At 37.5% G+C, this 57,671-nt stretch carries 57 protein-coding genes and 1 tRNA gene (1 of these 58 running past the window's edge); 38 read left to right on the plus strand and 20 right to left on the minus strand.

Annotated features, from left to right (window positions below; all coding sequences use genetic code 11):
• Positions 1 to 653, plus strand: partial view of a carbohydrate ABC transporter permease gene (locus tag EM808_RS08885; RefSeq protein ID WP_412973739.1) — the 3' portion only. It extends 166 nt beyond the left edge of the window; 653 of the gene's 819 nt are visible here — the last part of the coding sequence; its start codon lies off the left edge, out of view; it ends in the stop codon at positions 651 to 653.
• Between the two features lie 24 nt (positions 654 to 677).
• On the plus strand, positions 678 to 3,707 hold the full coding sequence (gene lacZ, locus EM808_RS08890) for a beta-galactosidase, LacZ type (protein WP_127737814.1): 3,030 nt from the start codon (positions 678 to 680) through the stop codon (positions 3,705 to 3,707).
• Between the two features lie 89 nt (positions 3,708 to 3,796).
• Here lacZ and EM808_RS08895 read toward each other — a convergent pair whose 3' ends face one another.
• Complete coding sequence (locus EM808_RS08895) at positions 3,797 to 4,216, minus strand: hypothetical protein (RefSeq protein ID WP_127737815.1); 420 nt, start codon at positions 4,214 to 4,216, stop codon at positions 3,797 to 3,799.
• 181 nt (positions 4,217 to 4,397) lie between these two features.
• On the opposite strand from EM808_RS08895, the gene fumC reads away from it, so the two are divergent.
• The 3 genes from fumC (at position 4,398) to EM808_RS08910 (ending at position 9,032) form a co-directional block, all read left to right on the plus strand.
• Positions 4,398 to 5,783 (plus strand): class II fumarate hydratase, encoded by a 1,386-nt coding sequence (fumC, locus tag EM808_RS08900; protein ID WP_127737935.1) that lies wholly within the window; start codon positions 4,398 to 4,400, stop codon positions 5,781 to 5,783.
• Between the two features lie 175 nt (positions 5,784 to 5,958).
• Entirely contained in the window at positions 5,959 to 8,316 is a 2,358-nt protein-coding gene (locus tag EM808_RS08905; RefSeq protein ID WP_164849605.1) for a sensor domain-containing protein, read from the plus strand.
• Between the two features lie 140 nt (positions 8,317 to 8,456).
• Positions 8,457 to 9,032 (plus strand): nucleotidyltransferase family protein, encoded by a 576-nt coding sequence (locus tag EM808_RS08910; RefSeq protein WP_127737817.1) that lies wholly within the window; start codon positions 8,457 to 8,459, stop codon positions 9,030 to 9,032.
• Positions 9,033 to 9,086: 54 nt separating this feature from the next.
• On the opposite strand, the gene EM808_RS08915 is transcribed toward EM808_RS08910, so the two are convergent.
• The 3 genes from EM808_RS08915 to EM808_RS08925 form a co-directional block, all read right to left on the minus strand.
• On the minus strand, positions 9,087 to 9,542 hold the full coding sequence (locus EM808_RS08915) for a GNAT family N-acetyltransferase (RefSeq protein WP_127737818.1): 456 nt from the start codon (positions 9,540 to 9,542) through the stop codon (positions 9,087 to 9,089).
• A 463-nt stretch (positions 9,543 to 10,005) separates the two neighbouring features.
• Positions 10,006 to 10,974, minus strand: a complete 969-nt coding sequence (locus tag EM808_RS08920) for a bile acid:sodium symporter family protein (RefSeq protein ID WP_127737819.1) — start codon at positions 10,972 to 10,974, stop codon at positions 10,006 to 10,008.
• 264 nt (positions 10,975 to 11,238) lie between these two features.
• Positions 11,239 to 11,598 (minus strand): hypothetical protein, encoded by a 360-nt coding sequence (locus EM808_RS08925; RefSeq protein WP_127737820.1) that lies wholly within the window; start codon positions 11,596 to 11,598, stop codon positions 11,239 to 11,241.
• Between the two features lie 168 nt (positions 11,599 to 11,766).
• Here EM808_RS08925 and EM808_RS08930 point away from each other — a divergent pair, with 168 nt between their 5' ends.
• The 7 genes from EM808_RS08930 to EM808_RS08960 all read left to right on the plus strand — a co-directional run bounded on the left by EM808_RS08930 (position 11,767) and on the right by EM808_RS08960 (position 16,428).
• Complete coding sequence (locus tag EM808_RS08930; protein ID WP_127737936.1) at positions 11,767 to 12,009, plus strand: hypothetical protein; 243 nt, start codon at positions 11,767 to 11,769, stop codon at positions 12,007 to 12,009.
• 120 nt (positions 12,010 to 12,129) lie between these two features.
• Positions 12,130 to 12,435 carry an antibiotic biosynthesis monooxygenase family protein gene (locus tag EM808_RS08935; protein WP_235856579.1) on the plus strand — a complete coding sequence of 102 codons (306 nt, stop codon included), beginning with the start codon at positions 12,130 to 12,132 and terminating at the stop codon, positions 12,433 to 12,435.
• A gap of 129 nt (positions 12,436 to 12,564) precedes the next feature.
• On the plus strand, positions 12,565 to 12,999 hold the full coding sequence (locus tag EM808_RS08940) for an SRPBCC family protein (RefSeq protein WP_127737821.1): 435 nt from the start codon (positions 12,565 to 12,567) through the stop codon (positions 12,997 to 12,999).
• Positions 12,999 to 13,325, plus strand: a complete 327-nt coding sequence (locus tag EM808_RS08945) for an ArsR/SmtB family transcription factor (RefSeq protein ID WP_127737822.1) — start codon at positions 12,999 to 13,001, stop codon at positions 13,323 to 13,325. The genes EM808_RS08940 and EM808_RS08945 overlap by 1 nt, the downstream gene beginning before the upstream one ends.
• A 169-nt stretch (positions 13,326 to 13,494) precedes the next feature.
• A complete protein-coding gene (locus tag EM808_RS08950; protein ID WP_127737823.1) occupies positions 13,495 to 15,180 on the plus strand; it encodes an ATP-binding protein in 1,686 nt (561 codons plus the stop codon).
• A gap of 87 nt (positions 15,181 to 15,267) precedes the next feature.
• Positions 15,268 to 15,858 carry a restriction endonuclease gene (locus EM808_RS08955; protein WP_127737824.1) on the plus strand — a complete coding sequence of 197 codons (591 nt, stop codon included), beginning with the start codon at positions 15,268 to 15,270 and terminating at the stop codon, positions 15,856 to 15,858.
• A gap of 252 nt (positions 15,859 to 16,110) precedes the next feature.
• The gene (locus EM808_RS08960) at positions 16,111 to 16,428 is read left to right on the plus strand and encodes a CHY zinc finger protein (protein WP_127737825.1); all 318 of its coding nucleotides are present in this window, start codon (positions 16,111 to 16,113) and stop codon (positions 16,426 to 16,428) included.
• 6 nt (positions 16,429 to 16,434) lie between these two features.
• Here the strand turns inward: EM808_RS08960 and EM808_RS29485 are convergent, their stop codons facing one another.
• The 3 genes from EM808_RS29485 to EM808_RS08970 all read right to left on the minus strand — a co-directional run bounded on the left by EM808_RS29485 (position 16,435) and on the right by EM808_RS08970 (position 18,239).
• Positions 16,435 to 16,563, minus strand: a complete 129-nt coding sequence (locus EM808_RS29485; RefSeq protein WP_263642175.1) for a hypothetical protein — start codon at positions 16,561 to 16,563, stop codon at positions 16,435 to 16,437.
• Between the two features lie 313 nt (positions 16,564 to 16,876).
• Positions 16,877 to 17,815 (minus strand): acetamidase/formamidase family protein, encoded by a 939-nt coding sequence (locus tag EM808_RS08965; protein WP_127737826.1) that lies wholly within the window; start codon positions 17,813 to 17,815, stop codon positions 16,877 to 16,879.
• A gap of 79 nt (positions 17,816 to 17,894) precedes the next feature.
• Positions 17,895 to 18,239, minus strand: coding sequence for a hypothetical protein (locus EM808_RS08970; RefSeq protein ID WP_127737827.1), 345 nt, complete (start codon positions 18,237 to 18,239; stop codon positions 17,895 to 17,897).
• Positions 18,240 to 18,581: 342 nt separating this feature from the next.
• Here EM808_RS08970 and EM808_RS08975 point away from each other — a divergent pair, with 342 nt between their 5' ends.
• Positions 18,582 to 18,869, plus strand: coding sequence for a hypothetical protein (locus EM808_RS08975; RefSeq protein ID WP_127737828.1), 288 nt, complete (start codon positions 18,582 to 18,584; stop codon positions 18,867 to 18,869).
• Positions 18,870 to 18,914: 45 nt separating this feature from the next.
• On the opposite strand, the gene EM808_RS08980 is transcribed toward EM808_RS08975, so the two are convergent.
• Positions 18,915 to 20,225: a prolyl oligopeptidase family serine peptidase gene (locus EM808_RS08980; RefSeq protein WP_127737829.1), complete on the minus strand. Its 1,311-nt coding sequence runs from the start codon at positions 20,223 to 20,225 to the stop codon at positions 18,915 to 18,917.
• A 202-nt stretch (positions 20,226 to 20,427) separates the two neighbouring features.
• Here EM808_RS08980 and EM808_RS08985 point away from each other — a divergent pair, with 202 nt between their 5' ends.
• The 6 genes from EM808_RS08985 to uxaC all read left to right on the plus strand — a co-directional run bounded on the left by EM808_RS08985 (position 20,428) and on the right by uxaC (position 28,972).
• Positions 20,428 to 21,429 carry a LacI family DNA-binding transcriptional regulator gene (locus EM808_RS08985; RefSeq protein ID WP_127737830.1) on the plus strand — a complete coding sequence of 334 codons (1,002 nt, stop codon included), beginning with the start codon at positions 20,428 to 20,430 and terminating at the stop codon, positions 21,427 to 21,429.
• A gap of 161 nt (positions 21,430 to 21,590) precedes the next feature.
• Entirely contained in the window at positions 21,591 to 23,057 is a 1,467-nt protein-coding gene (locus EM808_RS08990; RefSeq protein ID WP_235856580.1) for a tagaturonate reductase, read from the plus strand.
• Between the two features lie 71 nt (positions 23,058 to 23,128).
• On the plus strand, positions 23,129 to 24,619 hold the full coding sequence (locus EM808_RS08995; RefSeq protein ID WP_127737832.1) for a UxaA family hydrolase: 1,491 nt from the start codon (positions 23,129 to 23,131) through the stop codon (positions 24,617 to 24,619).
• Between the two features lie 174 nt (positions 24,620 to 24,793).
• Positions 24,794 to 26,293, plus strand: coding sequence for an MFS transporter (locus EM808_RS09000; RefSeq protein ID WP_127737833.1), 1,500 nt, complete (start codon positions 24,794 to 24,796; stop codon positions 26,291 to 26,293).
• A 123-nt stretch (positions 26,294 to 26,416) separates the two neighbouring features.
• The gene (locus tag EM808_RS09005; RefSeq protein WP_235856581.1) at positions 26,417 to 27,550 is read left to right on the plus strand and encodes a glycoside hydrolase family 88/105 protein; all 1,134 of its coding nucleotides are present in this window, start codon (positions 26,417 to 26,419) and stop codon (positions 27,548 to 27,550) included.
• Positions 27,551 to 27,559: 9 nt separating this feature from the next.
• The gene (uxaC, locus tag EM808_RS09010) at positions 27,560 to 28,972 is read left to right on the plus strand and encodes a glucuronate isomerase (protein ID WP_127737834.1); all 1,413 of its coding nucleotides are present in this window, start codon (positions 27,560 to 27,562) and stop codon (positions 28,970 to 28,972) included.
• 65 nt (positions 28,973 to 29,037) lie between these two features.
• Here the strand turns inward: uxaC and EM808_RS09015 are convergent, their stop codons facing one another.
• On the minus strand, positions 29,038 to 29,802 hold the full coding sequence (locus EM808_RS09015) for an IclR family transcriptional regulator (protein WP_127737835.1): 765 nt from the start codon (positions 29,800 to 29,802) through the stop codon (positions 29,038 to 29,040).
• Between the two features lie 55 nt (positions 29,803 to 29,857).
• Positions 29,858 to 30,700, minus strand: coding sequence for a sugar phosphate isomerase/epimerase family protein (locus EM808_RS09020; protein ID WP_127737836.1), 843 nt, complete (start codon positions 30,698 to 30,700; stop codon positions 29,858 to 29,860).
• Positions 30,701 to 30,861: 161 nt separating this feature from the next.
• Between EM808_RS09020 and EM808_RS09025 the strand changes: the two genes are divergently transcribed.
• The 6 genes from EM808_RS09025 to EM808_RS09050 all read left to right on the plus strand — a co-directional run bounded on the left by EM808_RS09025 (position 30,862) and on the right by EM808_RS09050 (position 35,424).
• Positions 30,862 to 31,515 carry a bifunctional 4-hydroxy-2-oxoglutarate aldolase/2-dehydro-3-deoxy-phosphogluconate aldolase gene (locus EM808_RS09025; RefSeq protein ID WP_127737837.1) on the plus strand — a complete coding sequence of 218 codons (654 nt, stop codon included), beginning with the start codon at positions 30,862 to 30,864 and terminating at the stop codon, positions 31,513 to 31,515.
• A complete protein-coding gene (locus tag EM808_RS09030; RefSeq protein WP_127737838.1) occupies positions 31,512 to 32,525 on the plus strand; it encodes a sugar kinase in 1,014 nt (337 codons plus the stop codon). Before EM808_RS09025 ends, EM808_RS09030 begins: the two co-directional genes overlap by 4 nt.
• A 32-nt stretch (positions 32,526 to 32,557) precedes the next feature.
• Positions 32,558 to 33,397, plus strand: coding sequence for a 5-dehydro-4-deoxy-D-glucuronate isomerase (kduI, locus tag EM808_RS09035; RefSeq protein WP_127737839.1), 840 nt, complete (start codon positions 32,558 to 32,560; stop codon positions 33,395 to 33,397).
• 36 nt (positions 33,398 to 33,433) lie between these two features.
• Positions 33,434 to 34,216: a 2-dehydro-3-deoxy-D-gluconate 5-dehydrogenase KduD gene (kduD, locus tag EM808_RS09040; protein WP_127737939.1), complete on the plus strand. Its 783-nt coding sequence runs from the start codon at positions 33,434 to 33,436 to the stop codon at positions 34,214 to 34,216.
• A 242-nt stretch (positions 34,217 to 34,458) separates the two neighbouring features.
• Complete coding sequence (locus tag EM808_RS09045) at positions 34,459 to 35,115, plus strand: MtnX-like HAD-IB family phosphatase (RefSeq protein WP_127737840.1); 657 nt, start codon at positions 34,459 to 34,461, stop codon at positions 35,113 to 35,115.
• A 150-nt stretch (positions 35,116 to 35,265) separates the two neighbouring features.
• Positions 35,266 to 35,424, plus strand: a complete 159-nt coding sequence (locus EM808_RS09050) for a hypothetical protein (RefSeq protein ID WP_164849606.1) — start codon at positions 35,266 to 35,268, stop codon at positions 35,422 to 35,424.
• Here EM808_RS09050 and EM808_RS09055 read toward each other — a convergent pair.
• Positions 35,421 to 36,194 carry a serine/threonine protein kinase gene (locus tag EM808_RS09055; protein ID WP_127737842.1) on the minus strand — a complete coding sequence of 258 codons (774 nt, stop codon included), beginning with the start codon at positions 36,192 to 36,194 and terminating at the stop codon, positions 35,421 to 35,423. The two genes, EM808_RS09050 and EM808_RS09055, sit on opposite strands and share 4 nt — an antisense overlap.
• Positions 36,195 to 36,304: 110 nt before the next feature.
• Here EM808_RS09055 and EM808_RS09060 point away from each other — a divergent pair, with 110 nt between their 5' ends.
• The 3 genes from EM808_RS09060 to EM808_RS09070 all read left to right on the plus strand — a co-directional run bounded on the left by EM808_RS09060 (position 36,305) and on the right by EM808_RS09070 (position 38,471).
• Positions 36,305 to 36,640 carry a hypothetical protein gene (locus EM808_RS09060; RefSeq protein ID WP_150908895.1) on the plus strand — a complete coding sequence of 112 codons (336 nt, stop codon included), beginning with the start codon at positions 36,305 to 36,307 and terminating at the stop codon, positions 36,638 to 36,640.
• Between the two features lie 270 nt (positions 36,641 to 36,910).
• The gene (locus EM808_RS09065; RefSeq protein ID WP_127737844.1) at positions 36,911 to 38,260 is read left to right on the plus strand and encodes an amino acid permease; all 1,350 of its coding nucleotides are present in this window, start codon (positions 36,911 to 36,913) and stop codon (positions 38,258 to 38,260) included.
• A gap of 139 nt (positions 38,261 to 38,399) precedes the next feature.
• A tRNA-Val gene (locus tag EM808_RS09070) sits at positions 38,400 to 38,471 on the plus strand.
• A gap of 478 nt (positions 38,472 to 38,949) precedes the next feature.
• Here the strand turns inward: EM808_RS09070 and EM808_RS09075 are convergent.
• Entirely contained in the window at positions 38,950 to 39,789 is an 840-nt protein-coding gene (locus tag EM808_RS09075) for a Cof-type HAD-IIB family hydrolase (RefSeq protein ID WP_127737845.1), read from the minus strand.
• Positions 39,790 to 39,961: 172 nt separating this feature from the next.
• Here EM808_RS09075 and EM808_RS09080 point away from each other — a divergent pair, with 172 nt between their 5' ends.
• The 4 genes from EM808_RS09080 to EM808_RS09095 all read left to right on the plus strand — a co-directional run bounded on the left by EM808_RS09080 (position 39,962) and on the right by EM808_RS09095 (position 42,886).
• Positions 39,962 to 40,861, plus strand: coding sequence for an AraC family transcriptional regulator (locus tag EM808_RS09080; protein WP_127737846.1), 900 nt, complete (start codon positions 39,962 to 39,964; stop codon positions 40,859 to 40,861).
• A gap of 158 nt (positions 40,862 to 41,019) precedes the next feature.
• Positions 41,020 to 41,664 (plus strand): DapH/DapD/GlmU-related protein, encoded by a 645-nt coding sequence (locus EM808_RS29490; protein ID WP_127737847.1) that lies wholly within the window; start codon positions 41,020 to 41,022, stop codon positions 41,662 to 41,664.
• 56 nt (positions 41,665 to 41,720) lie between these two features.
• A complete protein-coding gene (locus EM808_RS09090; protein ID WP_127737848.1) occupies positions 41,721 to 42,428 on the plus strand; it encodes a GntR family transcriptional regulator in 708 nt (235 codons plus the stop codon).
• Between the two features lie 185 nt (positions 42,429 to 42,613).
• Positions 42,614 to 42,886, plus strand: a complete 273-nt coding sequence (locus tag EM808_RS09095; protein ID WP_164849607.1) for an HPr family phosphocarrier protein — start codon at positions 42,614 to 42,616, stop codon at positions 42,884 to 42,886.
• Positions 42,887 to 43,037: 151 nt separating this feature from the next.
• Here EM808_RS09095 and EM808_RS09100 read toward each other — a convergent pair whose 3' ends face one another.
• The 3 genes from EM808_RS09100 to EM808_RS09110 all read right to left on the minus strand — a co-directional run bounded on the left by EM808_RS09100 (position 43,038) and on the right by EM808_RS09110 (position 46,023).
• Positions 43,038 to 44,222, minus strand: a complete 1,185-nt coding sequence (locus EM808_RS09100; RefSeq protein ID WP_127737850.1) for an MFS transporter — start codon at positions 44,220 to 44,222, stop codon at positions 43,038 to 43,040.
• 470 nt (positions 44,223 to 44,692) lie between these two features.
• The gene (locus EM808_RS09105) at positions 44,693 to 45,058 is read right to left on the minus strand and encodes a winged helix-turn-helix transcriptional regulator (RefSeq protein WP_127737851.1); all 366 of its coding nucleotides are present in this window, start codon (positions 45,056 to 45,058) and stop codon (positions 44,693 to 44,695) included.
• 149 nt (positions 45,059 to 45,207) lie between these two features.
• Positions 45,208 to 46,023 (minus strand): AraC family transcriptional regulator, encoded by an 816-nt coding sequence (locus EM808_RS09110; protein WP_235856582.1) that lies wholly within the window; start codon positions 46,021 to 46,023, stop codon positions 45,208 to 45,210.
• A gap of 259 nt (positions 46,024 to 46,282) precedes the next feature.
• Here EM808_RS09110 and EM808_RS09115 point away from each other — a divergent pair, with 259 nt between their 5' ends.
• The 3 genes from EM808_RS09115 (at position 46,283) to EM808_RS09125 (ending at position 50,241) form a co-directional block, all read left to right on the plus strand.
• Positions 46,283 to 48,241: a primary-amine oxidase gene (locus EM808_RS09115; RefSeq protein ID WP_127737853.1), complete on the plus strand. Its 1,959-nt coding sequence runs from the start codon at positions 46,283 to 46,285 to the stop codon at positions 48,239 to 48,241.
• Between the two features lie 58 nt (positions 48,242 to 48,299).
• Positions 48,300 to 48,869 carry a hypothetical protein gene (locus tag EM808_RS09120; RefSeq protein ID WP_127737854.1) on the plus strand — a complete coding sequence of 190 codons (570 nt, stop codon included), beginning with the start codon at positions 48,300 to 48,302 and terminating at the stop codon, positions 48,867 to 48,869.
• 112 nt (positions 48,870 to 48,981) lie between these two features.
• On the plus strand, positions 48,982 to 50,241 hold the full coding sequence (locus tag EM808_RS09125; protein ID WP_205685843.1) for an ammonium transporter: 1,260 nt from the start codon (positions 48,982 to 48,984) through the stop codon (positions 50,239 to 50,241).
• 170 nt (positions 50,242 to 50,411) lie between these two features.
• On the opposite strand, the gene EM808_RS09130 is transcribed toward EM808_RS09125, so the two are convergent.
• Entirely contained in the window at positions 50,412 to 51,173 is a 762-nt protein-coding gene (locus EM808_RS09130; RefSeq protein ID WP_127737940.1) for a YqcI/YcgG family protein, read from the minus strand.
• A gap of 212 nt (positions 51,174 to 51,385) precedes the next feature.
• Here EM808_RS09130 and EM808_RS09135 point away from each other — a divergent pair, with 212 nt between their 5' ends.
• Positions 51,386 to 52,096 carry a polysaccharide deacetylase family protein gene (locus EM808_RS09135; protein ID WP_225314686.1) on the plus strand — a complete coding sequence of 237 codons (711 nt, stop codon included), beginning with the start codon at positions 51,386 to 51,388 and terminating at the stop codon, positions 52,094 to 52,096.
• 143 nt (positions 52,097 to 52,239) lie between these two features.
• Entirely contained in the window at positions 52,240 to 53,592 is a 1,353-nt protein-coding gene (locus EM808_RS09140) for a diguanylate cyclase domain-containing protein (RefSeq protein ID WP_164849608.1), read from the plus strand.
• Between the two features lie 23 nt (positions 53,593 to 53,615).
• On the opposite strand, the gene EM808_RS29640 is transcribed toward EM808_RS09140, so the two are convergent.
• Positions 53,616 to 53,939 (minus strand): PhzF family phenazine biosynthesis isomerase, encoded by a 324-nt coding sequence (locus EM808_RS29640; RefSeq protein ID WP_328590371.1) that lies wholly within the window; start codon positions 53,937 to 53,939, stop codon positions 53,616 to 53,618.
• Between the two features lie 5 nt (positions 53,940 to 53,944).
• Positions 53,945 to 54,508, minus strand: coding sequence for a PhzF family phenazine biosynthesis protein (locus tag EM808_RS29645; RefSeq protein WP_328590372.1), 564 nt, complete (start codon positions 54,506 to 54,508; stop codon positions 53,945 to 53,947).
• 230 nt (positions 54,509 to 54,738) lie between these two features.
• Here EM808_RS29645 and EM808_RS09150 point away from each other — a divergent pair, with 230 nt between their 5' ends.
• Entirely contained in the window at positions 54,739 to 56,034 is a 1,296-nt protein-coding gene (locus tag EM808_RS09150) for a globin-coupled sensor protein (protein WP_127737857.1), read from the plus strand.
• Between the two features lie 32 nt (positions 56,035 to 56,066).
• Here the strand turns inward: EM808_RS09150 and EM808_RS09155 are convergent, their stop codons facing one another.
• On the minus strand, positions 56,067 to 56,300 hold the full coding sequence (locus tag EM808_RS09155; protein WP_127737858.1) for a DUF378 domain-containing protein: 234 nt from the start codon (positions 56,298 to 56,300) through the stop codon (positions 56,067 to 56,069).
• A 434-nt stretch (positions 56,301 to 56,734) separates the two neighbouring features.
• Positions 56,735 to 57,604 carry an SH3 domain-containing protein gene (locus EM808_RS09160; protein ID WP_127737859.1) on the minus strand — a complete coding sequence of 290 codons (870 nt, stop codon included), beginning with the start codon at positions 57,602 to 57,604 and terminating at the stop codon, positions 56,735 to 56,737.
• Positions 57,605 to 57,671: the final 67 nt, after the last annotated feature.

Raw genomic sequence — 57,671 nt, forward strand, 5'->3', positions numbered from 1 at the left:
AAACGGTTGAAATTGTTCCTGCTTTAATTAATTCTGGCAAAATATCAATCATTACAACAGTGCTTTCCCTGCTCATTGCATCGCTGGCAGGCTATGGATTTGAAGTTTATCGAAGCAAAATGAAGGACATGGTCTTTAATATTCTTTTATTGTCGATGATGATTCCGTTTGCAGCATTGATGGTTCCATTATTCAGAATGTTTGGCATGATTTCACAAACTGCACCATATATAGGAATTGACACAGCGGCGGCTGTTATATTGCCAACAGTAACAACAGCCTTTTTGATTTTTTTCTTCCGTCAAAGCACAAAGATGTTTCCAAAGGATATTTTGGAGGCTGGCCGAATTGATGGTTTGACTGAATTGGGTTGTTTTTTCCGGATTTATGTACCAACGATGAAAACAACCTATGCCGCTGCAGCAATAATAACCTTCATGGCAAGCTGGAACAGCTATTTATGGCCATTGGTCGTGCTACAGTCACCTGAAAACCAGACAGTTCCCTTATTAATTTCTGTACTTGGATCGAGTTACTCTCCAGATTTCGGTGTTATCATGACAGCAATTGTCATTGCAACATTACCAGCAGCATTTATTTTCTTCATTATGCAAAAGCATTTTGTTGCGGGCATGATGGGATCAGTGAAGTAGTAAGCAATGGAAGGAGTTTAAAAAATGACAAAAATTATTCCGACAACAAATTGGCTCGAGGATGTTAGCGTGTTCGCTGTTAATCGTCTTACAGCACATTCAGACCACTTATATTATGAAACAAAAGAAGAGGCAATAGCTCAAGCTCCGATGAAGCTCCGCAGCTCTTTAAACGGAGACTGGAAGTTTCATTATGCAGTAAATCCTAGTTTAAGGCCAAGCGAATTTTATAAACAAGATTTTGATTGTTCAGGCTGGGATTATATATCTGTGCCTGGCCATATTCAGCTGCAAGGATATGGGAAGCCCCAATATGTGAATACGATGTATCCTTGGGACGGCCATCATGATATCCGTCCGCCGGAAATTCCGACAGACCATAATCCGGTTGGAAGCTATGTTAAATACTTTACAGTCCCTGAAAACTTAAAAGCTTCACCACTTTATATTTCCTTTCAAGGGGTAGAATCTGCGTTTTTTGTATGGCTGAATGGCTCATTTATCGGCTATAGTGAAGACTCCTTCACACCTGCTGAATTCGAGTTAACCCCGTATTTAACAGATGGAGAAAATAAGCTTGCAGTAGAGGTGTATCAGCGCAGCACAGGAAGCTGGCTGGAGGATCAGGATTTCTGGAGATTTTCAGGGGTTTTCCGCGATGTCTACCTTTATTCTGTACCAGCCATCCATGTTGCAGATATTCACGTCCGTCCTGAATTGAACGGCACGTATACATTAGGTAGTTTAACAGCAGATGTGAAGCTTGAAGGAAAAGCTGTGTCAAAAGTCGTTGCAGAGCTAACGGACAAGAACGGAAAAACAATAGCTTCAGCAGCTGGAACCGAGCAAAATAGCAGTTGGACAATTCAAATGGAAGTGGAAAATCCAGAGCTGTGGAGCGCTGAAAATCCTCATTTATACACTTTATATGTTAGTGTTTATGATGAATCTGGCAAGCTTGTAGAGGTTGTTCCACAAAGACTTGGCTTTAGACATTTTGAGCTGAAAGATAAAGTGATGCGATTGAATGGGGAACGAATTGTATTTAAAGGAGTTAATCGCCATGAGTTTAATCCAAGGCACGGAAGAGCGATAACAAAGGAAGATATGCTTTGGGACATCAAAACATTAAAAGAGCATAATATAAATGCAGTCCGCACATCCCATTATCCAAACCAAAGCTTATGGTATGAATTATGTGATGAATATGGTGTTTATGTTATTGATGAGATGAATTTAGAAACACATGGTTCATGGCAAAAGATGGGAGCTATTGAACCGTCCTGGAATATTCCCGGCAATAAGCCAGAGTGGGAAGATATTGTGATGGACAGGGCGATTTCCATGGTAGAACGTGATAAAAATCATCCATCCATTCTTATATGGTCCTGTGGTAATGAATCATATGCTGGTGAAGTTATTTTACATGTTGCCAATTATTTCAGAAGCAAAGATTCAAGCAGGCTTGTCCACTATGAGGGAGTTTTTCATAATCGTCAATATGATGCTACAAGTGATATGGAAAGCCGTATGTATGCAAAGCCTGAGCATATTGAAAAATACTTGACGGAAAATCCAGAGAAGCCCTATATCAGCTGTGAATATATGCATGCAATGGGAAATTCACTTGGTGGTATGTACAAATACACGGAATTAGAGCAAAAATATCCAATGTACCAAGGCGGGTTTATTTGGGATTATATTGATCAATCTCTCTATAAAAAGGACCGGTTTGGCAAGGAATATTTGGCATATGGCGGGGATTTTGATGACAGGCCAACAGATTACGGTTTTTGCACAAATGGAATTGTTTATGCAAATCGTAAATTATCACCAAAAATGCAGGAAGTGAAATTTCTGTACCAGGATTTCAAACTTGTTCCAGATCAGAACGGGGTTTTAATAAAAAATGAAAGCCTGTTTACGAATACGGAAAACTATCACTTATTATATAAGCTGTTTTTGAATGGTAATGAAATAAGTACAAAAAAATTGTCTGCTTCCGTTCAGCCACAAAGCGCTAGTTATGTCGCAGTATCGTTTCCTGCCAATCTTACAGAAGCGCCAGGTGAATACTGTATTCAGGCATCATTCGTTTTGCAGGAGAAAACACTGTGGGCTGATGCAGGTTATGAAATTGCATTTGGGCAATATATTTTTGAAATAGGGGAAAAACAACTACCACAACCAATAGGAGAAATAAAAACAGTCCATGGTGATGTTAATATTGGTGTACATGGCAAGGACTTTACAGTTATGTTTTCCAAGCAGTCAGGTAGTCTAGTATCCTTGTCCTATGCAGGTAAAGAAATGATTTCCATGCCTCCTGCTCCATTATTTTGGAGGGCGACAACAGATAATGACAGAGGGTATTCACAAAGCTATCATTCTGGATTATGGTATGCTGCAAGCCTTGCAAGGCAATGCACGGACATTCAGGTGGAGGAAAGCAGCAGTCAAACTAGTGTTGCCTTCACATATGCTTTTTCTGTCCATGAAGACATAGAAGTGAAGGTGGTTTATACGGTTTTGGCAAATGGAAGTATTCATGTGAAGTCAGTGTATAAAGGTGCTGACAAATTGCCACAGCTGCCGATATTTGCCTTGTCCTTCAAGCTGCCAGCCGAATACAGCCAGACCCATTGGTATGCTTTTGGACCCGAAGAGAATTATTCCGACAGAGCAATGGGTGCCAAACTAAGCCGTTTCGACCAAAAGGTTTCTGATAACTTATCAGGCTATGTAATGCCACAGGAATCTGGGAACCGCACAGGAGTCAGGTATGTATCTGTAACAAACGAGCAAGGCCATGGCATCAATATCTCGTACGTAAACAAACCGCTAGAATGTAATTTTTCTCCATACACTGCATTTGAGCTTGAAAATGCTCAGCATGTGTATGAGCTTCCAAACATTCATTATACTGTGGCAACAATCGCAGGCAGGCAGATGGGCGTCGGTGGTGACGATAGTTGGGGAGCACCCGTTCATAAAGAACATTTGCTTAATGCAAGTGAAGACATAGAATTTGAGTTTGTCATAGAAAGAAGATAGTCAAAAGCCTTATTGTCCTTCACTATGATGGGTGATAAGGCTTTTTAAATGGCAAAAGGGTGTCAATAGAATCAATAGTAAGAAGATTATCATTGATCCCGAAAAACATACATCCCGATAAACATCGGCACAATCATCAGCACCCCGATAGTCAGTGTAGGGTATGGGATTTTTGGGGCAAGTAATGCAGCTATTTCTCCCAAAAAGCCTGCAATAACAAAAGGGATAGCGGTTTTAGTCTTGTCTGCCCCCTCACGTGCATAAAACCACGAATCCCATACTGCATACACATAAAAGCCAGGATAAAAAAGCATTACTTCAAAATTGGTTGCTTCTATTGCTTGTTGGTGAAAGCCATTAATATCAAGAGCTATCGCTTGATTGATTCTACCAAGCATATTATCAAAATGTTCTAAGATTACAAAGATTAAACCCTTCACTAATTCTCGATTGTAAATTTGACCAAAGCCAGGCATGATGATGGAAAATAGGGCTGGGATTATTCTCATGCAATTACCTCTTTTAATTATATCTTTTCTTAGAATAAGTATTTCCTTTCGTCACTAATTGGATACAAATTTTGTAAAAAATATAAACAGCCTCTTTAAGAGATAAAATATGAAAATTCAGTCAGTACCGTTTATAATAGTAGGTAGACAGACAATTTTTTTAAGAGAGGATGGAATGTCAATGGAATACCGTTTGGAGAAGGATACGATAGGAGAAATTAAAGTCCCAGCTACTAGTTATTGGGGTGCACAAACACAGCGAAGCAAAGAAAATTTCCCTATTGGTGAAGAAAAGATGCCAGTTGAAATCATTCATGCTTTTGCTATTTTGAAAAAAAGCGCGGCAATTGTTAATAATGAACTCGGGCTTTTATCAACAGAAAAAACGGAAGCGCTTTGCTTTGGTGCTGATCAAATACTCAATGGCAGTCTAAATGAGCATTTTCCTCTTGTTGTTTGGCAAACAGGCAGTGGCACACAGTCAAATATGAACGTAAATGAAGTAATTGCATTTGCAGGGAATAAATGGCTTGCTGAAAAGGGAACAGAAACCCGCCTGCATCCGAATGATGATGTGAACAAATCGCAAAGCTCCAATGATACATATCCAACAGCTCTACATATTGCAGCAGTTGTACAGCTAGAAGATGTTGTACTACCTGCTATTACTAAGCTTAAGCAAACCTTCGCGGAAAAGGTGGAGGCATTTTCTGACATTGTCAAAATCGGCCGTACCCATTTACAGGATGCGACACCGCTAACATTAGGGCAGGAAATCAGCGGCTGGCACCGTATGCTTGAAAAGTCAGAAAGCATGATTACAGCAAGTTTACCTTTCTTACGAGAGCTCGCAATTGGAGGTACAGCAGTTGGAACCGGGTTAAATGCTCATCCGGAATTTTCAGAGCGTGTTTGTCAGAAATTAACAGAATTTACAAATAAACAATTTTCTTCTGCTGAAAACAAATTTCATGCATTAACTAGTCATGATGAAATAACGTTTGCACATGGGGCGTTGAAGGGATTAGCAGCAGATATGATGAAGATTGCCAATGATGTCCGCTGGCTTGCAAGTGGACCAAGATGCGGCATCGGTGAAATCAATATTCCTGAAAATGAGCCAGGAAGCTCTATCATGCCTGGAAAGGTAAACCCAACGCAAAGTGAGGCAGTAACAATGGTGGCAGTGCAAGTGATGGGGAATGATGCAGCAATTGGGTTTGCTGCAAGTCAGGGGAATTTCGAACTGAATGTATTTAAGCCAGTAATCGCTTATAACTTCCTGCAATCAGCCCGCCTGCTTGCTGACAGCATCCTATCCTTTAATGACCGCTGTGCAATTGGAATCGAGCCTAATTTAGAAAAGATTGATAAAAATTTAAATGAGTCCTTAATGCTTGTTACGGCCTTAAATCCACATATAGGCTATGAAAATGCAGCAAAAATAGCCAAAAAAGCATTTGCTGATAACTCAACCTTAAAACAGGCAGCATTAGCGTTAGATCTGTTAACAGAAGAAGAATTCGACAGCTACATCCAACCGAAAGAAATGACCTATCCTAAATAAAATGTGTAAGCTGAGCCTATTTGCCAATAGGTTCAGTTTTTTTTAGGTAAACTACGATTAAATTTGTTAACTTCATGTTAAAATAGTAGTATAGTCTTATGAATAAAGTCTCATTTGGTTTATTATAGACTTGTTTTCTAAACAAGCAAGCTTTACTACTCAGGGGGTCATGTTATTGCTTTTTCAACACATCATCGATCACTTTCATACACAATATATGATCTTAATTCCGATAATGTCTGTTATAAGCTGTGCAATAGGGCTGTGGATTAGCAAGAAGCTAAGGATGGATGTAAACAACAAAAACTCCATCCTTATCGGCGGTTCTCTGTTGCTAGGCTTTTCTTTTTGGATTACATTTATTCTTATTTCTTATCTGGTCCCACTGCCGTATTCGTCAAAGGATTATCCATTATACTTTCTCATCATTTTTTTGTTTTGCTTTATCGGGTCTTTAGTCATTCTCTCCCTCTCACAATCGAGAGCAGTGAAGGAAACCCATTATTTATGGGGGAGTCTATTTTTGGCAGTATGTTTAATAGCATCAGATACATTTGGTTTTGCATTGCTATTCAGTCAGCATATTAAATTTAATCTCATTCTTTATGTGACAACCTTCTTGCTGACACTAGGTTCGTCCTTTTCTGTATTTAGATTTTTAATTCAAATAACAAGTGATGATATATTTCAAGGAGCTTCGAAAAAATGGGAGTATATTGGTGTTATTCTTGCAGGAATCTCGCTAGCGAATATTCCCTATATTGTTTTAATATCGATTTTGAAATTTAATTTAGGATACATGTATAGTGACTATGAAATTTTCATTCCTTTTATACTAACAATCGGAGCCAATTTCCTCTTAATGCTGCTACCATATTTTTTAGGTGACACGATTTTGAGTAAAAAGGCAAATTTTTATACAGCATTATTTGAGCATAATCCTGTGGCAGTTATTGGTATTGATTTGCACGGAGCAATTAATAGTGTTAATTACGAAGGCACTAAACTCCTTGAATTGGAGGAGAATGAATTGCTTGGCAAGGATGCTTTTGAGCTCTTTTCTAATATTGACAGAAAGAAAATGGATGCTTATTTAGCTGGTTATAATAAAAAAATGGTTCATAAGTTCGAAACAGAAATTACAATGAAAAATAATAGCAAAAAGGATGTTTATATTACTGCTGTTCGAATTATTACCAATGATAAATTTATCGGCGTTTTTGCATTAGTGGAGGATATTACAGAAAAGAAAAAGTCAGAAGAGCAAATTAAACATCTTGCCTTTCATGATGATCTTACCCAGCTTTCTAATAGACGAGTTGCCAAAATGACGATGAATGAATATATCAAAAACAATATCCCATTTACACTAATGCTGCTCGATTTTGACCGTTTCAAAAGCATTAATGACACACTTGGCCATTCCTTTGGTGACAGTTTGCTGCAGAAAATCGCGCGAAGATTAGACAGTTTAGTGCTCGATAATGGAAAGGTAGCAAGGTTTGGCGGAGACGAATTTCTTATAATCATTCCAGATGATTTGGAAAATACGGCCTTGTATAAGTCAATCGCTCAATCTATTAACCAAGTATTCAGGCAACCCATTCTTATTGATGGGTATGAGATAATTTTGACAGCAAGTGTAGGTATCAGCAGATTTCCAGAGCACACAACAAATGTTGACGATCTCGTGAAATATGCAGATATTGCCATGTATCAGATGAAGGAAGCTGGTGCAAATGGGTACAAGGAATTTAATAGCGAAATGTCTCTACATGCAAATCATAAAGTCGGTTTGGAAAGTGATTTGCGTAAAGCGATGGAATACCAAGAACTGTTTGTTCACTATCAGCCAAAATACCAAATCGAAAGCGGGGATATTATAGGTGCAGAAGCATTAATTAGGTGGAAGCATAATAAAAAAGGCTTTATTCCTCCTAATGAATTTATCCCGTTGGCTGAAGAAAGCGGTCTGATTGTTAAGCTTGAAAAATATGTGTTTACAGAAGTATGCAAGCACATACATAGGTGGAATAAAGCTGGCAAAAACATTGGACGAATTTCTATTAATATATCGATTGTAACCTTACTAAGAGAGGATTTTATAACGTTTATTGCTGAACATTTACAGAAATTTAAGATTGATGGAAGCGTCATTGAACTTGAAATTACTGAGCGAATCGTCATGAAAAATGAACTTGTAGTGAATCAAACATTAAAGAAAATAAGTGAATTGGGCATAAGCATCAGCATGGATGATTTTGGTACTGGCTATAGTTCCCTTTCTTATCTTCATAAGCTTCAAGTCGACTGTATTAAAATTGACAAATCCTTTATCGATCAAATTGAAGGTAATATAGAGGTTGTGTCAGCCATCATTTCCATGGCAAAAAATTTAAAGCTAGAAATAATCGCAGAAGGTGTTGAAACAGAAGCACAGGTGAAAAAGCTGATTCAGCTTGGCTGTGATCAGGCACAAGGATATTATTTTTCCAAGCCCATTTCCATGGCTAAATTTGAAGCAATACTTTAACTATACACCCCGCTTATTAGACTTTGCTCTAACTTAGTGGAGGTGTTTTTTTATACTATAGGAAGTTAAAAATTTACAAATTATAGGATTGGTTGATACGATTAAGAAGGAATAATCGGTAAAACAAGGAGATGTTTTTTATGGATAAAACAGAACAGGAAATCATGAAATGGATAAAAGAAGATGAATGGATGATGAACATCCTGCAAATTGTCCAAAAGCTTGATTTGCCTGACTGGTGGATAAGTGCGGGCTTTGTCCGTTCGAAAATTTGGGATAAGGTTCATCAATTTTCAGATAGGACACCACTACCAGACATTGATGTTATCTACTATGATGCGAATAATATCGAGGAAGAAGAAGAAAAGCAACTGGAGCAAAGGCTAAAGCAGCATACCCATTTACCTTGGTCTGTCAAAAATCAAGCTAGAATGCATACGCTTAGCGGCTTTTCGCCTTATACATCTGCCATGGACGGAATTACCCATTTCCCTGAAACAGCAACGGCATTAGGAGTGAAGCTCGATGGAAACGGCAGCCTCGTTTTAGCAGCACCATGGGGATTGACAGATGCTGTTTCTCTTAAGGTTAGGCCAACTCACTATTATGAAAAAACAAATAAAAGAATCATCTATGAGAATAGAGTCATAAATAAAGCTTGGCAAAAACATTGGACAAGGCTAGAGATAGTAGGAATAGAGGAGAAGCTACTCTAACAAAAAATCGGCTAGAGCCTCTATTTAATTACAATTTTCTAGCCGATTCTATTATTATAATGTTTTGGTCATAAACATACTGTTTTCGTCCAGTATGTAATCTGCAAAGGGATCACAATAAGAGAAACCTAGTGCTTCATATAATTTTCTTGCTGGCAAAAAGGCCTCCATTGACCCAGTTTCTAAACTTAAGCGTGTATAGCCTCTTGTTTTAGCGACTTCGAGAATATGCAGCATAATCTGTTGTGCAACCCCTTTTCGCAAGTGTGCAGACGCTGTTTTCACAGACTTCACTTCAGCATGATTTTTATCCAATTCCTTTAATGCCCCACAGCCTAAAAGCTCATCATTTTCCCATGCGCTCCAAAACGTTATTTCAGGCTTGCGAAGTCCCTCTAAGTCAAGGGCATGAATACTCTCAGGCGGAGAGTGAAGTGTCATACTATGGAGATGGTCCTCAAGCAATGCAGCAATTTCAGGACCGCGTAAGTCGTCAATCTTGATTATCATTAATTATACTTCCCTTCTGATAACAATGTGAGTGTGTTTTTCCTATGCATATAATATATCATATGGAAATCGAAATAAAAGATTAATTTAGAATATTCATATATTATCAGTGGATATAAATGGGCAGTGTAACATTCTAGTTGACGCTTCTATTTTAGTAAGCGCTCATATACAAACGAGTTTTTGACTTTGGCATTTTTTTATCGAGTAGTTCGGTTTTTTATTTGGAGTTTTCGGTCTTAATGCAATATTTAAAAATCTTAGTGGAATGGAGCGGAGGGCACTCGACTACTAAGGGAAATAGAGGACGCTTTAGACCCCGCAAGCGAAGACGAGGAGGCTCATATTCCTCCCCGCGGAAAGCGAGTGACTGTAGTGAAATGAAACGAACTAGTACTTACATCTATTTATATTCTTAATTTAAAGATCATATATGAGTATTGTCCTAACCCCCATCATCCAATTAAACATGCAGCTTATTATTAACAGACGTATCTGTTTTTGTTTTATCCTTCATGCGGCTGAAAATATTGGCAAGAACAGAACCTGATAAATTATGCCAAACACTAAAAATAGCACTAGGAACGGCCGCAAGTGGGGAGAAGTGTGCTGTGGCAATGGCGACGCCTAATCCTGAATTTTGCATGCCGACCTCCATGGCAACAGCCTTTTGCTTTGCAAGATCCATGCCACATAGTCGTGCAAAGAAAAACCCGATTAAAAAGCCAAGAACATTATGAAGAATGACAACTCCAAAGATTAATAGACCAGTTTCTGCAAGTCTGTCTGCACTTCCAGCCACAACTGCAGCAACAATTAAAACGATTGCAATAACGGAAACTAGAGGCATTGCCTTTGCACCAGCTTTCGCTTGTTTTCCAAAGAAGCGTTTCACAACAAATCCAAGCACAAGCGGAATAATAACAACTTGTACAATCGAAAGGAATAAAGACCCTACACTGATTTGAATCCATTTGCTAGCAAACAAAAGGATGAGAAGCGGTGTTACAATTGGTGCCAAAATAGTAGAAACAGACGCTATGGCAACGGCTAATGCGACATTTCCTCTCGCAAGGAAAACCATCACATTAGATGCTGTACCACTTGGACAGCAGCCAACCAAAATGACCCCAACAGCAATCTCACTTGGCAGGTTTAAGCCGACTGCCAACAAAAATGCAAGAAGTGGCATAATTACAAAGTGACCAATAACCCCTAATGCAACATCCTTAGGACGTGTAAATACTTCTTTAAAATCAGATAATTCAAGGGTAAGGCCCATACCGAACATAACTATTCCTAATAGTGGCACGATATAATTGCCAATCCAAACAAAATGCTCTGGCAAAATATACGCAACTGCCGCAAAGACCAAAACCCATAATGTAAATGTTTTTCCTGCAATGCTGCTTATTTTCTCGATGAATCCCATAAGACGAAACCTCCAAAGAATGATAATTCAGATTTTTTCAAATAAAAGCACTTTACTATATTAGATGAAATATTTAGAAAAATCAATATGCGGCGGTTCCGATATAATGGGTCTAATTTCTCATTTTTATGGAGGCATTAGAAGGGGATATGATAGGAGGATAAAGCTGGGAAATATGTCTATTTATAAAAACTTGGTTAATAAGCCTTGTTTTTACAGCAAGACTTGTTATAAATAAAGGAAGACACTATTTCCCTATTAATCTTATATTTCGACAATGATAGCATTTGGAAAGCTTGTTCTTTTTGCCATACGATTTAGCTGCATTTTTAATACAGGGCTTCTTGGAATGATGATAATCATACTAACAAAGCCTAATTTTTGATAAAGTCGAAATGAGTTTTCCATATATGGAATCATTTCCTGTGTGAGAACATCCATGTTTTTGCAGTCAATGATTAATTTAAATTGCTTGGCATCAGCAATAGAAAGATTAGCAACTTTGTCCCGGTAATCAGTTACGAATTCTGCAACAGTGGCTAGGTCAAAAGTTCCTTCTATCAGCATATCAATCGTTTTAGAGGAGTGATTCACCTTTATGTCAAAACATCCTTTTTCTTCCATAATGATTAGATCTCCTTATGCTGTAACTATTCAGTTGAATTTTTTGTAATTATAGCACAGTGTTAAAGAAAATAGGATATTAAAAAATTGAAAGCAGTTGGTTTTTGCATAAATAGAGACGGGAATAGTAAATTTAACAGTCTTATTTTAGCGAAAGTAGGTGGGAAGGTGGAAATAAAATCCTACTCTTATCGAAAAAAAGGAAGTATGGAATTTATTTATGATAAATTTGCCCATTCAAGGGTTATTCTATATCCAATTAAAAACTACTACTTTATAAAATTTGTAAAATGGAATTCGAAAGATCCATATGTAACAAGACAAGATTTAGAAGAGATGGAAGAACTGGCGAATGAAGAAATGGGGACACTTGAATTTTATATGCAACGCAAAGGCAGTACTTTGGCATAGGATTAGCATAGTCCTATGCTTTTTTATATAGTGGAGGAGGCTGAAGAAAGAATTTCAAGGAGTTATGGATCAGATTGGCGAAATAAAAAAAGTGGAAACGAATAAAAAGGGGGAATTTTGGTGGAAAGCAAAAAGGAATATTACGCAGTTATTTTCACATCAAAAAGAACTGCCGGTGATAACGGTTATGGAAAAATGGCAGAGAAAATGGAGGAGTTGGCTGAAAAGCAGGCTGGCTTTATTGGAGTGGAAAGTGCACGTGATTCAAACTTAGGCATAACAGTTTCGTATTGGGAATCTCTTGAAGCGATAAAGCAGTGGAAGGAAAATGCTGTACATAGGCATGCACAGGACAAAGGAAAAGCGCAGTGGTATGAAGATTATCATGTCCGTATATGCAAGGTAGAAAGAGAATACAGTATGTAAGAATGGAGAATATTAGACATGGATAAAGTTTAATGGGGAGCTTGACATATAACCAAAAGGTGTTATAAAATTCAAATTATAACCAAAAGGTGTTATATTATCTGAATCAAAAGGAGCTAACAAAAGCATATGACAATCAATCAGAACCAGGGTAAAGTGCAAGACATTATTCAAACTATTACGATTGACGCAAGTGTTGAAAAGGTATGGAACTTTGTTTCCACAGCAGAAGGGATTGCAGCATGGTTTATGCCAAATGATTTTCAGGCAGAGCTTGGCTATGAATTTCATCTTCAATCACCGTTCGGACCATCTCCTTGTAAGGTGACAGAATTGGAACCACCACATAAACTGTCATTTGATTGGGATACAGAGGGTTGGTTTGTTACGTTTTCTTTGAAAGAGCTTGACGGAAAAACGGAATTTACTGTCGTTCATGGTGGCTGGAAAAATGCAGAGGAACTGATCGGCAAGGCAAATGAAAAGTCTGCCATTATCCGTGATAGAATGAATCAAGGCTGGAGCGGTATTGTTCAAAAGCTAAAAAAGGTAGTAGAAGCATAATGACAGCTACGGCTGGAAAATCCGATGTTTTTCAAGCAATTGCTGACCCGACGAGAAGAAAAGTACTAAAGCTGTTATCTGAGAAAGACATGCCGATAACGGAAATCTCAAGCCAGTTCCCAGTCAGCAGAACGGCTATTGTAAAACATTTGCAAGTTCTTACAGATGCAAAACTTGTCTCTGCCAGAAAAACAGGTAGAGAAAAGATATATACTCTAAGTCCAGAGCCTCTCGCTGAGGTACAGGAATGGATTGCCTATTATGAACAGTTTTGGTTTAACAGGCTTTCCGTGCTTAAGCATTTGATGGAAGAAGATAAAAAGTAAAGGCGCAAATTTTGCGTCTTTTTTATATGGATATATTTATTTGGGATAATTGTGCTAGGAAAATTACTAGAAAATAATGTATGATAGAAGAGAAATGGTAGCGGTGACAAAAATATGAAATTCAAGTAAATATGTCTCAGATCACAACGAAAGAAAGTAGGGACTTGGGATGGCAACGATTACTTCTAGACATATTATACAGCCTGAAGCGGCTTTAAGTAAAAACACAATCATCACAAATGGAACGCATATCTCGTATGTATCCACAGAGTTTAGTAAATACATAGAAAACGCCCTTTATTTTATAACAGCAGGTATCGAACTAAATCAAGAAATCCTGTTTATTGATGATAACAAGGTCCTCAAGCTTCTTAATGAGCGCCTTAAGGAGCAGGGGATTACCCAAGCACAGTTGGACAGAATTAACTTTATGGATAATATAGAGTTTTATGAACCGAATACACCACTAGATCCTGACAAAATAATGCACAAATTTGCATATGCATTAACACCTCTCTTAACTACTAGAAACCCAGTCAGGCACTGGGGAAAGGTCGTTTTGCTTAAAGGGCAGAAAAATCTGCTGGAAAGGCTATCCAAATATGAAGCAGCTGCCAACCAATTTATAAAAAAATCAAACAGCTTTGGAATTTGTGCGTTTGATGGCATGCAATTACCAGCATCTGTCCATATGGAAATTATGAAATACAATCATTATATTATGTCAGATAATGAACTGGTCATATCGAGCTTTCAAGATAGTGAAAATCTGCATCCTTCCATCAGAAGGGAAATAAATTACAAGAATGCCCTTTCGACTCTGAAAATAGCTCAATCACATTATGCTAGAATAATAGAAGAAATGCCTGATGCCGTTTTTATTACGTCACGAGGAAATATCGCATACACAAATAAATCTGCATTAAAATTAATGGAGGCAGATTCGGCTCAGCTTCACAATAAGGTGGTGTGGGAGATAATTGACCCTGCCTTTCACGGACAAATTAAAGCAAAGGCAGGAGGAGTTCTGAAAAGAGAGCGTTTTTCGACTTGTGAAATTCAGTTAATTGCTTTGACTGGGAAAAAGGTCGATGTCGAGGTTTTGTCGTTTCCTTTTGTTTTTGAAGACAAAAAAACAATTATTCATATTGCCCGAAACATTAAAGAACGAAAAGAAAATCATGACTTGATGATTCGCAACGAGAAGCTAGAGATTGCCGGCCAGCTTGCAGCAAGCATCGCTCATGAAATAAGAAACCCACTAACTGCTATTAAAGGATTTATGAAGCTAGCAGAACAAGGCTCCTTGCATATTAAAGATGTTTATCCGATTCTTGATGCAGAAATAAATCGAATTGAAACGATTGCGAGTGAGTTATTACTACTCGGAAAGCCTGTCTCAACAGAAATAAAAGTGATGGACTTGTCCAAGCTTTTATATGATATTTGCACATTTATGCAATCACAAGCAAACATGAAAAATGTAATTCTTCATTTCAACATACCCAATAAACCACTATATTGTAAATGTAATGGTGACCAAATCAAGCAAGTATTTATGAATATAATAAAAAATGCGATTGAAGCAGTTCCTTCTAGTGGGCAAATAACAGTTAATGCCAAGGAAATAGAAGGAGATGCTATGTTTGAAATAATCGACAATGGAGTTGGAATCCCAATCGATATTCAAAACAAGCTGGGTGAACCTTTTTATACAACAAAGGAAAAAGGGACAGGTCTAGGCTTAATGGTTTGCTATAACATAATTGAACAGCATAATGGCAATATTTGCTTTCATTCCATAGAAGGAGAAGGAACTACTTTCACCGTAACTATCCCCTTAGTAAAAGAATAATGAGCGTAAGCTAGTATTAAAAGTAAGAGCATGTGTATAATTCTTTATAATTTCTGTCTATCCTTATAGAAAAGGAGGGGACAGCTTTTGCTTTTTTTGGAATTAATAGCAGGTATTCTTGTTGTGCTTGCCTTCATTCATTTTTTCTGGACAAAAAGGCAGGATGAATATAAGGGCAGGTTAATTTTGCAGCATCTACATACAAGTCAGGACATGAAAAAAACCCTTGCACTTGGCTTATATCTCCGCTTTCTTCCCACTGGAAAGCAATTGGAAAACAATGCCCTTTTGTTGAAGGATGACATTACATTAGAAGCCTTTACAGCAAGCTTACTTGAAAAAACAAGGGGAGGAACTGCATGGGTGCTGGCAGATGCAGATCGGTTGGGAATCAATTTGGAGCACCAAACGAAGGAAGGTTTGTTTTTAGGGCAAATCGTAAGAACCGAGCATGAAATTGGTTTTGAACAAATTGCTCTTGTTCATTCAAACATTGTAAAAAAACGTGCAGCCGGCGGATATGTCGTGACAGCTGGCATTTTTTCGGAGGATGCCATTGTTTATGCAAAGGGCCTGAATATAGAGTTAATAGATGGTGTTGGCTTAACCGATTTATGGCTTGCCAGTCTTGGAATAGCAGAAAAGGAAATCCAAAAAATTCTGCCGCAGTTAACGTAAAAAAGTGGAAATTCCTTTTGGAAAAGGAGTTTCTTTTTTTTTATAGTTTCTGCATGCTGCTAATTGTGAAGAAAACGGTATGTGGCTACAGCACCATGCTTGAAAAAAATGCTAACAGTCCGCCGTAAATCAACGATATATGCTGTTTGTATAAAATTCACTCTCTTTATTGATGGTACTGTAACATGCTCCATTGTATAATGGGGAAATGAGCAATCTAGATCAATAGTTTTTAAGGAGAGAGAAACATAAATGGTGAAAGTACTTGGTTTTACAGTAGATGACCAGACAAGGTGTAAGCATTATCATAGTGACATTGATGTTATCGCTATTAAATTTTATTGCTGTAATACATATTATCCTTGCTATAAATGCCATGAAGAGGCTGCAGATCATCCGATTAAAGTATGGCCACCACAGAAATTTGGCGAAAAGGCAATTTTATGTGGGGTGTGTAAGACAGAGCATTCCATTGCTGCCTATAAGGACATGACGTCTTGTGCAAATTGTGGAGCGAAATATAATGACAGATGCTCTTTACATCATCATCTGTATTTTGCAGCAACGTAACAGTAATTAGTTTAGCAGCTTGGCAATAGCTCTAATTAATAAGCGTGTTAGCAGGTAGAGAGGCTCTACTAGTTCAATGGCTAGTTCAGCTAACTCGGAACGGTCCTTTTTTTCCTTTTTCTTTTTCAGTTTCATATTTTTTTGACCTGCCCTTCGTTTAATCATTATGAACGCTTATTTATATAAGTTATACGGAGGGAGATGCCAAAAGTTTCATAATGGGAAAAAATTGGTGGGGACATAAATCTGTAAGCCTTATTCAAACAGAACAAATTAATCATTTTTATTAATAGCTTAGTTTTATAATTAGTTCGTTTCATTCCGCTTCCTCCCTTCATTTCCGGGGAGAGGAAGCGGAGTCTCCTCGGATTTTCCTCTATTTCCCGCAGAAGGAGTGGCTTCCGCTTCATTCCACTTTAGAATTAGTTATGTCCTACACTTTTTGTACCTATCTCAAAGCCCCGTAAGGTAAGACTGCATGCACGCCTTTAACGCCATTAACAACTTGGGTAATTCTTAGGTCAACAACTGTACTTGATAGGGCAGTTGCTTCTGTTCTGCTTATATCATAGTTGTTTTGCATAAAGGTTATCATTTCATTTAAGGCATCCTTTGCGGCTTCGTTCAAGTCCTCGTTAAATCCGAATGTAATCCATCCTGATGGTGTTTTGGCAAGTGGGGCTTGCAATTCCATATCGTCTCGGGCAATTAATGTAATGTCTACAAGATCCATTGGACATTCAATCGCTGTTCCAGAGATCTCTCCATCTCCTTGGAGGGCATGACCGTCACCAATGGAAAATAACGCACCTTCAACAGATATTGGTAAAAACAGACTGCTACCTTTAACCAATTCTTTGCAATCAATATTGCCACCACAATATCGTGGAGGCGGGGTAGGATGAACACCATCTTCCTTTGGAGCTACTCCCATTACTCCCATAAAAGGCTGGAGGGCCACAGAAAAAGTTTTATCACCAATAATAGTGGATCCTGTCATCTGATTGGAATCCAGTTTCCAGTCAAGCTGAATTTTTTCTTCCTCGGCAATTCCAAGCGTAATGTTCTGCCAGTTTGGCAAGCCGCCGCTCCAATTCCTTCCATACCATCCTGGCACAATATCATTTATTTTAATTTCCAGCACCATTCCTGGCTTTGCATCTTTTACAGCAATTGGTCCAATCATGGGATGACCAGCCTTTTGTTCCGATTGATTTGAGGGGAACTTTTCGTATACTTCTGCTTCTGATGAAGAATAACCCCACTCAATATCTAATGTTTTCATTTCAATCGAGTCTCCAGATTCGACGGTTAAAATAGGAGGATAGTTCCTGCTAAACGAGCCATGTAAATTTTCTTGTTTTAATGTTAATATATGCTTCTTCATAAAATCACTCCTTTATTAGTTTGTTTATTTCTATGTACAAATGAAAAAAACCTTTTTCAAATACATGAAAAAGGGAGTATCAGTAATATTTCTTATCATCAGGTGTAAGAATTCTTGTCAAAGAATGTACCTTTGTTGAAATTAACTTAGAGCTTAATCGCTGTTTTAATGTTGGAAATACATGACCAACATAGTCATCTATCGAACGGCAGTAAGCTATTTCAGGGAGATGAATATCAAAGGAACAGGAAACGCGTACATGGATATCACCATCTATATCAAAAGGTTCAGAAACAGAGAGTACCTCGTAGTTATCTGAAAACTTATTTTTTACCCCATTTATTTTTTTCGACACATGCAGCTTATAGTTGGAAGTTTGTGTCGGCTTAAAGTTAAAGTCTGCTATACCAATTGCATTTATCATTTTTTCCTCCAATAAAAATAAACTATGTATGATTATATCATTTTTACGTGAAAAAATAAGAAGATTAAATCATAATAATGAAGGAAAAAGCAGGTATATAATTCAAGTTCCGCCATATAAATAAATGGTATGGCTTAAAAGTGAATTATTATTGTCATTTATTCATCTATTTTCTTTGGCTCTGTGGCACCAGATGATTATTTTCTTAAGAATCTACTCTATTACGTGTGTAATTAAACGAGAGTTTGAATGCTTCGTCCAGAGCTTATTCTTTAGAAGGTTGGCAGTCATTCCTGACATCTTAAGAGGAATGGAAAAATTTTTTTTCATAAAGGAGACTATATGAAAACTAAAGCAAAAATCAAAGGTGTAAAGTATAAGCCAGAGTATACTCATCCACGATATAAAGTGAAATTAGAGACGCCAGCTGGAAAAGAACTGATTATTGAATTTGATTACAGTGATGCAACAGGAAAAAAAGGCTATAAACCACTTGGTGTACAGCATGATGGGGAAGATATGGGCGTGAAATTATCGTGGTATTCCCGGCAAGTAGAAGGGATGACAGTCTCAGAGTTTTTAGGCATATTAGCATTTAAGGTTGATAAAAAATATAAGGTTATTTCGTAGTAACATAGACAAAAGCGGCTGATAGTCAGCCGCTTTTGTTGGTTTTTAATGTAATGTTCTTGAAGCAAGCCATTCCATTATAGTCGTATTTTTTCCATTTATTTTGGAAACAGGATCATTGTTAAATACATAAATCCATGACCAGTGACCATCGTATTGATAAGCACTTCCGTCCGCATTTTTGTATAATCCTGATGTGTCATGAACATCATTATATAATGTTAAGTGAACATCCTTTGCATTTGCAGAAAGGAGACGTTCGTATGTTGGCAATGTGTTTAATTCTGGAAGCAATGTTTTATCATTTTTTGCTGTCACAAACCATGTTGGTGTTTTCGCAAGCTTATTAATATCAGAATCTGAGATATATTTATCATTTAACCCTTCACAAACAGGGAATGCGCCTGCGAAGTAATCAGGATGATCACGTGTCATCAACAACGTCATATAGCCGCCATTAGATGCTCCGCCGATATAAATACGGTTTTTGTCAATATCACGGTTGCTGTTCACGTATTTTTCGATAAGAGACATTAAGGCTTCTGAATATTTAGAGGTTCCATCAGCTCTTCCTGTTAGACCATCCATCCAATAAGTTGGAGCTTGAGGCGCTAATACATACGCCCCATTAAAAATAGATTGGATATCCTCAGAAGCAAAATTCACTGCTTTATTTGCAGCAATTGGAATAGTTGCATCTGTTCCGCCTTCACCACCGCCATGCAGCCAAATAATCAGCGGGTTTTTGTTCTTATCTTTTGCTGGCTCGAAATCAGCATAGGATAATGTAGTTCCTCCAGCTGAATGCTTACCTAAAGAAAATTCGCCGACTAGTCCGTTTTGTGAACCATTGTTCTTCGTAATGATTAAACCACTTAGCTTAGTTGACTTTGAATTAATGTCTTTTACTTGTTTAATGGTATAGTCAAAGTTTACCCAATTATTCAGTCCTGTTACAAAGTCATAATTTAAAGCAGCACTGATAGTTAAAGTCGGACTATTCTCTAGTTCTAATACTACATACTTGCCAGATTTAACAGCCGTGCCATTTTTATCGGCAACATATGCGTTTGTCACCTTATTATAGCCTTCCTCAAGCAATGGGTTAGCAAGCCTGCTGTCAGTTCTTTTCACATATACTTGAAACGTATCCTTATTGACACTGCCTTTTGTAATATTTTTGTCAATATTGACAATCAGCTTTGTAACAACCGTTCCCCAATCCTTAACTTCCGTAACTGTTTGATAAGATGTTTTATTCTTTTGCTGTTTTGCTGCGCTGGCACCTGTGCTGTAAGAGAAAATCAAGACGAAGCCTAAAACAACCAATAATGCTGATCTTATGTACTTATTCATTCTTTAACTCCTCTCTCTTTGTTTTTAAGCGCTTACAAATTAAATGCTAACATGTTATAAAGGTATATATAAGGGAAAAAGTTCCTATTTTAGTTGTTTAATACATTAATATCCTAAAATTAATCAGCAGTATTCAAACCTTGACCACTGTTGAAAAATTCAAGTAAACTAATAGGTAGAATAAGAAAAGTGAGTGATACCAGTGGGTGTAACAATTAAGGATATTGCCAAATTAGCTAATGTTTCCCATACAACTGTTTCAAGGGCTCTTAATGGAAGCCCATTAATTAAGCCAGATACAAAAAAGAAAATACTGGAGCTGGCCGAACAGCTGCATTATGTGCCGAATTATAGTGCCAAGAGCCTTGTCCTGAAAAAGTCTTATACAATCGGCTTGTTTTTTACAAGCATTTCAAACGGGACTTCTTCAACTTTCCTTGCGAATGTAATAAAAGGGGTTAACGGGGAAATAGATGAGAATTATAATTTGTTCGTCAGAGGCATTGACGATTATAAGGATTTTGCTGCCATCAATGGACAAAGGTTTGATGGAATTGTATTGATGAGTCAAAGCGATGAAGATGATGCTTTTATCGAGCATGTGAAGCAGCAAAACATCCCGATAGTCGTTCTCAATCGGGAAATAGATGATCCGTCTATTACAAACATTCTTTCAAATGATGAATCTGGCGCGATGGAGGCAACTAATTATTTAGTAAGTCAGGGTCATGAAAGGATTGCCATTATTGAAGGAAAAGAAAGCTTCAAAACAGCTTTAAAGAGGAAAAATGGCTATATGCAGGCATTAATGCAAAATAGTTTAGCGATAAACAAACGCTATATTGTGAAGGGCAGCTATGATATGGAAAGCGGCTATCATGCAATGGAGCAGCTATTAGCTTTGAACAACCCTCCAAGCGCTGTTTTCTGTTCAAATGACGATATGGCAATTGGCGCAATTAATGCGATTTTCGCGAACGGCTTGCATGTACCTAAAGACATCTCGATTGTTGGTTTTGATAACAGTGCTTTTAGCCAATATGTTATGCCGAAGCTTACCACTGTGCAAAGACCGATTGAACAGATCAGCCAAAAAGGTGCAAAAAAGCTGTTAGAGCTTATAAACGATTCTAATGAAACAGGTGAAAGTGTGTTTGTAAAGACAGAATTAATTATTCGTGATTCGGTTATTCCGCAACCATAAATAAAATGTTAACGTGAGCATAATCGGATGATTATGCTCATATTTTTAAAGGAAAAGGTTGATAGAATGGAAGACGAACGGTATATTAATGGTGTAGACGTTTTGTTTTGTTCACACCAAAATGTTAACGTGTGCATAAAATGATAAGGAGGCGTTTCCCTTTGACTAAAAGCATAAAAAGCATTTGGAATGATAAAAGAAATAATTATCCAGAAAGAATTGTCCAGTTTGGTGAAGGAAACTTTTTGCGAGGCTTTGTCGACTGGCAAGTGGACAGGATGAATAAACGTGCTGGATTCAGAAGCAGTGTGGCGATTGTACAGCCGCGTGCAAACGGAACGGTTAGTAAGCTGAATGATCAAGACGGACTTTATACGTTGTTTCTTCAAGGTTTAAAAAATGGCAGCGCTATCAGTGAGCACACAGTGATTGAGGCGGTATCCAGAGGGATTGATCCATATAAAGAGTATGGAGAATATATAAAGCTCGCAGAAAATCCTGAGCTTCGCTTTATCTTTTCCAACACGACAGAGGCAGGAATTGCTTTTGCCCCTGATGATAAATTGACCGATACCCCGCAAAGCAGTTTTCCAGGCAAGCTGACAGCACTGCTTTATCATCGCTTTCAGTATTTTAATGGCAGCAAGGAGAAGGGAGTTATTATTATTCCATGTGAGCTGATTGACAGAAATGGCGATGAGTTGAAAAAAATCGTCCTTCAATTTGCGTCTTTATGGAATTTAGGAGGCGAATTTACAAACTGGCTGGAAGAATACAATGTTTTTTGTTCGAGCTTAGTGGACAGAATTGTTCCTGGATATCCCAAGGATTCCATTAGCGAAATTACAGAGGAGTTAGGGTACGAGGATCGCCTTGTCGTTGTTGGTGAACAATATCATTTATGGGTAATTGAAGGTCCAGCTTGGCTGAAAGCAGAGCTTCCTGTTGAAGAGGCCGGGCTAAATACATTAATAGTGGATGATATGACACCATTCAGGAGTAGAAAGGTCAGAATCTTGAATGGAGCACATACAGCAATGACGCCAATTTCTTTTTTATGCAAGAAGGAAACGGTCGGTGAAGCAATGTTGGATGGGCAAATTGGCGAATTCGTGCGGGAATTGATATTTAACGAAATTATTCCAACACTTGACCTTCCAAAAGCAGAGCTGACAGCATATGCAGATGAAATTGTGGACCGGTTCTTAAATCCGTATATTACCCATTATGTTATGGATATTTCCTTAAATTCCATTTCAAAATTTAAAACAAGGGATTTGCCGACATTGCTGGAGTTTGTTAACCGAAAAGAACATCTTCCCCAGAAGCTGGTATTTTCCTTAAGTGCGCTTATTTACTTTTATAAAGGTAAACGTGGTGATGAACAAATAATGCTGCGCGATGATGATTCTATTCTTACATTCTTCCATGAGCAATGGAGCACTGTGGATGGGTCTCAGTCTTCTATGCATACTTTTGTACAAAACGTATTGCAGGAGAAAATGTTATGGGAGCAAGATTTAAGCGAATTAGCTGGCTTAGTTGAAACTATTACCAACCATTTAATGATGATGGAGCATACAGGCATGAGAAAGGCACTTCAAGCATGTTTAGAAAATACTCACTAGTAACTATTTGACTTATGTAGAGGTCCGGTATGTTTGTTTCATATATTAAAAGTTTAATGGAGGGATTGACCATGCGTGAATTTATAAAGATTAACCAAAAGGACAATGTGATTGTCGCTTTGAAGAATTTGCAAGCAGGTACGAAGCTCTTAGTTGATGATAAGGAGCTTGAATTGAAGGAGGATATTGCCAGAGGCCATAAAATCTCCACTATACCCATTCTAAAAAACAGCAATATTATTAAATATGGATTTCCAATTGGCCATGCGACAACAGATATACAAGCAGGTGTTTGGGTGCATACCCAAAATACGAAAACAAATCTTTCTGGAATCGAGGAATACAGTTATTTACCTCAAATAAGTTATATCCCTGCTCAAAACGAGAAACGCACATTCAAAGGCTACAAAAGAAAAAATGGCAATGTCGGTATTCGCAATGAATTGTTTATCGTACCAACAGTCGGCTGTGTAAACGGGATAGCTGATTTAATAGTGAAGGAATTTATTCGTGAAGTGGGGGATATTGCACCATTTGAAAACATCCAAGTTATTAAGCATAACTATGGATGCTCACAGCTTGGGGATGACCATGAGTATACAAAAACAATCCTTGGCAATGCGGCAACACATCCGAATGCGGGTGGAGTATTAGTGTTAGGACTAGGCTGTGAAAATAATATCATTGAAGACTTTAAGGATTCACTAGGGAGTATTGATGAAAGCAGGGTAAAGTTTCTATCCTCTCAGTCGGTATCTAATGAAATAGATGCAGGAGTTGCGCTTTTGAAAGAAATTTATACAAATGCTAGAAATGATGTGAGAGAGGACGTTCCTTTATCTGAATTAAAGGTTGGCTTGAAGTGCGGAGGTTCGGACGGTTTTTCTGGCATAACCGCAAACCCTCTATTAGGCCGGTTTTCAGATTTTCTGATCGCACAGGGAGGGACAACTGTGTTGACAGAAGTACCTGAAATGTTTGGCGCAGAAAAAATTTTAATGGAGCGGGCAGAAACAGAAGAGGTATTTCACAAGACAGTATCATTAATAAATGACTTTAAAGAATACTTCCTGCGCTATAACCAGCCTGTATATGAGAATCCTTCCCCTGGCAACAAGCTTGGCGGAATTACCACACTTGAAGATAAGTCACTTGGCTGCACCCAAAAAGCAGGAAGTGCTGCTGTCGTGGATGTCTTGAAATACGGGGAAAAACTCGCCAAAGATGGCTTGAATCTTTTGAGTGCTCCAGGTAATGATCTTGTAGCAACATCAGCATTAGGCGCTGCAGGCTGTCAGCTTGTTTTATTTACAACAGGAAGAGGCACTCCATTTGGCAGCTTTATACCAACTATTAAAGTATCGACAAACACACCGCTCTATCAGGATAAATCCCACTGGATTGATTTCAATGCAGGCAGCCTTCTTGAGAATGTAGAGGAAGAAGCTGTCCTGCAAGAATTTATTAATTACATCATAGCCGTTGCGAGCGGTCAGCTTGTCAATCATGAGAAAAATGAGTTTAGAGAGATTGCTATCTTTAAAGATGGTGTTACCTTGTAAACTGGAGGGGTGTGATACGTTCACACCCCTTTAAAATATTTTGTGACAATAAATTGAAAACGATTGCTCAATATTGAGCAATCTACTATAATGTTTATTGTTAACGTTAACATTAATGTATCATCCATTAAGAAGAAAGCAAATCTTTAGTTCATTGTTAGGAGAGAAGGAAATATGGCTAGAAAAATAGGTTTGAAACATCAACTTGCATATGGAAGCGGCAATTTATTAGGAAGTGGAGCTTTGGCAATCAGCGGCGCTTGGCTCATGTACTTTTTAACAACCTTTTGTGGATTGTCTGCTGTTCAAGCTGCTTCCATCTTTTCTATTGCAAGTATGGTGGATGCGATAAGTAATCCTATTATGGGATTTATTACAGATAATTTTCACAAAACAAAAGTAGGCAGAAAATTCGGTAGGAGAAGGTTTTTTATTTTGCTCGGTATTCCCCTCATGCTTGTCTATCCAATGATTTGGGTTGAAGGATTTGGTTACTGGTATTATCTATCAACCTATATTTTATTTGAACTGATCTATACTGGAATCATGGTTCCATATGAAACGATAGCGACCGAAATGACAGATAGCTTCAGCATGCGGACAAAGCTGACCGGATACAAGGCTATTTTTGGTAAAATCGCAGGATTCTTGGCTGCATTTATTCCTGGACGATTTATTGCAGAATACGGACAAGATGTGGCCACACCATTTCTGTACACAGGAATGGTGTATGGAGTCATCATGATGCTCGCAATGATAGCACTATATTTCTTCTCATGGGAAAGACCGTTTGAAAGTATTAAGAATGAAGAAAGTGGGGGCAATCTTTTTGAATCTTTAAAAAAGCTTGTAGTTGATATGCTGTCTACTTTCAAAATAAGGACATTTCGTCATCATTTAGGAATGTACTTGTTTGGATTCGGTGCTGAGTGGTTGTTTGCTTCCATGTTCACCTATTTTATCATTTTTGGTTTAGGTCACAGCTCAGAAGTCGTATCAAATCTCAACAGCATGAATTCCATTCTCCAACTGATTTCCACAGCCATCTTTATTGGCATATGCTTAAAGATGGGATTTGCCAAGCCATACAGAATGGCATTAACCGTTGTTATCATGACAGTAATTGGCTACGCAGCCTTATACTTCACAGGATCATCCAATTTGATGATACTAATAATCGTTATAACTGCTATATTTGGTTTTGGAACTGGCGGAGTTTATTATATTCCATGGACAGTTTATACTTTTCTCGCAGATGTTGATGAGCTCGTTACAGGGAGAAGACGAGAAGGGATATATGCCGGAACGATGACGTTTGCTGGAAAGCTTGTACGCGCAGTTATCGTTTTTCTGTTAGGGTGGATTTTAGAACAGTTCGGTTTTGTGTCAGGCAAAGCAGTCCAGCCTGAATCTGCTGTAAATGCAATAGTTTGGGTTTTAGCAGTCGGCGTAATAGGATTGGCGTTAATTGCTATCTTTGTAACCTACAAGATGAAGCTCGACAGCAAAACACATGCAATGATAATTAAAGAAATTGAACGTATTAACAATGGTGGTTCAAAACTGGAAGTGGACAAGGAAACAAAGGAAATGGTTGAATATCTTACAGGATTTAAGTATGAAGAGTGTTTTGGCAATAATACGCTCGGATACCAAGTGAGAAAAACGGTTTAGCTAAATGGAAGGAATAATCAGTTTATTCTTGAAAAACCGGTTGTAAACCCTTACAATTATTCATATAAATGTTAACGTGAACATTTTTAGGGAGATATAAATAATTTTTTCGAGGTGATAAAGTTGGAAAAAGTATTTGAAAAGAAGCAGACGTATAACAACTGGGGAGCAAAAGCTGCCAAAAGTGTGATGGAAAGAAAGCCGAACATCAATCCGAGAATGAGGTGGGAATATGAGGATGGTGTTGTGCTTGAAGGCATGTACTTATTATGGAAACAAACCGGTGACAGGGAGTATTTGGATTATATAAAAAGAAATCTAGATTTATTCGTTGACGGGGTTGGCAATATACCGAAGTACAGCTTACAGGAATTTAATATTGATCATGTAAATAACGGCAAAATTTTGATTGACCTGTATAACGAAACAAAAGATGAAAGGTATAAAAAGGCTGCTGATTTGTTGAGAGAACAGCTTCGTCGACATCCACGCACTATGGAAGGCTCATTTTGGCATAAACAAATTTATCCTTACCAAGTTTGGCTTGACGGTTTGTATATGGGGTCTGTGTTTTACGGAAAGTACATCCATACCTACGGCGAAGAGGAGAATTGGGAGGACGTAATCAATCAATTCCTGCTTTGTGAAAAGAATACGAGGGATGATAAAACGGGATTATTGCATCATGCCTATGATGAAACAAGAGAGCAGCCATGGGCTGATAAGGAAACAGGACTATCACAGCATTTTTGGGGACGCTCTGTTGGCTGGTTTGCGATGGCACTTGTCGATGTACTTGACTATTTGGACGGAAATGAACAGAAACAAAGATTAATAGTGATGCTAAAGGATGTACTGGATGCAGTTATGAAATTCCAGGATAAAGAGACGGCACTATGGTATCAGATTCTTGACCAAGGAACCAGAAAAGGAAATTATCTGGAATCTTCCTGTAGCTGCATGTTTCTTTATGCCATTGCCAAAGGTGTGCGCAAAGGCTATTTAGAGGAAGTATGGTATGAAATTGCTGAGAAAATATATGAAGGCGTCCTTGATGAATTTATAACAGAGACAAAGGAAGGCTATATCAATGTTAATAAAATCTGCTATGTCGGCGGACTAGGGGGTGCAGAAAAGCGTGATGGCTCCTTCACTTATTATATAAGTGAGCCCATTGTAACAAATGACCATAAAGGCTTAGGACCATTTATTTTGGCAAGTGCAGAAATGGAATGGCTTAATAAAGGGAAAAGGTAGGGAAAAAATATGAAGCGATTTATGGATGAAGAAACGTTTTTGCTAAACAATGAAACTGCTAAACTGCTTTATCATGATTATGCAAGCAATCTTCCAATTATCGATTACCACTGCCATTTGGACCCGCAAGCAATCGCAGAAAATAGAGGCTTTGAGAGTATAACAGAAATATGGCTAGCTGGTGACCATTATAAATGGCGTGCCATGCGTACATTCGGAATAAAGGAAGCGTATATAACAGGAAATAGGACAGATGAGGAAAAGTTCCAAGCATGGGCGAAGACCTTGCCATATACCATTGGTAATCCGCTTCTACATTGGTCTGCGATGGAATTGAAAAAATACTTTGGTGTGGAAGAACAGCTCTCAAGCGACAGTTGGCGGGATATTTATGATATTTGTAACAGACAAATCAACAGCGAAGGCTTCCATGTCAAAAAGCTCCTAACAGATTCGAATGTGGAGTGGATTTGTACAACAGATGACCCAACGGATGCGTTGCAACATCATAAAGCTATTGCTGGCAGTGCTTTTTCTACATCTGTTACCCCAACATTTAGGCCGGATCGGTTGTTAAGAATTGACAGAGAAGACTATAACGAATATATAGAGCATTTAGGGGAATCTGTGGGCTTTTCGATAGACAATTTTCCACTGCTTGTCGATGCAATTATGATGCGGATGGATTATTTTCATGCAAACGGCTGCTTTATTTCTGATCATGCCTTTACAAGCATTCCCTTTGCAAGAGCAACAGACAAAGAGCTTTCTGCCATATTTACAAAAAAACTTGCAAATCTTTTGCTGTCAGACCATGAAGTGGAGCAATATACGACAGAGCTGCTGCTTTTACTTGGACGGAAATATGCAGAACTAGGCTGGACTATGCAGCTCCATATAGGTGCAGCAAGAGATCCTAACACAAGAATGCTGCAAAAGCTTGGATCTGATTCTGGCTTTGACTTTATTGGTGACTGGAACTTTGGGGAGAAGCTTGCCTTGTTTATGAATGAGCTGGAATATGAGGATAAGCTTCCGAAAACAATTCTTTATAATTTAAATGCAGTTCATAATGACATGCTGGCAACATTGGCAGGTTCGTTTCAGAAGGAAGGGATTAAAGGAAAAGTTCAGTTTGGTACCGCCTGGTGGTTTAATGATCAGAAGGACGGCATGGAGAAACAGCTTAACTCCCTTTCTAATTTTGGGCTGCTTAGCACATTCGTCGGTATGCTGACAGATTCCCGCTCCTTCCTGTCCTATCCAAGACATGATTATTTCAGACGGATTTTGTGTAATCTTATCGGCACATGGGTGGAATCAGGGGAAGCACCTAATGATAAAAAGCTTCTCGGAAAAATAGTGCAAGACATTTCTTATAACAATGCATTTGAATACTTTAGGCTTGGCGAGAGAAAATAGCGGCAATAGGAAACGAAAGCTCTTGCTAATAGCAGCAAGAGCTTTCGTTTTTTTGTATTGCTTCCTTATAAGGAAGCAATAATATCTTTTTTTATCTTTGCTTGGCAGCTTTGAACAGCTTTAATTACCTTTTGCTCAAACTCCTCTGATACTCTGTATTTTGGGGTACTGACACTGATGGCACCATAGTTTTTTTCATTGATTGATATGGAGGCGCCGATACAAAATACCTCCTCTTCATGTTCACAATTATCACTGGCATAACCAAGGCTTCTGATGCTTGCAATTTCCTTGCGAAAGCCGGCTTTTGTTGTAATGGTGTTTTCTGTCATTTTAACCAAGTTATTGTTTTCAAGATATTCTTCCACCTCGTCATCACCGCGTTCAGCAAGGACCGCTTTTCCCATTGCAGAACAATAAATGGGAATGCTTTTGCCGACTTTTGAATAAAGGCAAATCGGGTTTTTGCTTTCAATTTTGGCAATATACACGATATTTGTTTTATCCTGGATACCAAGGTGAACAGTTTCGCCTGTTTCTGCTTGTAATGCTTCAAGATGAGGCTGGGCAATCTCTTTTATATCAAGATGCTGTATGGCTCTATTGGCATATTTAATAATTGTCGGACCAAGAGAGAATTTTTTTAATTCTGTATCTTTTTGAACGTATCCAATGTAATTTAGTGTTTCCAGTATCTTTAACGCAGTAGAATTCGTTAATTCGGTTTCTTTTGCGATTGTGTACAATGCTTGCGGCTCCTGACAGTCTGCCAAGTAGGCTAATATTCTGTCTGCTTTCAGCAAAACAGTCCCATATAGTTGTTTTTCCATTGTCTTCCTTCCTTTTTCATGCGGAAAGGGAAAAATTCACTCCCTTCCATCAGCTTTAGTTGATACTATTGTACACGTTTCTTATGAAATCCGCACTTTCCTTGATATGAGGTTCTGTGGTCGATTCCATCAAATAATACATAAAAGGCTTCCTTTTCTTGAAGCATGTAAACAGCTTTTTATAGTCAAGCTGTCCTTTTCCTACAGGAACCGTCATTATTTTGTTGTCTTCTATCATAAAATCTTTTAAGTGGACAATGGCAATTCTGTCGCCAAACAGCTCGGCAGATTCTAAAAAGAGTTTTTCCTGGTCATGATAGTTATCAAGTGTGATGAAGTTAACAGGATCATAGATAACTTGCATGTTATTAGAGTCGACAATATCCAGTAATCTCTTCATTTGAAATGGAGTGTGGATAGGGTGGTTAATGCCACCTTCAATTCCGACGATAACCCCAAACTTTTCAGCTTCAGCAACAAGCTCTTTTACACTAACTACAACGCTTTGAAACGCTTCTTCGGTAAAGTTTTCCTCCGTGTATTCCATCACTTCCAGGATATTGCCAGTTTCAGTTCCGACAATACTGCAATTGAAATCTCGTGCATATCTTACATGCTCTTTAAATCTTGTTAATTCTTGCTGCCGAATTTCAGGATTAGGATGAATCATATTAATATAGCAGCCTAGCACCGCAATTTGTATGCCAGCTTGGTTGAAGGCTCTGCTAATGTGGGAAGCGAGTCCTGTGGAAAGGCTGCCGTTTCGTATGTTCAATGAAGGGAATGATTTTGCGAGAGCTAATTGGACAGCAGAAAATCCTTTATTGGCAGCTTCATTTGCCAATTCTCCTAGTGAATGGCTAGTTAAATCATGCGCTCTAATACCTAAATTAATCATTTTCCTTTTCCTCCCTTAAATGGCGAAATTAATTTTACTTAGCAAAAATTTGTTTTTTCTTGTATTCGTTTTCAATAGAAGCTATAATGAACTTGTGTTTCCAAATAATAAATGAAGTTTCCTTATAAGAAATTATATAACGTTATTTTCGGAGGTGCAAGATGAATAAAGCAAATACTTTGAAAAAAGTGACAGATTGTGGGGTTGTTGCGGTAATCCGGGCAAACACACCTGAAGAAGCCGTTAAAACATCTCAAGCATGTGTGGAGGGGGGAATCACTGGAATTGAAGTAACCTTCACAGTGCAAAATGCAGAAAAGGCTATTAAAGAGCTGGTAGAAAGCTACCAAAACTCAAACGATGTTGTAATCGGAGCAGGAACAGTATTGGATGCCCATACAGCAAGGCTTGCTATTATGGCAGGTGCTCAGTTTATTGTCAGTCCATGTTTTGACAAGGAAACTGCTAAACTATGTAACTTGTATCAAATTCCGTATATGCCTGGATGTATGACGGTGACAGAAATGAAGCAGGCGCTTGAATATGGTGCCGATATAATCAAGCTCTTTCCTGGAAGCGCCTTTGGACCTGATTATGTCAAGGCTGTGAAAGCACCACTTCCACATGTGAACATTATGCCAACTGGTGGTGTAAGCCTGGAAAATATTCATGAATGGATTGGGAACGGCTGTGCAGCTGTTGGTGTTGGCGGCAACTTGGTAGCACCAGCTAGTGTGGGCAATTTTGAGCAAGTTACCGCCAATGCGAGGCAGTATGTAGAAAAAGTAAAGGAAGCTAGAGGCAAATCTTCATGAAAAAGGTTGTCACATTTGGAGAGATTATGCTGAGACTTTCAACTAATCAAGGCGAGCGTCTCAGTTCAGCAAACACTCTTCACATGCATTATGGAGGCGGAGAGGCAAATGTCGCCATTGCCCTTGCCGGATACGGATACAATACATATTTTGTCAGCAAAGTACCGGATAATCCGCTAGGTAAAGGAGTATGTCGGCATCTTCATGGAAACGGTGTATCAACAGACTTTCTGCTCTCAGGCGGTCAACGTTTAGGAACCTATTATTTAGAAACTGGCAGTGGTGAGCGCAGTCCGCATGTGACATATGACCGAAAATACTCCAGTTTTTCTGAGATCACAGGTGATGAGTTGAATTTTGAAGCAATCTTGAAGGATGCTGACATTTTTCATATTTCCGGTATTACACTAGCATTATCAGAAAGTTTAAGAGAATTGGTTTTGCAGGCTGTTCAAACGGCAAAAAGGCTTGGGGTCCAAGTAAGCTTTGATTTTAACTACAGAGCAACATTATGGAGCCAGGAAGAGGCTGCAGCAGCAATTAAGCCAATATTGCCACATGTGGATATTTGTTCATGCGGGGAACTGGATGCTATTTATCTCCTTAGTATCCCTAAGGCAAGAAGTGAATGGGATAATCAGGAAAGGCTTGTCTATTATTACGAGAAAATTAATGAGATGTATCCAAACATTGCCGTAATGGCTTCTACCTTCCGCACAGTGCATTCAGCCTCCCACAATGAGCTGCAAGGAAACTTGTATTTGGATGGCAAGCTTTATCAATCGAAAGTGCATGATATTAAGCCAATTGTCGATAGGGTTGGTGGAGGGGATGCATTTGCGTCAGGAATTTTATGCGGTCTTTTAGAAGACCAAGCACCAGCCGAACTCGTTGCTTTCGCAACAGCAGCTTCTGCATTAAAGCACACGATTTACGGAGATTGCAGTCAATTCACGAAAAAAGAAATTACTAGATTTATAGAAGCAGGATCAGGGCGGATTTCCCGCTGACCAATAATATGAAAATAAAGGAGCGATTTAAAATGACAGAATTAGCTACTCGTTATGCCATCCATCCTGAGGACATGAAAAAATATACGACAGATGAACTGAGAAATCATTTCCTTGTTGAGACAATTTTTGAACCAGGCTATGTGCACCTTACTTATACGCATAATGATCGAATGATTTTTGGTGGAGTAACACCAGCACAAAACGAACTGACCATTACCTTAAATAAGGAATTAGGTGTTGAATATTTCTTGGAACGCAGAGAACTGGGAATTATCAATATTGGCGGAGATGGTTCTGTTATTTTAGATGGAGAAGTATATGACATGCAAAAAAGAGATGGTTTGTATGTTGGGAAAGGAACAAAGGAAGTAATATTCCGTTCAGAAAATCCAGAAAATCCGGCGAAGTTTTATATCAACTCAACTCCTGCTCATCATAAATATCCAACAGTGAAAATTGACATAAATAAAATTGAGCCACTTCAAGCTGGAGAGCCTGGAACGCTTAACGAACGAAGAATTTATCAATATGTTCATCCGAATGTGTGTGAAAGCTGTCAGCTGCAAATGGGCTTGACGATGCTGTCACCGGGAAGCGTGTGGAATACGATGCCATGCCATACACATGAAAGACGCATGGAAGTATATTTGTACTTTGATATGGAACCAGAAACTCGCGTATTCCACTTTATGGGCCAGCCGGCTGAAACAAGACATTTAGTTATGAGTAATGAGCAAGCAGCCATTTCACCAAGCTGGTCGATCCATACAGGGACTGCTACAAATAATTATACTTTCATTTGGGGGATGTGCGGGGAAAATATTACGTATACAGATATGGATCATGTGAAAATGGAAGACTTGCGCTAATAATATGAATCTAGTAAAAAAAGGAGGAATATAATGATGACTACACAATTTGATCAATTTTCTTTAGATTTCTTTAAACTAGATGGACAGGTCGCCATCGTAACTGGCGGAAATTCAGGGTTAGGACAAGGGTATGCGGTGGCACTTGCTAAAGCAGGTGCAGATCTCTTTATTGTCACTCATGATGATAATTGGAGTGAAACGAAAGAGCTGATTGAGAAGGAAGGCAAAACAGTTGTTTTTCATCAAGCCGATTTGACTGACAGGAACCAAGCAAAAGCAGTAATTACAGCCTGTCAGGAAGCCTTTGGGAAGATAGATGTTTTAGTCAATAATGCAGGAACAATCAGACGTGCTCCATTACTTGAGTATAAAGAGGACGATTGGGATGCTGTTATGGATATTAATTTGAACGCTGTTTATTTTTTAAGCCAAGCTGTTGCGAGAATCATGAAGGAACAAGGCAATGGTAAAATCATTAATGTTGCCTCCATGCTTGCATTTCAAGGCGGCAAGTTTGTTCCGCCATACACAGCGAGTAAGCATGGAGTTGCAGGGATTACGAAGGCATTTGCAAATGAACTGGCTGAATATAATATCCAGATAAATGCTATTGCTCCAGGCTATATTAAAACAGCAAATACCGCACCAATTCGAGCCGATGAAAAGCGCAATGCAGAAATACTTTCCCGTATCCCCGCGAATCGTTGGGCAGATCCAGCAGATTTAATGGGTGTAATCGTATTTTTAGCAAGTAAGGCCTCCGACTATATGAACGGACATATTTTAGCAGTTGATGGTGGCTGGTTAGCAAGATAAAAAGAGAGAATATCCGCTATTCACTATAATTTAGTGAATAGCTTTTTTTATTTATATTCACTAAAAAGGAATTTGTAAACGTGTTAAAGAATACTTGTAAGGATATCTTTTCCTAGTAAAACTTACTAATAAGAAGAAAAGAGGCTGAATTTATAAGTAGCTTCGATTATAAAGGTAGTTTTATAGGAACTAAACAGATGGTACGAACATCAATTATTTAGAATTAGGAAGGACGACAAATAATGAAAAAATGGGCATTTGTATCTGACTTTGATGGAACCATTTCCAAAAAGGACTTTTATTGGATTGTAATTGAACGCTATTTTCCAGAAGGCAAGGAGCTGTATAAAGAGTGGAAAAACGGAAGCATCAAGGATATTGACTTTTTAAGTACAGTATTTGGAGCTATCCATCAGGAGGAGGACCAAATAATCCGTGATGTGCATGGGATTCCGATTGATGAATATGTGCCTCCCTTCGTTAAAGCTGTCCAGCAAAGTGGTGGCGATTTCTACATTCTTAGTGCGGGAACAGATTATTACATAAAGCATATTATAGAGAAGTACAAGCTGGAAAACGTTGTTGTTCTTTCCAATGAAGGAGTATTCAAAGACAAAAATATTCAGTTGAATATTAATAAGGAAGATTGGAAGTATTCAGAGCGGTATGGCATTGACAAGGCAATCGTTATTCAAAAGCTAAAGGAGGAATATGAGAAAGTCTACTTTGCTGGTGACAGTGAACCGGATTCTCACCCAGCAGCATTTGCGGACATAACCTTTGCAAGGGATGTTTTAAAGGATTTGCTAACAGAAAAAAATATCGACTTTATCCCATTTGAATCCTTCCGCGAAATAGAAGCACAGCTTACAAAAAATGGGCAAATTTCCGCAAAGTAATACATGAAAGTTAAGGTAATGTAAAGATATTGTTAATATTATGTATTTATGGTGTAAATACAATATGATGTAATTAGCAACGTTTCAAAGGAGGTGAGCAATTGTTTAAAAAAATAATCCGTAAGGTACAACAACTTACAGGAAGCCACAGTGATCGTCACAGGCATAGAAAGTTCAGCAGCAGTCGCCGTAGTCGCAAGTATTATGGTAGCAGCAGTTCTGGTAAAAGGAGTCATGACAGATACGGTGGCAGCCATCGTTATAAACGAAAAAGCTACAGCAGCAGCTGACAAAAAAACTCTTGCTTAAATTAGTAGCAAGAGTTTTTTTATGGCATTATCAACATCATAACGAATGCTTTGGATTTCTTGATAGCCCTTATCAATACCAAGCAGTTTCTTAATAATATTTGTTGTTTCTTCATTTAGTTCAAGCTCTGTAAGCCAGCTGCCCTTCCTTTTTCTTTTACCTGTATATGTGGAATACAGCAAATAGAGAAGGCATTCCCCGATATCAAAAAAATCATCCTGTTTAAGCACTTCTGCTTCTTTTGGGTCGGAAGCGAGCTTGGCGAGTCCATAATCAATTAAATAAAGATTATTTTCCTTTATAAGAATATTCGGCGGCCGGATATCATGATGATAAATATGCTTATCATGCAAATAAGCAAGTGCATCTAAAAGCTTTTGAATCAGTTTTAAAGCATCTATTTCAGAGAACGTTTGTTTTTCGTAAAAAAGCAAATCCTCTATATTTAACCCGTCAATATACTCCATTACGTAAAAGACCTCTTTATCTGATTCAATTGTATCAAATAGCCTTGGAATTTGATGATGATTTAATGAGGAAATCAACTTGATTTCTTGCAGGAAACGTTGTTTTTCCTTTTGCTTCAATGCCTTGCTTGGACGCAGCTGCTTGGCGACATATTGCTTATTTGTATCAATATGTGTGCATCTGTAAATTAGGCCATAGCCACCCATACCAACACATTTTTCCATTCGATAAGAATTTCCAAGAAGTTCGCCCTTTTGCAAGGGGCGATCATAAATCCACTTGAGAAGAATTTTCCAAATCATTCATCCACATCCTAAGTCAACACTTTAGAATATTGTAGCAAATAAATAGACATTACTGGTACTGGTAAGTGGTATATGACGTGCATTTAAAAATAGAGGAATAGGTCAGCATGTGCGTAAATATGATACATAAAAGGGAGAATGAAGGTGATAAATTGGACAGTCATTTCATATTTACTCAATTTCTTTTTTATGGGATCCTCTTTGCAGCATTATTTTTCTCTTGGAAAATCGGCAAGTACTTTCTGAAAACGAAAGGGATAGTGATTGCTGCAATTGCATCCATATTGTCAAGCATATGTTTTCTAGTAATATGTGGAGCTATTTGGTATCAAGCTGTACCCGATTTATTCAGCAAAGGAGTCATCCTTTTCATTTATATTGGCTTGCTTGCAGCAGGGAATGGAGTGGTAATCCGTTATTTGCTGTACAAAAGATCCAAGTGAAAAGGAGCATTTTCTCTATTTTTAGAGGAAATGCTTTTTTATTGTTTCGCAGCGTTTTTTTGGAAGAAAAAATCCATGTGCAACGTAAAAAATATATGCTATAATTTTTCTTTTATGTATAATAGGAAATGTGGGAAAATTCTAACAAAGAAGCACTTCATACATGATCAGCGCAATTTTTTATGTTCATGTAAAAACAATCATGCTAATAAAAATAGTAGAGTAGTGATTGATTGCTAACATCATAGAAAGAGAGTGTGAAGAATAATCATGCAAGAGCAAAAGTTAGCGAGAGGATTAAAGAACAGACATGTTCAGCTGATCGCAATCGGTGGTGCGATCGGAACAGGATTATTTCTTGGTTCAGGAAAATCGATTCATCTTGCAGGTCCATCCATATTATTTGCCTATTTGATTACGGGCATTATTTGTTTTTTAATTATGCGGGCTTTAGGTGAATTGCTTCTTTCCAATATGCAATACCATTCGTTTGTGGACTTTGTCCAAGATTATCTTGGCAATATGGCTGCATTTATTACAGGCTGGACGTACTGGTTTTGCTGGATTACAATCGCTATGGCCGATTTAACGGCTGTCGGATTGTATACACAGTACTGGTTGCCGAATGTACCGCAATGGGTGCCAGGGCTAATTTTACTGGTTATCCTTTTATGTATGAACCTTGCAACAGTAAAACTTTTCGGAGAGATGGAGTTTTGGTTTGCACTAATAAAAGTCATTGCTATTCTAGCTTTGATTGTAGTAGGTTTGTTCATGATATTTAAAGGTATTACAACAGATGCAGGAACAGCAAGTTTTTCTAACCTGTGGAGTCATGGGGGAATGTTCCCGAATGGTATGAATGGATTTATCCTTTCCTTCCAAATGGTCGTATTTGCCTTTGTTGGAATTGAATTAGTCGGTCTTACCGCAGGCGAAACGGAAAAGCCTGAGGTTGTACTGCCGAAAGCAATCAACAGCATTCCGATAAGAATTTTAATTTTCTATATCGGCGCGTTGCTTGTTATCATGGGAATTTATCCTTGGAATGCCATTAATCCTGCTGAAAGTCCATTTGTACAAGTATTCTTGACAGTTGGTATTCTTGCAGCAGCAGGTGTAGTCAATTTTGTTGTGTTAACATCTGCAGCATCTGCATGTAACAGTGCGATTTTTAGTACAAGCAGAATGGTGTTCTCATTGGCGAAAAATGACAATGCACCAGCGCCAATGACAAAATTGACGAAAAGAAGTGTACCAGCAAATGCGCTGTATTTCTCCTTAGTCGTTATATTAATTGCAGTTGTGCTGAATTATATTATGCCAGAGGATGTATTTACACTCATTACAAGTATTTCAACTGTGTGCTTCCTATTCATATGGGCAATAATTGTTATTTGCCATTTGAAATATAAAAAACAAAAACCAGAATTGGCGAAAAACAACCCATTTAAAATGCCGCTTTATCCGGCTGCCAACTACATTATTTTAGCGTTTTTGGCATTCATCCTAGTTGTTTTAGGATTTGCAGAGGATACTAGAGTTGCATTGTTTGTAACACCAGTTTGGTTCATTTTGCTAATTGTAATCTATCAATTCCGCAAAAAAGTCATTCAATAAGAAGTGAAAAAGACAGCTAAATGGCTGTCTTTTTCCTTTTTTTACGAAACCTTTACAAAACGAAAAAATTTCCTTGACGCTAAGACAAGCATCCGTTATTATAAGTACATCAAGTAAGCGAATATATTACATAAAATATGATCCGATAGTTCAGCGGGAGAATACATCCTTGACAGGGATGGGGTCGGGGGTTCGAATCCCTCTCGGATCATCAAGAAAAGGTCACTTTCCAAGAGAAAGTGGTTTTTTTTTATGCCTAGATACTGCAATAAAAAGACTTAATTTATATGCCTATTTTACGTTTGAACAACATAATTGTCATATGGAACATAAGTATATAAGTCTAATTAAAAAATATTTAATGTGATTGATTAATAGTTTGGTTTCTTTGAAAAACAATAATTAAAAATCTTAGTGGAATGGAGCGGAGGCTACTCGACTCCTGCGGGATATAGAGGAAAAGATGAGACCCCGCAGGCGAAGACGAGGAGGCTCATCTTCCTCCCCGCGGAAAGTGAGTGGCCGCAGAGCAATGAAACGAACTAATTTTTAAAGCCATACTCTATTTTATATTTTCATGCTACATTGTCTCAAAGTTAGATATAATATTATTTGTGTTTAGATAGGTTAATTTTGTTTTGTCCCATCCTCTTTGCATTTATATGATAAGTAGGTAAAGTAATAGGCAGTTAGTTAAAATATTTACTTAATGTATATGCAATTCCGTCTTCTTCATTTGAGCGAGTCACTTCATCCGCAACAGCTTTTAAATCGTCTACCGCGTTAGCCATAGCTACACCAATACCAGCATATTCGACCATTGTTGCGTCATTATGTCCATCTCCAAAGGCAATCATTTCCTCCCTTTTGTAACCTCTAGGGATAAGGACTGTATCCAATGCTTTTGCTTTATCTATTCCTTGAGCTGTAAATTCAAAGTAAAAGGGTGCCGTAAACACACAATTTAATTTCTCTTTAAAAGGCTCCATCATTTCTTTATAATGCTGCTGAAGATAATCAGGAGATCCTGCAGTTAGGATTTTATTTAGTGGATAGTCAGCAAACGCAGCCAAATCTTCTATTTCACATAAATTAAATTTACCACCGCGAGACTCATATTTTATGATATTAATAGAATTTCCATTATAATCTATTTCATTGTTAAACACATCATTGACAAACATATAGTTATCTTTATCAATCATTGGAATAACTTCAAACTTTTTCATATGCTCAAGCACTTCTTGCCCTTCGTCCACACTCATCGTTTCATTAAATAAGACTTCATTTGTTTCACAATCCACTACTTTAGAACCGTTAAAAGAAACTAAAAGTCCATGATGCTTCTCCATTTCTAATTCTTTTGCAATATCCCTTAATCCAGATGTTGGTCTTCCAGATGCTAGAACTAAAATGGCCCCAGCTTTTTGCGCCTTTACTAACACCTCTTTTGTTTTAGCAGTAATTACTTTTTCATTATTCGTTAACGTACCATCTACATCCATAATAATTACTTTAATATCATTCATATTGGGATCCTCCCCTTATTTTTATCGTTAGATACTATAATTTTATACAATATCGTATACTTCACTCTGTTTGAATTTCTTTCCTAATCCTAATTTTATAACAATTAATCTTGCATTATCCATCAAAATCGGGTTTAATATTATCAAAATCGTATAATTTGGGAGGATATACATGAATTCGGCATTAGAGATTTTTTCAGATGCATCAGAACGATTAAATTATAATATACCAGGTTTTCCGTTATATGCTCGAAAAGGAAGGCTGTTTTATTTTGATAAATATGCAGCCCCTAGTCATTGGCATTCAGATTTAGAGTTTATCGTCGTGCTAGATGGTTCGATGGAATATTTTGTGAATGGCCGAACGGTGTGTGTGGAAAAAGGGGACGGAATCTTTGTGAATAGTAAACGGATACATTATGGTTATTCCAATACTATGAATGATTGCCATTTTATTGTGGTTGTTATTCATCCAGCCTTGCTTGGTGAGCATACTCAAGCAGGAAAGGTTTATCTTGAGGAAAAGTTCGGTTCAAATACGGAAGATTACTTATTATTAACTGAAAGTGTTTCATGGCAACGGGAAGCACTGAATTCATTAAATGACATATACCAAGAAATGCAACAAAACCAAAATCCGCTTCGATTAATGGCACAAGTCATGTCACTGTGTGCAAATATCGGTGTTCATATCCAACAAACTCCCAAGAATTATCTCGATGACAATTCTTGGGAGACAGTATGGAAAATGACTAATTTCATACATGAGCATTATGAGGATAAAATAACACTTGATGACATCGCATTAGCCGGTAATGTTTGTAGAAGTATTTGCTGTAATTTGTTCAATAAATATATAGAACAAACCCCCAATAATTATTTAATCGGCTATCGAATTCAAAAAAGCTGTGAAATGCTGAAAGAAACAAATAGATCAATCAGTGAAATAGCAATTGCATGTGGGTTTCAAAGTGGCAGCTATTTTTCGTATACATTTCGGAAGAAAATGGGCTACGGGCCTCAGGACTATCGCAAGCAAATTACTATTGTTAATCCTGATTCTATTTCGTGAAAAATCAGCTATAGCACTTTTTTTATAGATGCGGACGAGAACAGTTAAATAATATACGATTTTGAAAGAAAGATAGGAGATTTTGATAGAAGAGAGAGAAATAAACAGATACAATTTTTAATAGGATAACTATTGAAGCATAAAAGGAGACATAGTAAATGACAATGAGAGACAGAATTCATTCAGGGAAGTTATTTACCGACAATTGTGAGGGATTACCTGAAGATAGGATGCAAGCAAAAAGAAGAATGCAGGAATTTAATGCTACAGGACCAGAGGCTATTGATAAGCGAGTTCAACTTATGGAAGAAATTTTTGCTAAAAAAACAAATGCGTGGATAGAACCACCATTTTATTTTTGCTATGGTACAAATATTGAAATTGGTGACGGTACTTATATTAACTTTAACTGTAATTTTGTTGACGACACGAAAATTATCATTGGAAAAAACGTTTTGTTTGGCCCTGCCATAACTATTGCTACTGTTGGTCATCCAATCAATCCTAATTACAGAGAGTATATGTATGCTGATCCAGTCAAAATTGAAGATAATTGCTGGATTGGAGCTGGAAGTACGATATGTCCAGGAGTAACCATTGGCGAAAACAGTGTTATTGGAGCTGGCAGTGTAGTGACAAAGGATATTCCGGCTAACTCAGTTGCTGTTGGGAATCCTTGCAGAGTAATTCGTACAATTAATGAACATGATAGGGAATATTACTATAAGGACAGAAAAATAACGCAAGAGGATTTAGCTGAGGAAGCAAGCTTAAGAGCAAAGAAGCCAGATATTAAAAAATAATTTTCCCATTACAAAACAATAACCATTTCAATCGTTTTTAAGAGTGAGGATTACCTATGTTAAAATATCAAAAAATCGCCTTGGAAATAGCAAGACATATAACGGAAAATTTACAACAAAAAGACAAGCTTCCGGTCATAGAAACGTTAATTAGTCATTTTAAGGTTAGTAAAAGCACCATCATAAAAGCGCTTAAGGTATTGGAGGATAAAGGAATCATTTATATGGTGCGAGGAAGCGGGATTTTTGTAAGAGGTGAAGGTAGAAAGGAATATTATAATCTTTTGGGAGTAAATGAGCTTCTGGAAGATGCTAGTGATAACCGTTATGATTTGTTGGAAATAATGGAAATGAAACGAATAAATGCATTACCTGAAGTTACAAATGCTCTTAGATTGGAAAAAACCGCAAAGGTGTATTCTGTAAAGTATGTTTATTATCTGGATAAGCAAGTAACATGTTTGGAGCAAGTTTTTTTAAGCCAGAAGATAATATCCAATCTGGACGAAGAAATAGCTCTTAAGCCGATTTGGGAGTATATCAAGGACGTTCTCGGAATAAAAATGGGGTTTCCAGATATTTATGTCAATGTAGATAAACTGAATGCGGAAGAAGCCAGTTTTTTCGGCTTAAATGCAGGGGATCCCATGCTGTGTAAAGAAATTATTTATCATCTTGTAAATGGCCAGCCATTTTGTTATTCAAAAGCTGTTTATCATTACAAACAAGCTAGGTTTTTCCTTAAAGTAAATAGTCCAAACTAGATTACTAGACAAAGCTATTATTATAAGAAGTTGTTAAATGAATAAGATCTACTTATTAAAGTTTTTTAATAAGTGGTTTAAACAGAAATAGTTAGGGCCAATACAATCTCTTTTCTTTTTAGGAGGAACCTGTTGAATTTGATAATTTGCGAGAAATAATGGAATGGTTGTTTGAGGTGCAAATTATGCTGAAAAGTCAGGTTAGTGTAAAGCTTAAAAGAGGACTACAAGCAAGAAACACGGTGAAATTTTTTGTTATTGCTGCTTCGTTTGAGTGTGAAATCCATATTATTCATAATGGAGTTACTTGTGGAATTAATTTAATGGATATTATGAATTTAAATGTTTTAGAAGAGGACAAAATAATAATAGTTGCTAATGGTAAGGATGAAAGCTATGCTATTTTGGCATTGAAGGGATTTTTAAGTGAAGGACAGAGTGATGTTCCTTTTAAATAGAGGTATGAGAACATTTTAAGAAACCAAAATATCTGTAATAAAAAAGTGAATTTACATAATAACTTGTTAAACAAAGAAGCGGTTTTCGATAGGATGAACCGCTTCTATCCTTCTAAGCGCGCCCGTATTCTATAATCCTCTATTTACTTAGCTACGACACATTTCTCTTACGTAATATTCTTTTTTCTTTTCGAGCGGAAACCAAAGAGATGAAAAAGGCAGTAAAACAAGTTCCAGCCAGAAATATAAATGCTGCCTTCATAGATAAATGCTCATAAATACTGCCACTTATAATGGGAAAGGCAGTCATACCAACGGCATAGACAGCCTGGAAAAAGCCCATCGCTGTAGAGCGCTTTTGCATTGGAACCGATTGGAGTGCCTCGGAAGTTATGAGTGAAAACAATATACCAGTACCCACACCTGGAATTAGTTGTAAAAGACAAACAATCAAAATGGAACTAGATTGTGGAACTAATAGACAGTAGATACCTAGTAATAAAAAACTAGAATAAATCCACTGTTTTTTTGTAAGTAACTCAAGGAATTTAGTTGAAGCAAGCTTGGCAAAGAAAACGGCAGAGAGCATATAGATGATGGAGGAAAACCCAATTTCCATATTTGTAGCGCCAAGTTCCTTAATGATTTGGTTTGTAAAGGACATGGTTGTAGACATTTGCACACCCTGCTGTACTAATGCTAAACAGGAATAAAGCAAAAGGTTTTTATCCTTAATAACCTGTAATAACTCAATTACACGTATGTTAGGTCGTTTTTCCGGTTTTGTTGTCTGAAGGAAAAAGGAAAGGAGACAGGCTATAAGTCCAGCTCCTAAACTGAAGGCACAGATAACCATCATGCCGACAATATCATACAAAAAGGTGCTAGTGACAAAGCCGAGTAACATCCCTGTGTTATTCGCCATAATAATTTTACTGGTTGCGCGAGTTTGATCTGCCTTTTTAAAAAAGCTCATATACAATATCATAAAGGAGATCCAGGTGGCACTGGCAGTCCCTGATAATATATTTGCTACTAAGAAGCCAACTTCATCAGGTAACAAAATTCGAATGAAGGAAGCAGCACCAGCTAAAAAGGCACCCAAAATAATAAAAAATTTATGATTGCTGCTAAGATCAGCAAGTACCCCTACAGGCAATCGAAGCAGCAGCTGGGAAATACCATATGCACCAATAATAGCACCAACTAAATTACTAGAAATATGTGCTAAAAGTAGATAGGTAGTTTGATAAGGGACATATACGTATTGAGCGAACCAAAAAAACGCCACAATCCATAAAACAAGCGATGCTTGGCTTTTTTGTACAGTTTGCATTTTCCATTAGCTCCTTTCGGATACATTTATCTAGTAAGTAGATTACTTCTAAAGAAGATGATTTCGGCTTTTGTATAAATAATCCGAAAGCGTTTTCTTTGCAGACTTTGAGCACGGGGTTAAGTAAGTGTTTCCATATGTATAAGGGTAGACGAAAAAGAATGAATGTTCAATCATTTCATACTTTAATGAAGTATAATATTCTAAGTTGGAAATTAGTACATGTTAAATTTTTTCAATGTAATAATTCTGCAAAGCAGAGTGATTATTTTAAAGGTGAAAATTCGAAAGATGGATGTGGTTATTTCTGTTGTAGAAAGTGGTTTTATGTATATTACGGAGAGGAGGCTCAAAAGGTCATTGGAAGAATGATGTTTTGAGCCTATTTCTATGAATAGAATGACATTTGTAAAATCTTTTACTAGACTATGTTACGCCCATTCCCCCTACAGCCAAGCCTAATTAGTGTATTACTGAACCCCATTCAAGTATGGCAACTGATTATCAAGATTCACTCTCTTATAGTTCCTTCCCCATTCTTGCATTTCCTCTAATATCGGCATAACGCTTTCTCCAAGTTTAGTAAGGGAATATTCTACTTTAGGAGGAACAACTGGATAAACTTCACGATGAATGATAGAAGCTTCTTCTAGTTCTCTTAATTGATTTACAAGCATTCGATGAGTTATTGCAGGAATTAATTTTTTTAGCTCGCCAAAACGTTTGGTCCCTTGCTTTCCTAAGTGCCAAAGAATTGGTATTTTCCATTTGCCGCTAATGATGGAAAGTGTAAGTTCCTTTTCACAATTAAACTTCTTTTCGCGTAGTTGACTCATTTTTTCCTCCTATAATATGCTTGATGTCTTAATTATAGTAATCTTGTGAAAAAAGGATTGTAAAAAAACAACATAACTGTCGCTTATCTTAAAAAACCATTCTGTTGTCAGACATTGGAACTCTAAAAAAGGGGGGCTTTATGACCATGTCATATATCCGAAAAAATCTTTTTATATTGTTTAGGTGTTAACTGGATAAATTTTTTAAAGCCTTTAATGAAGTGTGCTTGGTCGTAGTAGCCGTTCTCATAGATAATATTCAGCAAGTTTTCCTCACGGCTGTCTAAGTACATATCAAGTGTATTTTGGAAGCGGACGATTTGGCAAAATTGCTTAGGAGAAAAGCCGATATAGGCTTCAAACTTCCTGCGTATATGCTGTTCTGAAAAGCCAACTGCAGTTGATAAGTCATGTATATTAATTGTGCCACGAGACAAATAAATTTGATCAATTGCAAAACGAACCATGCTTTGATCTTTTGTTACCTCCATCTGACGTTGTTGCAGATAATCTCCAAATAATTTTATTCTTTCGCTAAAGGTTTTACCAGACATGATTAATTCTATTAATGGCTCGACATCATTCATAACGTCAGTTAACGGAATTTGTTGAGCGAGCAGGAGAATCATCGCTTCATTTAAACGGAAAATACTTTGTTCCGGGAAAAAACGAATGCCGAAGTACTGGCAGTTCTTTCGAAATTCTGGTTGCTTCGTACGATAGAAAGGGCTAGTCCAAAGGTATGCTGAGGGATTGGCAGTATCACAGCAAAATAGAATATCAAAACATCCATCTGGAATAAGTGATAAAAACGTATGGGTATCTGCATTTGTAGTGAATTGATAAAACAGGGCAATGTTTTGGCTATACCATCCACCAGCAGGTTTAAGCTCTTGATAAAGATGCGTATTTTGCTTAATTTCTGGTTGAGAAGGAAAATATTTACGATTTACTAATGTTTCCAATTCCAGGACTCCTTTCTTCATTGAAAATGGATATGATTTAACATCATTACAAGTAGTTGATTGAATAATTTGAATATACGGAAAATAATAACAACATAATCATATTAAATACAGTTTCTTGTCAGAAAACCTAACATATAAAAATAATCATAGTTCGTTTTTTACAATAAATTCATAAAAAAACTAGCTATTCTAAACATGTAGTTAAGTTAAGCTCAACCACATCCATTAAAATTCAGCAAATATGGGAGGAAATTTAATGAAAGCATCTGAAGTGAAAGTAAAGGCAGCAACACATCCGTTAGAGCCGTTAACAGCAGAGGAAATTACAAAGGCAGTAGCTATTTTGAAAGAAACAAAAAATTTAACTGAGTCTGTACGGTTTGCACAAGTGGTTTTAAATGAACCTGAAAAAGATGTGGTGTTGTCTTTTCAAGAAGGTGATTTGTTTGAAAGGGAAGTTTTCATTATTTTACTAGAGCCAGAAATAAATGAAACGTACGAAGCTGTAGTTTCGTTGACAAAGGAGCAAGTAAATTCCTTTGAAAATATACCTGATGTTCGACCAGGTTTTATTCTTGATGAATTTGAAGCAGTCGAAGAATTAGTGAGAAATGATGCGGATTACCAAGCAGCTCTTATGAAACGGGGTATTACTGATCCAAGCTTAGTCATGATTGATCCGTGGTCGTCTGGTTACTTTAATATCCCGGAAGATGAAGGGAAGCGTCTTGTTCGTGCATTAGCATGGGTTAGGCCGGCTGAAGGAGAGAATGGCTATGCTTTTCCGATTACAGGTCTAATTCCTGTCGTTGATGTAAATAAAATGGAGATTATTCGCATCGAAGACTACGGGGTGAAACCAATTTCGCCAACAGATGGTGCTTATACTCCTGAAGAGGCTAAGAGCTATGCTATTAATACTCGTCAAGACGTAAAAGCATTGGATATCATCCAGCCTGATGGGCCAAGTTTTGATATTGATGGACACCATATTAAGTGGCAAAAATGGAATATTCGATTTGGATTTACTCCAAGAGAAGGGCTTGTTCTTCATACTGTCGGATATGAGGATAAAGGGAAGGTTCGTCCAATACTTTTCCGTGCGGCCTTATCTGAAATGGTGGTACCTTACAGTGATACAAACCCGGCACACAATTGGCAAAATGCATTTGATGCAGGGGAATATGGCATTGGTCAGCTCGCCAATTCATTAGAGCTAGGGTGTGACTGTGTCGGCTTTATTAAGTATTTTGATGCAGTGATGTCAAATAGCAAAGGCGATCCATTTATCGTGAAAAATGCTGTTTGCTTGCATGAAGAGGATTATGGGGTCGCATGGAAGCATACGGATTGGCGAACAAACAGTGTCGAGGTTAGGCGTTCTCGTCGCTTAGTTCTTTCTTTTTTTGCAACAGTTGCGAATTATGATTACGGATTTTTCTGGTCGTTCTATCCTGATGGAACGATTGAGTGTGAAGTCAAATTGACTGGTATTTTAAATGTCGGTGCACTTGATGCTGGCGAAATCCCTAAATATGGAACAGAGGTTGCACCACAAGTGAATGCACCATATCACCAGCATTTCTTTAATTTTCGAATTGATCCAATTTTGGATGGTGTGAAGAACTCTCTCGTTGAATCGTACACAGTCGCAGAAAAGGAAGGTCCCAAAAATCCTAATAATAATGCCTTTTATACAATAGCAAATGCCTTTAAAACAGAAACAGAATCAGTCAGTAATATTGATTTGGCTACCCAAAAAACATGGAAAATCGTCAATCCGAATTCGAAGAACTACTTGGGTCAGCAAGTTGGTTATAAGCTTGTCACAGGTGAAAATTGTTTCCCGTTCGCAACAGATGAAGCTAGTGTCATTAAACGGGCAGGCTTTATTAAGAATCATCTTCATGTTACAAAATACGATCGGGACCAAATGTATGCATCTGGAAAATACCCGAATCAATCAAAGGGTGGAGATAGCTTAGAGCATTATGTTAAGGCTGACCGAAACATTGAGAACGAGGACATTGTTGTCTGGTATACAATGGGACACCACCATATAACGAGACCAGAGGACTGGCCAGTTATGCCAACAGCGTATCAAAGCTTTCAATTAAAACCAAACGGATTTTTTGACCGTAACCCAGCACTTGATTTACCACGGCCAAAAGCAAAAGCTTCCTGCAGTACAAATAATGCTTCCACTTGCCATTAACAAAAACGGGAGCTTGGCTTTTAACCAACTCCCGCATTATAACAAATGAGGTGAAGACATGTTGCTTATTATTAGCTCGGCATTAATCGTTGCTTACACGATCCTTTTTAGTAGATACACAGCCTCCAAAAAACAACTTGTCAGTGCCTCTACAGGAAAGTGTATTTCCATGAGCGTAGGGATGGTAAGCAGTACGATGATTGGTCTCATGCTTTCTATGTTAATTCCAGGCGAATTAGCGTATACCACTATCTTGTCCATAATCATCAGCAGTGTTTGTAGCTATTTTACAGGAAAGCATTTTGGTATTAATGGAATGATCGAAACATTGTCTGCAAGCTTTATGGGAGCGATGATGGGAGCTATGCTTGGGGATATGACCCCAGCAAACAGGCAAACCTTTATTATTGTGGCAATGGATATCATCTATTTATTATCGATATTATCCTTACTATTTACCATTAATAAAGAGGCTGTTAAACAGGATGAGTTGCAAAAAACAAAATTAACTCCCATTTTTGTAAGTATGATTCTCTCTATTTCCGTACTTGGCATTGCTGTAATAATGGAAGCAAATGCAAAGGCTGCAGATGATGTTCCCGAAATGAATCATCAGCATCAGCATTAAATCTAATTAAATAAAGGGGGAATTGGTGTTGTCCAAAAAACTATTCATCCTGCTTTTTTTCCTAATTATTCTTGTACCAATTAATACATTAGCAGCAACAACAGAAACGGTAATCGATTCAGGTGATACAACCTGGATGCTTGTTGCAACAGCGATTGTTATCTTTATGCATGTTCCAGGATTAGCTCTCTTTTATGGAGGACTTGTGAGTGATCGCAATGTTGTTTCCACAATGATGCACAGCTTTGTTAGCCTGTTAGTTATCACATTAGTGTGGGTGCTATGGGGTTATACGTTAAGCTTCGGAACAGATAATGGCGGACTTATCGGTGGCTTGGAATATCTAGGATTTAATGGGGTTGGTGGAGAATCCGCATTTGGCACTTATACGATTCCGCATTATACGTTTGCTATCTTCCAATGTGCCTTTGCAGCTATTACCGTTGCGATTATTTCTGGGGGGATTGCTGGGAGGATCTCTTTCCCTGCATGGATTCTCTTCAGTGTTTTATGGATTACCTTTATTTATGCACCGATGGCTCATTGGGTTTGGGGAGGCGGTTGGTTAGCTCAGCTTGGCGAACTTGACTTTGCTGGAGGCACTGTTGTTCATATCCTATCTGGTGTCAGTGCTCTTACTGCCGCTATTATCATAGGACCTAGATATGAACATTTGAAGAAGAAAAACAATCCACATAATATCGTACTATTTCTAATTGGTGCTGCAACATTATGGTTTGGCTGGTTCGGCTTTAATGCAGGCAGTGCACTAGGGGCTAATGAGGTAACGGCACTTGCCTTTGCAAATACCCAAGTCGCGGCCGCTGCTGGTGGGTTGAGTTGGCTTCTTATTGAATGGAAAGTGCGCAAGCGGCCAACCTTAGTTGGCACAGCCACAGGAGCAATTGCTGGTCTAGTTGGAATTACACCAGCAGCAGGGTTTGTAACCGTTCTATCTGCCATCATTATCGGTTTACTTGCTGCACCAGTTAGCTATTATGGAATTAACTTTATTAAAGAAAAATTCCGATATGACGATACATTAGATGCGTTTGGTGTGCATGGTTTAGCAGGGATTTGGGGATCAATTGCAACAGGGATTTTTGCGACAACAAGTGTAAATGCAGCAGGCAATGATGGCTTGCTTTACGGGAATCCTAGCCTGATTCTCCACCAAGTTACAGGTGTGGCAACAGCACTAGTTCTTGGTGTTGTTGGCACATTTCTTATCCTAAAAACAGTGAAATTATTCGTGCCTTTACGTGTTACAGCAGAAGAAGAATTAATGGGATTAGACATTAGTCTCCATGAAGAAAGAGCCTATAACTCAACTAATGAGTCTATAGACATGAATGACTCACATGTATCATAAATGATAAAATACAAAATCTTTGACAAGCATCATTTAGACGCTTGTTTTTTCTTTTTGAAAGACATGTTAGCTTCCAATTTAGGAGTAATTATTAGAAGTACCTGGTAATAAAAAAAACTATCTTTTAAAAGAACATACATAAAAAGACCACCTTCAAAGAGAAAATGGCCTTATTCCTTTTTTACGTCATAAAGGCCCAATGCTTTCAAAACACGATGATAGGGACATTTTATTGGGATTGTATCATCATCACGGAGAAAATATTGCTTCCATTCTTGATTATCTAAATCTCCATAACTATTCAATGCAGGATGAATGTCGATTGAGTCATAATTCCCAAGTCTTTTTCGAATTTTAGTTTTGATTCGCCCAGCTACTGTAGGTTTTTGATTAAATTCCTGCAGCACCCATCTTGGGGTTATAGCAAGCATCATATTATGTGAATTTCTGCTTTGCCGATTTATATGTGCAGGTGTGGCACAATACATGAAGTATTGTTCACCAAAAAAGCAAAATTCCCATAAAGAATGGTCAGGATCCTTAGGGATATGTTTTGGCCATTCCATGTCATCAAGGCTTGCTAGTTTACCTAGCTGCTCCCAAAAAATCTCTTCATATTGTTCCACACTAATATGCTGCAAGTCTGCAGGTGTTTCATAAAAGACAATTAGGGAGGTGTATTTTCCAAAGGACCGAGATGCTTCTGTGTAGGCCTTCAGCAGAGCAGCGAAATCAAAGCTGCTTTTATCTAGTCTGGGATCACCGAGAAATCCGTATCTTAATTCATTTGTGGTAAATCCAATCACCGCAGGTATGCACGGAAAAGGCTTTTCTTTATCTGTCATTTTTACTTTAAACGCTTCAAAGGCTTCCTTCTGCCATCCATCAGGACTGTTTTGTTCTAAAGTATCCTTATCAAACAGACTATTAATTATTCTCACCTCACTGTATGCACTAATACTGTATTCATTACAAATCAAAAGGGAATATGTCCAAACCTTTTGGCTGAGGAAGAGCTGGAAAAAATTAATGTATAGAAAGGGTTTACAGACTTCTTCAAGAATAGATATATAATGTCTATCAATAGATAATTTCTTAAATTAAATTATTTATTGATTGAAAGTTTAAATGTGGAGTGAGGAACTTGAACAAGAGGCGGTTAATTTGGACGATAATAATTGTGTCAGTTGCTTTCTTATTTTTATTTAGTGTCTATAAATGGATGAACTCACGCACCTATCAATTAGTTGGCACGATAGTAAATCATGTAGAAACAAAGGAAAAGCTGGTAGCTTTGACATTTGATGACGGACCGACAGGAAATGTGGATGACCTGCTGCCGCTTTTGGACAAATATAATGCCAAGGCAACCTTTTTTCTAATAGGAAGAGAACTGAAAGGGAATTTACCAGCTGCAGAAAAGATAGTAGCCGCAGGGCATCAAATCGGCAATCATACCTATTCACATAATCGCATGGTTTTTAAATCTCTTAGCTTTATTAAAGAAGAAATAGAAACCACGGATGCGTTAATACGGGAGGCAGGCTTTGAAGGAGAAATAGACTTTCGTCCGCCTAATGGTAAAAAACTAGTAGGTTTGCCTTATTATTTAAACAAAAATGACAGAGAAACAATTACATGGAATCTTGAGCCTGACAGTTATTACGAGGAACCAAAAGATAAAGTGAATTATGTTAAGGAAAATATAAGCCCAGGCTCCATTATATTGCTTCACCCAATGTATGATAAGACAGGGAATGAATATAAAACGACTGAAGGGATATTATCGGCATTAACAGATATGGGGTACAGGTTCGTAACCATAAATGAGCTGCAAGAAGCAGAAAGTAGATGAAACAAAACCATCCTTTAACTTTATATAGAATTGGATTAATTTACATAGGATATAATCATTGCTATCCGGTTTCATCGCTCATATAATAAATGATACACAGTACTAAAGAACTAGTTAATACGGAAATAGAAAGGGTTAATCCTATGGACTTTACTCAGCGCCTTTCTTTTTTGAAGCATCATGAGGGCGAGCTTCGCCTGCTTATTGATATGATTGAGGAATTTATTGTCTTAAAGGACGGTTCAGGCAAATGGATTTTGGCGAATAAAAAAGTCATTGATACATATTGTTTAGCTTCTATTTCGTATCAAGGCAAAACAGATCTGGAGCTTGCTGAATTGATTCCAGAATTGGAAGAAAAGTTTATTGATAATTATCAATCAGATGAAGAAGCGTGGTATTATGGCAGCTCCTTTAAGATGGAAAAATCCTTATTTGATCAACATGGTGTCGAACATACTTGGGAGGTTATAAAGACCCCTGTATTTGATGATGAGGGAAACAGAAGCCATTTAATTATCGTTTCCCGCAACATAACAGACCGTAAAAAATCAGAGGAATTACTATATCAACGGGAGCGGAAATTTAGAGTGATTACTGAAAACATGAAGGATATTATCCTGCTTGTTAACAGTGATGGTTTCATTCAGTATGCCTCGCCATCTTATGAAAAAATATTGGGTATAACCCCTGAATTGCTAAAACGAGAAAACATCTTAACTCAAGTTCATCCAAATGATGTAAGTGACATACAAGAGCGGCTTGATAAGGTGTCAATAAGGAAAACACTTGAACATAAATTTGAATTAAGACTAATCGATGCAAATAAACAATATCGATGGTTTGAAGCAAACTGCTCTTGTGTGAAAAAGCAATCCGGTGTTTTAGAGTATATCATTTTAGCTGCAAGAGAAATTTCTGAACGGAAACAGTATGAACACCGTCTGGAAAAAATGGCTTACCAAGATTACTTAACAAAAATACCTAATAGACGGTCTTTAATGGAGAGTCTGCCTAATTTAATAAAGGATGCAGAGGAAAACGAAAAATTGCTAGCAATTGCATACCTTGATCTTGATTTTTTTAAACAAATTAATGACACATACGGACATGAAATCGGTGACAGGCTGTTAGCACTTTATGTGAAAAGGATAGAAAATAATTTACGTGAGACAGATAAAATCGCAAGAGTAGGTGGAGATGAATTTATCATCACGATTGAGGCGCTTAACAGTAAAGAAGAAGCAGTGAAAATCATATCCAGATTATGCGAGAGTCTGAAAGAGCCTTGGAAAATAGATGATGAGCATATGTTGCTAACAACCTCTTCAATGGGTGTTTCCTTGTACCCAACAGATGATACAGATATTGAAGCATTATTGAATAAGGCAGATATCGCATTGTATGCTGCTAAAAATAACGGCAGAGGGCAATATCAATTTTATTCAAAAGCGACTTGTCATATTAAGAATAGTAATACAAAAACAACTTCTTAAAAACGCTAAGAAGTTGTTTTTAGTTAGAATAATTTGCCTTCAATTGTAATAGAAGCGGCTCCCGCCACCTCAATAATCGGGCTTTGTCCATGTGGCTTAACCGTTACATAAACCGTTCCGGGTCTGTTCATTGTTTGCCCTTGAGAAATGGTGAGTGTATGTGTTTTATTTGCTTCAAGGAAGTGTTCTACATATAAATAGCCTGCTAAAGCGCCGTTAGCTGAACCTGTCACTGGATCTTCATCAATGCCGATAGCCGGACAAAAATCTCTTGTATATAAATCAAATTCGTCAGCTCCTTCAAAGGTAAACAAGTGGGTTGTTGCAATCCCATGCTCCTTATTCATGTTGCCTAACCTGACTTTTTTGGGATAGCATTATCTATAGCTGCCCTTGTTTTCACAGGAATAAGTAAATGCCAAATGCCTGTATTGCTCTTCTTAATAGGAAATCTATCATCAATATCTTCTATATTAATTCCTACTAGTTCTGAAATCGTTTTTGTATCTAAAGAAATGCTTTCGACTCTTGGGCTTACTTGAGTCATTGAAACAGATTCAAGAATGCCAGCTTTAAGCGACCACTTTACGGGAATGACACCTATATTAGAGCTGAAGCAAATGGTATCAGACTTATTAATCCAGTCGTATTTTGTCCCCATCAGCCATGCAGCAGCAATTGTTGCATGCCCACAAAAATCTACCTCCTCTGTTGGTGTGAAATATCTTATTTTATAATCTGCAGTATCATCATCTGATTGCAGTAAAAAGGCTGTTTCAGACAGATTTAATTCATTCGCAATTTTCTGCATCTCACTTTCAGTCAAACTGTCTGCTATTGGTACAACACCTGCAGGATTACCTCCAAACGATTTAGCAGTAAATGCATCGATATGGAAAATTGGTAGCGATCTCATCTCAATATTCTCCTTTATATGTAGTTACTTTCCTCCATCTTATTTTGTTCTAGCAAACAAGTAAATGAATTTGCATTAATAAGAGTGCATTAAGTCATTTTTCTGAGTGTTTTTTCTTTGGATGCAAAATAGTTATTTATACCTATTAGATGTTTAGGAAGGGATGTATTAAAACTGGAAATCATATGGTATTCTTAGTTTGATATAGGATAAAAGTTGGGGTGGGGGAAATGATTTTTACAAAAAAGAGAGAAAAGCAGGGTATAGATGCCCAGTTCACTTTAAGGGATGTAGAGTTAAACATTGATACACATAGCGAGGTTTATAAACAGGTCCAAATGATTGGTTTAACGCCAGAGGATTTAATCCAAATAAAAAGAATGCATCCATTTGTGCTGCAGCATATAGATGCAATTGTAGATAGGTTTTATAAAAATCTGGAAAATGAGCCGTCTCTGTTGAGGATTATTAATGATAACAGCTCGATTGAACGCTTGAAAAAAACTTTACGGACACATATATGTGAAATGTTTGCAGGCGAAGTAAATTCACAGTTTATTGAAAAGCGTATTCGGATTGCCCATGTTCATGTAAGGATTGGCTTACAGACTAAATGGTATATGTGTGCTTTTCAGGATTTGCTTTTGTCGCTACTAGCAATAATAGAGGAACACTTTCCTAATAAAGAGACACATATTCCGATGATAAGAGCTGTATCAAAAATACTAAATTTAGAACAACAGCTCGTGTTAGAGGCTTATGATGCCGAATCAGCACGGATAAAGGAAGCAGTGGAAAAGGATAAAAGCCTTATCCGTCACAGTGTTACAGAAGCCTCTCAAAACCTGGCATCCATTTCAGAGGAAACGAATCAATCGTTTCAGAGTCTTATTACCCAGTCAAATGATATTATTGTATTCGCCAAAAAAGGTGCAGACCTTGCGAGCCTTGCAGAAAGCAAGGCTTTACAAGGAAAAGAACAAATTAACAGCCAAGCAGACAATATGATATACATCAATCAAAAGGTAAATGACATTTCAAAGGATGTCCATGCTTTGCTTTCTATCACAAACCAAATGGCTGAAATCATCAATATTGTCAAAGGAATTGCCGACCAAACGAATCTTCTATCATTGAATGCTGCAATCGAAGCAGCAAAAGCAGGGGAACATGGCTTAGGGTTTGCCGTTGTTGCCGGCGAGGTGAGGAAGCTTTCCGATGATACGAAAAAATCTGTCGCAAATGTAGCAGCACTAATCCAGAATACAAATGGCCAAACAGAAAAACTAACTGCTTCCCTAGATAAAATTATGGATGATATTACAAAAGGCAATGAAAATATGCAGGAAACTGCAGAGCACTTCCAGCATATTTTTGATGCGATGCGTGAAACAAAAGTGCAAAATAATCGAATAGATGAGGAGCTAGCTTCGTTCCTTCATGTAATAAATGAAATGGGCATTGATTTCAAAGAAGTAGCTGTATCTGCGGACAAATTAACCTTGATAGCTAATGATATGGAATAAACAAAAAAAAAGCTGGCAGCGCCAGCTTTTTTTTAGTGGTTTGTTCTTACATGCTGATCAGAAGTTCGTTCCTTCGGAGACATAAATAACATACCGATATTAATTAATCCTGCAATACCAACTACGCCGTAAACAATTCTAGATAATGCTGCATCTTGTCCGCCGAAAATTGCTGCAACTAGATCCCATTGGAAGAATCCGATTAACCCCCAGTTAATTGCTCCGATAATAGTAAGAACTAATGCTGTTTTCTGTAATGCTGTCATGACTATTCCTCCTTTAGTATAGTTTGTTTTCTTAGTTTGTATTTACACTGTTTGGAGAGAAGTGAAACATATTGTGGGAAGGTAAATGTATCCAAAAAAAGAGGAACCCAAAAAACCCCCAATCTTAACACGAAGAATAAATAATTTTATCTAACTTTGAAAGACTGGAGCAGGGGTTAATAAATAGAGAATGGATTTAAAATTAGTTCGTTCTTTTTCGCGCTCGTTCCCGCTTTCTACGGGGAGGAAGCTGAGCCTCGGGGTCTCAGCATTTCCTCTATTTCCCTTAGTAGTTGAGTGGCTTCCGCTCCATACCACTAAGTTTTTTAATTATTGTTTTTAAATCGTATACATAAAAACCAAACTATTAATAAATAACGTTAAGTAGTTTGGTTTTGAAGGAGACTTACATACTTATATCCAAGCCTCTTGTATTAATTTTTACCATAGAAGGTAATGAAGTTATCGTAACCGTCTGTATATACAAACTCTAAGTTTTTGCCTTTAGACATTTTTAATGTGATATAACCTTTTAAGTTTTTTCCTTTAGAAAGCATCTCAGACCCATCCAGTTCTTCATCCTCATAATCAACTGCGAAGTACCAATTATCAAATACATCATAATATTTGTTGTTAACATATCCTTCTGTCACCCAGCCAACATAGTCCCTTGCTCCATAATTGGTAATAGTTAGAGGCAATGCGATATAGCTGTTATTTCCATCGAATAAATAGCTTTCCCCGTATTCATTGATTGGCTTGTCTATCTTCACTGTGAAATTGCCAATACGAACCGTTTTTCCAAATGGTACCTTGCTTACTTTTTTGGTTGCAAGCTTAGATGCATAAATATAGCCAGTTTTTCCTTCGTACGATACCTTATACATTTTACTGCCGATTACTGATTGTGTTGTCAGCTTAGCGTTTACTGGGACAGATATCAGCTTTTTTTGTTTTTTAGATGTGTTGTCATATAGATTAGCATTGTCTTTTGTATACAGTGTGACGTTCGTTAGCTTTGTGGAAAGCTTAGAAGCATATACATAGCCTGTTTTGCCGTCAAATTTCACTTTATACATTTTATCTTTTTTGGCGCTGGCTGTTGTCAGTTTTGTGTTTACTGGGATAGACTTTATCTTTTTTGCATTGCTTTTTGTACTGCTGTATAAATTCGCAGTCGACTTTATGTAATAAGTATAAGAAGTCGCGGCATTAGCTGTTTTGGTAAATCCAGTTTGGAATAAAAGGTTTACTGCTAATGCTAATACGATAAAAAATGATATCTTTTTGAAAAGTTTTTTCATTGTACTTCCCCCTAATTTTCTCTCTTTTCCAAAAAAGATTTTATCATAAAAACTAGGAAAAAAGTAT

This window comes from Niallia taxi, assembly GCF_004005475.1.
GTDB lineage: Bacteria > Bacillota > Bacilli > Bacillales > Cytobacillaceae > Niallia > Niallia taxi.

What these genes read in the sequence shown, in the direction of transcription:
- EM808_RS29490 (WP_127737847.1), top strand. Translation starts at nt 41,020, where the DNA reads ATGACAATGAGAGACAGAATTCATTCAGGGAAGTTATTTACCGACAAT.
- EM808_RS09155 (WP_127737858.1), bottom strand. Translation starts at nt 56,300, where the DNA reads ATGACAGCATTACAGAAAACAGCATTAGTTCTTACTATTATCGGAGCA.
- EM808_RS09065 (WP_127737844.1), top strand. Translation starts at nt 36,911, where the DNA reads ATGCAAGAGCAAAAGTTAGCGAGAGGATTAAAGAACAGACATGTTCAG.
- EM808_RS29645 (WP_328590372.1), bottom strand. Translation starts at nt 54,508, where the DNA reads ATGAGATCGCTACCAATTTTCCATATCGATGCATTTACTGCTAAATCG.
- EM808_RS09000 (WP_127737833.1), top strand. Translation starts at nt 24,794, where the DNA reads ATGGCTAGAAAAATAGGTTTGAAACATCAACTTGCATATGGAAGCGGC.
- EM808_RS08895 (WP_127737815.1), bottom strand. Translation starts at nt 4,216, where the DNA reads ATGAGAATAATCCCAGCCCTATTTTCCATCATCATGCCTGGCTTTGGT.
- EM808_RS09030 (WP_127737838.1), top strand. Translation starts at nt 31,512, where the DNA reads ATGAAAAAGGTTGTCACATTTGGAGAGATTATGCTGAGACTTTCAACT.
- EM808_RS09075 (WP_127737845.1), bottom strand. Translation starts at nt 39,789, where the DNA reads ATGAATGATATTAAAGTAATTATTATGGATGTAGATGGTACGTTAACG.
- EM808_RS08965 (WP_127737826.1), bottom strand. Translation starts at nt 17,815, where the DNA reads ATGAAGAAGCATATATTAACATTAAAACAAGAAAATTTACATGGCTCG.
- EM808_RS29485 (WP_263642175.1), bottom strand. Translation starts at nt 16,563, where the DNA reads ATGAAACTGAAAAAGAAAAAGGAAAAAAAGGACCGTTCCGAGTTAGCT.
- EM808_RS08975 (WP_127737828.1), top strand. Translation starts at nt 18,582, where the DNA reads ATGAAAACTAAAGCAAAAATCAAAGGTGTAAAGTATAAGCCAGAGTAT.
- uxaC (WP_127737834.1), top strand. Translation starts at nt 27,560, where the DNA reads ATGAAGCGATTTATGGATGAAGAAACGTTTTTGCTAAACAATGAAACT.
- EM808_RS09015 (WP_127737835.1), bottom strand. Translation starts at nt 29,802, where the DNA reads ATGGAAAAACAACTATATGGGACTGTTTTGCTGAAAGCAGACAGAATA.
- EM808_RS09060 (WP_150908895.1), top strand. Translation starts at nt 36,305, where the DNA reads ATGTGCGTAAATATGATACATAAAAGGGAGAATGAAGGTGATAAATTG.
- EM808_RS09150 (WP_127737857.1), top strand. Translation starts at nt 54,739, where the DNA reads ATGATTTTTACAAAAAAGAGAGAAAAGCAGGGTATAGATGCCCAGTTC.
- EM808_RS09105 (WP_127737851.1), bottom strand. Translation starts at nt 45,058, where the DNA reads ATGAGTCAACTACGCGAAAAGAAGTTTAATTGTGAAAAGGAACTTACA.
- kduI (WP_127737839.1), top strand. Translation starts at nt 32,558, where the DNA reads ATGACAGAATTAGCTACTCGTTATGCCATCCATCCTGAGGACATGAAA.
- EM808_RS08995 (WP_127737832.1), top strand. Translation starts at nt 23,129, where the DNA reads ATGCGTGAATTTATAAAGATTAACCAAAAGGACAATGTGATTGTCGCT.
- EM808_RS09080 (WP_127737846.1), top strand. Translation starts at nt 39,962, where the DNA reads ATGAATTCGGCATTAGAGATTTTTTCAGATGCATCAGAACGATTAAAT.
- EM808_RS09140 (WP_164849608.1), top strand. Translation starts at nt 52,240, where the DNA reads ATGGACTTTACTCAGCGCCTTTCTTTTTTGAAGCATCATGAGGGCGAG.
- kduD (WP_127737939.1), top strand. Translation starts at nt 33,434, where the DNA reads ATGACTACACAATTTGATCAATTTTCTTTAGATTTCTTTAAACTAGAT.
- EM808_RS08980 (WP_127737829.1), bottom strand. Translation starts at nt 20,225, where the DNA reads ATGAATAAGTACATAAGATCAGCATTATTGGTTGTTTTAGGCTTCGTC.
- EM808_RS08970 (WP_127737827.1), bottom strand. Translation starts at nt 18,239, where the DNA reads ATGATAAATGCAATTGGTATAGCAGACTTTAACTTTAAGCCGACACAA.
- EM808_RS08960 (WP_127737825.1), top strand. Translation starts at nt 16,111, where the DNA reads ATGGTGAAAGTACTTGGTTTTACAGTAGATGACCAGACAAGGTGTAAG.
- EM808_RS09020 (WP_127737836.1), bottom strand. Translation starts at nt 30,700, where the DNA reads ATGATTAATTTAGGTATTAGAGCGCATGATTTAACTAGCCATTCACTA.
- EM808_RS08915 (WP_127737818.1), bottom strand. Translation starts at nt 9,542, where the DNA reads ATGATAATCAAGATTGACGACTTACGCGGTCCTGAAATTGCTGCATTG.
- lacZ (WP_127737814.1), top strand. Translation starts at nt 678, where the DNA reads ATGACAAAAATTATTCCGACAACAAATTGGCTCGAGGATGTTAGCGTG.
- EM808_RS08950 (WP_127737823.1), top strand. Translation starts at nt 13,495, where the DNA reads ATGGCAACGATTACTTCTAGACATATTATACAGCCTGAAGCGGCTTTA.
- EM808_RS09090 (WP_127737848.1), top strand. Translation starts at nt 41,721, where the DNA reads ATGTTAAAATATCAAAAAATCGCCTTGGAAATAGCAAGACATATAACG.
- fumC (WP_127737935.1), top strand. Translation starts at nt 4,398, where the DNA reads ATGGAATACCGTTTGGAGAAGGATACGATAGGAGAAATTAAAGTCCCA.
- EM808_RS09160 (WP_127737859.1), bottom strand. Translation starts at nt 57,604, where the DNA reads ATGAAAAAACTTTTCAAAAAGATATCATTTTTTATCGTATTAGCATTA.
- EM808_RS09115 (WP_127737853.1), top strand. Translation starts at nt 46,283, where the DNA reads ATGAAAGCATCTGAAGTGAAAGTAAAGGCAGCAACACATCCGTTAGAG.
- EM808_RS08940 (WP_127737821.1), top strand. Translation starts at nt 12,565, where the DNA reads ATGACAATCAATCAGAACCAGGGTAAAGTGCAAGACATTATTCAAACT.
- EM808_RS09045 (WP_127737840.1), top strand. Translation starts at nt 34,459, where the DNA reads ATGAAAAAATGGGCATTTGTATCTGACTTTGATGGAACCATTTCCAAA.
- EM808_RS08910 (WP_127737817.1), top strand. Translation starts at nt 8,457, where the DNA reads ATGGATAAAACAGAACAGGAAATCATGAAATGGATAAAAGAAGATGAA.
- EM808_RS09095 (WP_164849607.1), top strand. Translation starts at nt 42,614, where the DNA reads ATGCTGAAAAGTCAGGTTAGTGTAAAGCTTAAAAGAGGACTACAAGCA.
- EM808_RS09055 (WP_127737842.1), bottom strand. Translation starts at nt 36,194, where the DNA reads ATGATTTGGAAAATTCTTCTCAAGTGGATTTATGATCGCCCCTTGCAA.
- EM808_RS09025 (WP_127737837.1), top strand. Translation starts at nt 30,862, where the DNA reads ATGAATAAAGCAAATACTTTGAAAAAAGTGACAGATTGTGGGGTTGTT.
- EM808_RS08920 (WP_127737819.1), bottom strand. Translation starts at nt 10,974, where the DNA reads ATGGGATTCATCGAGAAAATAAGCAGCATTGCAGGAAAAACATTTACA.
- EM808_RS08925 (WP_127737820.1), bottom strand. Translation starts at nt 11,598, where the DNA reads ATGGAAGAAAAAGGATGTTTTGACATAAAGGTGAATCACTCCTCTAAA.
- EM808_RS09100 (WP_127737850.1), bottom strand. Translation starts at nt 44,222, where the DNA reads ATGCAAACTGTACAAAAAAGCCAAGCATCGCTTGTTTTATGGATTGTG.
- EM808_RS09120 (WP_127737854.1), top strand. Translation starts at nt 48,300, where the DNA reads ATGTTGCTTATTATTAGCTCGGCATTAATCGTTGCTTACACGATCCTT.
- EM808_RS29640 (WP_328590371.1), bottom strand. Translation starts at nt 53,939, where the DNA reads ATGAATAAGGAGCATGGGATTGCAACAACCCACTTGTTTACCTTTGAA.
- EM808_RS08945 (WP_127737822.1), top strand. Translation starts at nt 12,999, where the DNA reads ATGACAGCTACGGCTGGAAAATCCGATGTTTTTCAAGCAATTGCTGAC.